This window comes from Ruegeria sp. CH6, from assembly GCF_056537005.1.
This window is the reverse complement of sequence record NZ_JBQFQS010000015.1, coordinates 1-55,964: the sequence shown is the minus strand read 5'-3', so window position 1 is coordinate 55,964 and position 55,964 is coordinate 1. Positions and strand designations below refer to the sequence as shown.

54 protein-coding genes and 1 tRNA gene (1 of these 55 running past the window's edge) are annotated in these 55,964 nt (G+C 56.6%); 32 read left to right on the top strand and 23 right to left on the bottom strand.

Annotated elements, in window-relative coordinates; genetic code table 11:
• The 3 genes in view from ACR0CW_RS20605 to ACR0CW_RS20595 are tightly spaced (at most 24 nt apart) and all read left to right on the top strand, a layout consistent with a single transcriptional unit that may run on beyond the window.
• A protein-coding gene (locus tag ACR0CW_RS20605) for a tripartite tricarboxylate transporter permease (protein ID WP_480789199.1) crosses the window boundary here: on the top strand, positions 1–793 show its 3' portion. 731 nt of this gene lie to the left of the window's left edge; only the last 793 of its 1,524 coding nucleotides appear in the window; the start codon falls outside the window, past its left edge; it ends in the stop codon at positions 791–793.
• On the top strand, positions 759–2,243 hold the full coding sequence (locus ACR0CW_RS20600; protein WP_480789211.1) for an aldehyde dehydrogenase: 1,485 nt from the start codon (positions 759–761) through the stop codon (positions 2,241–2,243). The genes ACR0CW_RS20605 and ACR0CW_RS20600 overlap by 35 nt, the downstream gene beginning before the upstream one ends.
• A gap of 24 nt (positions 2,244–2,267) precedes the next feature.
• A complete protein-coding gene (locus tag ACR0CW_RS20595; RefSeq protein WP_155142911.1) occupies positions 2,268–3,506 on the top strand; it encodes a Tm-1-like ATP-binding domain-containing protein in 1,239 nt (412 codons plus the stop codon).
• Between the two features lie 28 nt (positions 3,507–3,534).
• On the opposite strand, the gene ACR0CW_RS20590 is transcribed toward ACR0CW_RS20595, so the two are convergent.
• Positions 3,535–4,254, bottom strand: a complete 720-nt coding sequence (locus ACR0CW_RS20590) for a helix-turn-helix transcriptional regulator (RefSeq protein WP_480789198.1) — start codon at positions 4,252–4,254, stop codon at positions 3,535–3,537.
• Between the two features lie 88 nt (positions 4,255–4,342).
• Here ACR0CW_RS20590 and ACR0CW_RS20585 point away from each other — a divergent pair, with 88 nt between their 5' ends.
• From ACR0CW_RS20585 to ACR0CW_RS20550, 8 genes are all read left to right on the top strand, one after another.
• A complete protein-coding gene (locus tag ACR0CW_RS20585; RefSeq protein WP_480789197.1) occupies positions 4,343–4,780 on the top strand; it encodes a RidA family protein in 438 nt (145 codons plus the stop codon).
• A 273-nt stretch (positions 4,781–5,053) separates the two neighbouring features.
• Entirely contained in the window at positions 5,054–5,488 is a 435-nt protein-coding gene (locus ACR0CW_RS20580; protein WP_480789196.1) for a hypothetical protein, read from the top strand.
• A complete protein-coding gene (locus ACR0CW_RS20575; protein WP_480744810.1) occupies positions 5,485–6,150 on the top strand; it encodes a MotA/TolQ/ExbB proton channel family protein in 666 nt (221 codons plus the stop codon). The genes ACR0CW_RS20580 and ACR0CW_RS20575 overlap by 4 nt, the downstream gene beginning before the upstream one ends.
• Before the next feature lie 31 nt (positions 6,151–6,181).
• A complete protein-coding gene (locus ACR0CW_RS20570; RefSeq protein ID WP_480789195.1) occupies positions 6,182–6,508 on the top strand; it encodes an ExbD/TolR family protein in 327 nt (108 codons plus the stop codon).
• A gap of 4 nt (positions 6,509–6,512) precedes the next feature.
• Complete coding sequence (locus ACR0CW_RS20565; protein WP_170337065.1) at positions 6,513–6,890, top strand: ExbD/TolR family protein; 378 nt, start codon at positions 6,513–6,515, stop codon at positions 6,888–6,890.
• Positions 6,887–7,984: an energy transducer TonB family protein gene (locus tag ACR0CW_RS20560; protein WP_480789194.1), complete on the top strand. Its 1,098-nt coding sequence runs from the start codon at positions 6,887–6,889 to the stop codon at positions 7,982–7,984. The genes ACR0CW_RS20565 and ACR0CW_RS20560 overlap by 4 nt, the downstream gene beginning before the upstream one ends.
• A gap of 247 nt (positions 7,985–8,231) precedes the next feature.
• Positions 8,232–9,617 carry a bifunctional enoyl-CoA hydratase/phosphate acetyltransferase gene (locus tag ACR0CW_RS20555; protein WP_480789193.1) on the top strand — a complete coding sequence of 462 codons (1,386 nt, stop codon included), beginning with the start codon at positions 8,232–8,234 and terminating at the stop codon, positions 9,615–9,617.
• Positions 9,617–10,837: an acetate/propionate family kinase gene (locus ACR0CW_RS20550; protein ID WP_480789192.1), complete on the top strand. Its 1,221-nt coding sequence runs from the start codon at positions 9,617–9,619 to the stop codon at positions 10,835–10,837. The genes ACR0CW_RS20555 and ACR0CW_RS20550 overlap by 1 nt, the downstream gene beginning before the upstream one ends.
• 252 nt (positions 10,838–11,089) lie before the next feature.
• Here ACR0CW_RS20550 and gph read toward each other — a convergent pair whose 3' ends face one another.
• Positions 11,090–11,755, bottom strand: a complete 666-nt coding sequence (gene gph / locus ACR0CW_RS20545) for a phosphoglycolate phosphatase (protein ID WP_480789191.1) — start codon at positions 11,753–11,755, stop codon at positions 11,090–11,092.
• Between the two features lie 220 nt (positions 11,756–11,975).
• Between gph and hemP the strand changes: the two genes are divergently transcribed.
• The gene (gene hemP, locus ACR0CW_RS20540) at positions 11,976–12,143 is read left to right on the top strand and encodes a hemin uptake protein HemP (RefSeq protein ID WP_155143008.1); all 168 of its coding nucleotides are present in this window, start codon (positions 11,976–11,978) and stop codon (positions 12,141–12,143) included.
• Positions 12,140–12,616 (top strand): hypothetical protein, encoded by a 477-nt coding sequence (locus ACR0CW_RS20535; RefSeq protein ID WP_155142930.1) that lies wholly within the window; start codon positions 12,140–12,142, stop codon positions 12,614–12,616. Before hemP ends, ACR0CW_RS20535 begins: the two co-directional genes overlap by 4 nt.
• A gap of 45 nt (positions 12,617–12,661) precedes the next feature.
• Here ACR0CW_RS20535 and ACR0CW_RS20530 read toward each other — a convergent pair whose 3' ends face one another.
• The 6 genes from ACR0CW_RS20530 to ACR0CW_RS20505 all read right to left on the bottom strand — a co-directional run bounded on the left by ACR0CW_RS20530 (position 12,662) and on the right by ACR0CW_RS20505 (position 20,726).
• Positions 12,662–15,727, bottom strand: coding sequence for an aminotransferase class III-fold pyridoxal phosphate-dependent enzyme (locus tag ACR0CW_RS20530; RefSeq protein WP_480789190.1), 3,066 nt, complete (start codon positions 15,725–15,727; stop codon positions 12,662–12,664).
• A gap of 15 nt (positions 15,728–15,742) precedes the next feature.
• The gene (locus ACR0CW_RS20525) at positions 15,743–16,669 is read right to left on the bottom strand and encodes an NAD(P)-dependent oxidoreductase (RefSeq protein ID WP_480789210.1); all 927 of its coding nucleotides are present in this window, start codon (positions 16,667–16,669) and stop codon (positions 15,743–15,745) included.
• 157 nt (positions 16,670–16,826) lie between these two features.
• On the bottom strand, positions 16,827–17,585 hold the full coding sequence (locus ACR0CW_RS20520; RefSeq protein ID WP_480789189.1) for an SDR family NAD(P)-dependent oxidoreductase: 759 nt from the start codon (positions 17,583–17,585) through the stop codon (positions 16,827–16,829).
• A complete protein-coding gene (locus ACR0CW_RS20515) occupies positions 17,582–18,514 on the bottom strand; it encodes an SDR family oxidoreductase (RefSeq protein ID WP_480789188.1) in 933 nt (310 codons plus the stop codon). The genes ACR0CW_RS20520 and ACR0CW_RS20515 overlap by 4 nt, the downstream gene beginning before the upstream one ends.
• Positions 18,511–19,413, bottom strand: a complete 903-nt coding sequence (locus ACR0CW_RS20510) for a bile acid:sodium symporter family protein (protein ID WP_480789187.1) — start codon at positions 19,411–19,413, stop codon at positions 18,511–18,513. The genes ACR0CW_RS20515 and ACR0CW_RS20510 overlap by 4 nt, the downstream gene beginning before the upstream one ends.
• Positions 19,410–20,726 (bottom strand): flavin-containing monooxygenase, encoded by a 1,317-nt coding sequence (locus ACR0CW_RS20505; RefSeq protein ID WP_480789186.1) that lies wholly within the window; start codon positions 20,724–20,726, stop codon positions 19,410–19,412. Before ACR0CW_RS20505 ends, ACR0CW_RS20510 begins: the two co-directional genes overlap by 4 nt.
• Positions 20,727–20,790: 64 nt before the next feature.
• On the opposite strand from ACR0CW_RS20505, the gene ACR0CW_RS20500 reads away from it, so the two are divergent.
• A complete protein-coding gene (locus tag ACR0CW_RS20500) occupies positions 20,791–21,456 on the top strand; it encodes a TetR/AcrR family transcriptional regulator (RefSeq protein WP_480789185.1) in 666 nt (221 codons plus the stop codon).
• A gap of 229 nt (positions 21,457–21,685) precedes the next feature.
• Here ACR0CW_RS20500 and ACR0CW_RS20495 read toward each other — a convergent pair whose 3' ends face one another.
• On the bottom strand, positions 21,686–22,306 hold the full coding sequence (locus ACR0CW_RS20495) for a pyridoxamine 5'-phosphate oxidase family protein (protein ID WP_480789184.1): 621 nt from the start codon (positions 22,304–22,306) through the stop codon (positions 21,686–21,688).
• An 11-nt stretch (positions 22,307–22,317) separates the two neighbouring features.
• On the bottom strand, positions 22,318–22,782 hold the full coding sequence (locus ACR0CW_RS20490) for a nuclear transport factor 2 family protein (protein ID WP_480789183.1): 465 nt from the start codon (positions 22,780–22,782) through the stop codon (positions 22,318–22,320).
• Positions 22,783–23,081: 299 nt separating this feature from the next.
• On the opposite strand from ACR0CW_RS20490, the gene ACR0CW_RS20485 reads away from it, so the two are divergent.
• Together ACR0CW_RS20485 and ACR0CW_RS20480 are read left to right on the top strand one after the other, a co-directional pair.
• Positions 23,082–23,645, top strand: coding sequence for a TetR/AcrR family transcriptional regulator (locus ACR0CW_RS20485; protein ID WP_480789182.1), 564 nt, complete (start codon positions 23,082–23,084; stop codon positions 23,643–23,645).
• A gap of 183 nt (positions 23,646–23,828) precedes the next feature.
• Positions 23,829–24,986: an acyl-CoA dehydrogenase family protein gene (locus tag ACR0CW_RS20480; RefSeq protein WP_170337036.1), complete on the top strand. Its 1,158-nt coding sequence runs from the start codon at positions 23,829–23,831 to the stop codon at positions 24,984–24,986.
• 75 nt (positions 24,987–25,061) lie between these two features.
• Here the strand turns inward: ACR0CW_RS20480 and ACR0CW_RS20475 are convergent, their stop codons facing one another.
• On the bottom strand, positions 25,062–25,955 hold the full coding sequence (locus ACR0CW_RS20475) for a LysR substrate-binding domain-containing protein (RefSeq protein ID WP_480789181.1): 894 nt from the start codon (positions 25,953–25,955) through the stop codon (positions 25,062–25,064).
• A gap of 98 nt (positions 25,956–26,053) precedes the next feature.
• On the opposite strand from ACR0CW_RS20475, the gene ACR0CW_RS20470 reads away from it, so the two are divergent.
• Genes ACR0CW_RS20470 through ACR0CW_RS20455 form a run of 4 tightly spaced genes read left to right on the top strand, consistent with a single transcriptional unit; the run spans position 26,054 to position 31,785 of the window.
• On the top strand, positions 26,054–27,220 hold the full coding sequence (locus tag ACR0CW_RS20470; RefSeq protein ID WP_480789180.1) for a pyridoxal phosphate-dependent aminotransferase: 1,167 nt from the start codon (positions 26,054–26,056) through the stop codon (positions 27,218–27,220).
• Between the two features lie 28 nt (positions 27,221–27,248).
• Positions 27,249–29,441 (top strand): dehydrogenase E1 component subunit alpha/beta, encoded by a 2,193-nt coding sequence (locus ACR0CW_RS20465; RefSeq protein ID WP_480789179.1) that lies wholly within the window; start codon positions 27,249–27,251, stop codon positions 29,439–29,441.
• A complete protein-coding gene (locus tag ACR0CW_RS20460; RefSeq protein ID WP_480789178.1) occupies positions 29,438–30,472 on the top strand; it encodes an ACP S-malonyltransferase in 1,035 nt (344 codons plus the stop codon). The genes ACR0CW_RS20465 and ACR0CW_RS20460 overlap by 4 nt, the downstream gene beginning before the upstream one ends.
• A gap of 41 nt (positions 30,473–30,513) precedes the next feature.
• On the top strand, positions 30,514–31,785 hold the full coding sequence (locus tag ACR0CW_RS20455) for an NAD(P)/FAD-dependent oxidoreductase (protein WP_480789177.1): 1,272 nt from the start codon (positions 30,514–30,516) through the stop codon (positions 31,783–31,785).
• Between the two features lie 4 nt (positions 31,786–31,789).
• Here the strand turns inward: ACR0CW_RS20455 and ACR0CW_RS20450 are convergent, their stop codons facing one another.
• Complete coding sequence (locus ACR0CW_RS20450; protein ID WP_155142961.1) at positions 31,790–32,494, bottom strand: SDR family oxidoreductase; 705 nt, start codon at positions 32,492–32,494, stop codon at positions 31,790–31,792.
• 103 nt (positions 32,495–32,597) lie between these two features.
• Between ACR0CW_RS20450 and ACR0CW_RS20445 the strand changes: the two genes are divergently transcribed.
• The gene (locus tag ACR0CW_RS20445) at positions 32,598–33,449 is read left to right on the top strand and encodes a LysR substrate-binding domain-containing protein (protein WP_480789176.1); all 852 of its coding nucleotides are present in this window, start codon (positions 32,598–32,600) and stop codon (positions 33,447–33,449) included.
• On the opposite strand, the gene ACR0CW_RS20440 is transcribed toward ACR0CW_RS20445, so the two are convergent.
• On the bottom strand, positions 33,440–34,342 hold the full coding sequence (locus ACR0CW_RS20440) for a LysR family transcriptional regulator (RefSeq protein WP_480789175.1): 903 nt from the start codon (positions 34,340–34,342) through the stop codon (positions 33,440–33,442). The genes ACR0CW_RS20445 and ACR0CW_RS20440 overlap by 10 nt on opposite strands.
• Before the next feature lie 75 nt (positions 34,343–34,417).
• Between ACR0CW_RS20440 and ACR0CW_RS20435 the strand changes: the two genes are divergently transcribed.
• From ACR0CW_RS20435 to ACR0CW_RS20415, 5 genes are all read left to right on the top strand, one after another.
• Complete coding sequence (locus tag ACR0CW_RS20435; RefSeq protein WP_480789174.1) at positions 34,418–37,630, top strand: reductive dehalogenase; 3,213 nt, start codon at positions 34,418–34,420, stop codon at positions 37,628–37,630.
• Between the two features lie 128 nt (positions 37,631–37,758).
• Positions 37,759–38,625, top strand: a complete 867-nt coding sequence (locus ACR0CW_RS20430; RefSeq protein ID WP_480789173.1) for an FAD binding domain-containing protein — start codon at positions 37,759–37,761, stop codon at positions 38,623–38,625.
• The gene (locus tag ACR0CW_RS20425; protein ID WP_155142991.1) at positions 38,622–39,101 is read left to right on the top strand and encodes a (2Fe-2S)-binding protein; all 480 of its coding nucleotides are present in this window, start codon (positions 38,622–38,624) and stop codon (positions 39,099–39,101) included. The genes ACR0CW_RS20430 and ACR0CW_RS20425 overlap by 4 nt, the downstream gene beginning before the upstream one ends.
• A complete protein-coding gene (locus ACR0CW_RS20420; protein WP_480789172.1) occupies positions 39,101–41,359 on the top strand; it encodes a xanthine dehydrogenase family protein molybdopterin-binding subunit in 2,259 nt (752 codons plus the stop codon). Before ACR0CW_RS20425 ends, ACR0CW_RS20420 begins: the two co-directional genes overlap by 1 nt.
• The gene (locus ACR0CW_RS20415; RefSeq protein WP_170336999.1) at positions 41,352–41,597 is read left to right on the top strand and encodes a MoaD/ThiS family protein; all 246 of its coding nucleotides are present in this window, start codon (positions 41,352–41,354) and stop codon (positions 41,595–41,597) included. Before ACR0CW_RS20420 ends, ACR0CW_RS20415 begins: the two co-directional genes overlap by 8 nt.
• Positions 41,598–42,398: 801 nt before the next feature.
• Here ACR0CW_RS20415 and ACR0CW_RS20410 read toward each other — a convergent pair.
• A tRNA-Val gene (locus ACR0CW_RS20410) sits at positions 42,399–42,474 on the bottom strand.
• Positions 42,475–42,724: 250 nt separating this feature from the next.
• Here ACR0CW_RS20410 and modA point away from each other — a divergent pair.
• From modA to modC, 3 genes are read left to right on the top strand one after another with little or no spacing between them, the layout of a single operon-like run.
• Positions 42,725–43,504, top strand: a complete 780-nt coding sequence (modA, locus tag ACR0CW_RS20405; RefSeq protein WP_480789171.1) for a molybdate ABC transporter substrate-binding protein — start codon at positions 42,725–42,727, stop codon at positions 43,502–43,504.
• On the top strand, positions 43,504–44,196 hold the full coding sequence (modB, locus tag ACR0CW_RS20400; RefSeq protein ID WP_480789170.1) for a molybdate ABC transporter permease subunit: 693 nt from the start codon (positions 43,504–43,506) through the stop codon (positions 44,194–44,196). The genes modA and modB overlap by 1 nt, the downstream gene beginning before the upstream one ends.
• Positions 44,193–45,299 (top strand): molybdenum ABC transporter ATP-binding protein, encoded by a 1,107-nt coding sequence (modC, locus tag ACR0CW_RS20395; RefSeq protein ID WP_480789169.1) that lies wholly within the window; start codon positions 44,193–44,195, stop codon positions 45,297–45,299. Before modB ends, modC begins: the two co-directional genes overlap by 4 nt.
• Before the next feature lie 2 nt (positions 45,300–45,301).
• Here the strand turns inward: modC and ACR0CW_RS20390 are convergent, their stop codons facing one another.
• Together ACR0CW_RS20390 and ACR0CW_RS20385 are read right to left on the bottom strand one after the other, a co-directional pair.
• Positions 45,302–46,210, bottom strand: a complete 909-nt coding sequence (locus ACR0CW_RS20390; protein WP_480789168.1) for a Hint domain-containing protein — start codon at positions 46,208–46,210, stop codon at positions 45,302–45,304.
• A gap of 1 nt (position 46,211) precedes the next feature.
• A complete protein-coding gene (locus ACR0CW_RS20385) occupies positions 46,212–46,727 on the bottom strand; it encodes a toxin-activating lysine-acyltransferase (RefSeq protein WP_254436940.1) in 516 nt (171 codons plus the stop codon).
• A 186-nt stretch (positions 46,728–46,913) separates the two neighbouring features.
• Here ACR0CW_RS20385 and ACR0CW_RS20380 point away from each other — a divergent pair, with 186 nt between their 5' ends.
• Complete coding sequence (locus ACR0CW_RS20380) at positions 46,914–47,312, top strand: hypothetical protein (RefSeq protein WP_367646994.1); 399 nt, start codon at positions 46,914–46,916, stop codon at positions 47,310–47,312.
• Between the two features lie 9 nt (positions 47,313–47,321).
• Here the strand turns inward: ACR0CW_RS20380 and hemF are convergent, their stop codons facing one another.
• Genes hemF through clpS form a run of 4 tightly spaced genes read right to left on the bottom strand, consistent with a single transcriptional unit; the run spans position 47,322 to position 50,407 of the window.
• Complete coding sequence (hemF, locus tag ACR0CW_RS20375) at positions 47,322–48,206, bottom strand: oxygen-dependent coproporphyrinogen oxidase (RefSeq protein ID WP_480789167.1); 885 nt, start codon at positions 48,204–48,206, stop codon at positions 47,322–47,324.
• Between the two features lie 5 nt (positions 48,207–48,211).
• Complete coding sequence (locus tag ACR0CW_RS20370; protein ID WP_170336988.1) at positions 48,212–49,012, bottom strand: SDR family NAD(P)-dependent oxidoreductase; 801 nt, start codon at positions 49,010–49,012, stop codon at positions 48,212–48,214.
• A 37-nt stretch (positions 49,013–49,049) separates the two neighbouring features.
• Positions 49,050–50,015, bottom strand: a complete 966-nt coding sequence (locus ACR0CW_RS20365; RefSeq protein WP_480789166.1) for a class I SAM-dependent methyltransferase — start codon at positions 50,013–50,015, stop codon at positions 49,050–49,052.
• A 50-nt stretch (positions 50,016–50,065) separates the two neighbouring features.
• Complete coding sequence (gene clpS / locus ACR0CW_RS20360) at positions 50,066–50,407, bottom strand: ATP-dependent Clp protease adapter ClpS (RefSeq protein WP_155143000.1); 342 nt, start codon at positions 50,405–50,407, stop codon at positions 50,066–50,068.
• Between the two features lie 92 nt (positions 50,408–50,499).
• Here clpS and ACR0CW_RS20355 point away from each other — a divergent pair, with 92 nt between their 5' ends.
• Both ACR0CW_RS20355 and ACR0CW_RS20350 read left to right on the top strand, forming a co-directional pair.
• Complete coding sequence (locus ACR0CW_RS20355; protein ID WP_480789165.1) at positions 50,500–51,201, top strand: HAD family hydrolase; 702 nt, start codon at positions 50,500–50,502, stop codon at positions 51,199–51,201.
• Positions 51,202–51,482: 281 nt separating this feature from the next.
• Complete coding sequence (locus ACR0CW_RS20350; RefSeq protein ID WP_480744848.1) at positions 51,483–52,883, top strand: D-alanyl-D-alanine carboxypeptidase family protein; 1,401 nt, start codon at positions 51,483–51,485, stop codon at positions 52,881–52,883.
• A 70-nt stretch (positions 52,884–52,953) separates the two neighbouring features.
• Here the strand turns inward: ACR0CW_RS20350 and ACR0CW_RS20345 are convergent, their stop codons facing one another.
• The 3 genes from ACR0CW_RS20345 to ACR0CW_RS20335 are packed head-to-tail and all read right to left on the bottom strand — an operon-like array spanning position 52,954 to position 55,472.
• Positions 52,954–53,715 (bottom strand): LamB/YcsF family protein, encoded by a 762-nt coding sequence (locus tag ACR0CW_RS20345; protein ID WP_480789164.1) that lies wholly within the window; start codon positions 53,713–53,715, stop codon positions 52,954–52,956.
• A gap of 12 nt (positions 53,716–53,727) precedes the next feature.
• Positions 53,728–54,726 carry a 5-oxoprolinase subunit C family protein gene (locus ACR0CW_RS20340; RefSeq protein ID WP_480789163.1) on the bottom strand — a complete coding sequence of 333 codons (999 nt, stop codon included), beginning with the start codon at positions 54,724–54,726 and terminating at the stop codon, positions 53,728–53,730.
• The gene (locus tag ACR0CW_RS20335) at positions 54,723–55,472 is read right to left on the bottom strand and encodes a 5-oxoprolinase subunit B family protein (protein ID WP_480789162.1); all 750 of its coding nucleotides are present in this window, start codon (positions 55,470–55,472) and stop codon (positions 54,723–54,725) included. Before ACR0CW_RS20335 ends, ACR0CW_RS20340 begins: the two co-directional genes overlap by 4 nt.
• Positions 55,473–55,964: the final 492 nt, after the last annotated feature.

Below are 55,964 nucleotides of genomic sequence, written 5' to 3'. Positions count from 1 at the left end.
GGGTCACAAACGTGTGGCCTCTGTCTCGGCTAGCTTTGGGGTGCTGATGGGCATGATCCCCGGCGTGGGCGAATTCACCGCTCAGTTCCTATCCTATACCTACGCGCAGAAAACCTCGAAAAATCCCGAACTGTTTGGAAAAGGCTCTCCGGAAGGACTGGTGGCCTCGGAAACAGCAAACAACGCCGTACCTGCCGCTGCGATGATCCCGCTGCTGGCACTGGGTATTCCCGGCGAGGCGCTGACCGCGATGATGTTGTCGGTGTTCTATGTGCACAACGTTCTACCGGGTCCGCAGCTATTCGAGCAGCAGATGGACTTTGTTGTCGCGATCTATATCGCACTTCTGGTGCTGAATGTACTGGTGCTGGGTTTTCTGATGGTCTCTACCAACAAGCTGCTCAAGGTGGTGCAGATCCCGACACGGTTCCTGGGCGTGTTGATCCTGGCGCTTAGCTTTGTCGGCGTATACTCCCTGCGTAACTCGTTCACCGACTGTGTGATTGCCTCGGCGTTTGGGGTTCTGGGCCTGATCCTTAAGCGTCTGAACCTGCCGATTGTGCCGATCATTCTGGGTATGGTTCTGGGTGGCATCATGGAGACCAAGCTGCGTACCGCGATGCCACGGCTGAAAACGCCACTCGACATGATCGACCGGCCGATCTCATTCATCATCTTCAGCATCATCGTGGCCGTCTTGATTATCCACGTCCGGGTGCTGGTTATCGAACACCGCAAAAGGAACCAGTCTGATGGCGATGACGCAGACCGACTTGAACGCACTACGCGCTGAGGTCATCCCCCCCAAAGGCCATTTCATCGACGGCCAGATGACCGATGCCGCAAACGGCGCTCGCCTTGATGTCATCTCGCCCATTGACGGGCAGGTGATCACAACGCTGGCCGCCGGTGGTGCGGAAGATGTCAATCGTGCAGTCACTGCCGCCCGCCGCGCTTTTGACAGGCGCGTCTGGGCCGGCCAGCCACCTGCAGCCCGGAAAAAGGTGCTGCTGCGTCTGGCCGAATTGATCGAACGTGAAGCGCTGGCGCTTGCTGTACAGGGTGTGCGTGACAATGGCACCGAGATCGGCATGGCCTTCAAGGCGGAGAGCGGCTCGGCCGCAGGAACCTTCCGCTATTATGCCGAGGCTATCGATAAGGTTTATGGCGAGGTCGCACCAACGGCAGAGAATGTTCTGGGCCTTGTCTATCACGAACCGGTGGGCGTCGTGGGCGCAATCCTGCCGTGGAACTTTCCTTTGATGATTGGCGCGTGGAAGATCGCGCCAGCGCTGGCCACCGGTAATTCGATTGTTGTGAAACCTGCCGAAAGCGCCTCGCTGTCTATTCTGAGACTGGCGGAACTGGCCGTCGAGGCTGGCGTGCCCGAAGGCGTGTTCAACGTCGTAACTGGCAAAGGTTCGGTGGTTGGCGAAGCCATTGGCCTGTCGATGGATGTGGATGTTCTGGTCTTTACCGGATCGGGCGGTGTGGGTCGCCGTCTGTTGGAGTATTCGGCCCGCTCGAACCTTAAGCGGTGCTATCTGGAACTGGGCGGAAAATCCCCAAACATCGTGTTTGCCGACGTCAAAGATCTGGATCATGCAGCCAAGGTGTCGGCGAACGGTATATTCCGCAACTCGGGGCAGGTGTGTGTAGCCGGGTCACGGCTGGTGGTTGAGCGTTCGATCCATGATCAATTCGTCGATGCGCTGATCCGTCATGCGTGTAAGCTGACAGTTGGTGATCCCCTGGATCTGTCATCGGATGTGGGCGCGGTACATTCCAAGGTGCAGCTGGAGCAGGATCTTAGATTCGTTGATAAAGCACTGGCCGAGGGCGCTGATCTGGCGCTTGGCGGCAAACGCATTCTCGAAGAGACCGGCGGGTTTTATATGGAACCGACGGTGATGACGAATGTCGGCCGAAACGACACCCTGAACCAGCAAGAAGTATTCGGCCCCGTGCTGGCGGTGACCCCGTTTGATACCGAGGAACAGGCCTCCGATCTGGCGAACTCCACTGTCTACGGATTGGCGTCGGGGCTCTGGACCGCAGACCTGAGCCGGGCGCATCGCATGATCCGGTCCATTCGCGCTGGTGTTGTGCATGTGAACACCTATGGCGGCTCGGATGGCACTGTACCTCTGGGTGGTGTGGGGCAGTCCGGCAATGGTCACGACAAGAGCCTTCACGCATTGCATAAATACGTCGATCTGAAATCGGCCTGGATACAGCTCTGACAAAGATCGGGCAGGGAGGAACACATGAGCGACAAGACAATCCTGATCGTCGGGACATATGACACCAAGGATGATGAACTGAACTATCTTGCAGATTGCATCCTGGGGCAGGGCGGGCAGGTTTTGTCAATGGATGTGAGCGTGTTGGGTGATCCGTCTGCGCCCACCGACTATTCCAAACATGATGTCGCCGAAGAAGGTGGATCATCGATTGCCGAAGCAATTGCTTCGGGTGACGAAAACACTGCAATGCAGATCATGGCGCGCGGATGTGCTGCATTGGTTGCGCGTCTGTATGATGAGGGGCGGTTTCACGGGATCATCATACTGGGTGGCTCCATGGGTACAGACCTTGCGCTTGATGCCACTGCAGCGCTGCCGTTGGGAGTGCCGAAATTCATCGTCTCCACCGTCTCGTTCTCTCCGTTGATGCCACCCGCACGTTTGGCGGCTGACGTGCAAATGATCCTGTGGGCCGGGGGGCTCTACGGGTTGAACTCGGTGTGTAAATCTTCGCTGTCTCAAGCGGCTGGTGCGGTGTTGGGTGCCGCGCGAGCTGTAGAAAGACCGCAAAGTGACAAACCGCTTATCGGTATGACATCGCTGGGCAAATCTGCCTTGAAATACATGGTGCCACTGAAGCCTGCTCTTGAGGCGCGGGGTTTCGAAGTAGCGGTGTTTCATGCCACAGGCATGGGCGGTCGCGCGTTTGAGAGCCTTGCAGCGCAAGGTGCATTCGCCTGTGTGATGGATTTCTGTACGCAGGAACTGGGCAATCATATCCACGGATCCCGTATTTCAGCCGGGGCGGATCGTTTGACGAATGCGGGACTGGCAGGAACCCCGCAGATCGTGGCGCCCGGCTGTTATGATCTGGTTGATATCGTCGGCTGGGACGATCTGCCCGATAAATGGGTCAATCACCCACGTCACGATCACAACCGGCTGATCCGATCGATCGTTCTGAACAACGAAGAACGCCGTGCCGTGGCGCAGGCGCATTCCGAGCAGATGGTGAAATCACAGGCACCAACGACTCTGATTATGCCTTTGGGTGGATGCGGTGAGTGGGACCGCCCCGGTGAAGATCTGAATGATCCCGAAGGTCTGGAGGTGTTCATGCAAGAGCTTCGGAAGACCTGCCCGGAAAATGTCTCAAGGGTCGAGCTGGATTGTCACATCAATGATGCGGCATTTGCTGAACAGGCACTGGCAATTTTTGATCAATGGATTGCTGATGGGGTCGTGCGCACTTCCCCGTGAGCAGGATTGCCCTACCGGACGCGCGCGGTCAGCGGTTAATATCGTTGAAAGGGCAGACATCATTTTCGAATGGTACGTGCCGTCGGCGAAATGACTGCTCTTCATTGACTATGGGTTCGCTGATGCGGTCCATACGAAAATGGCGGAAGTCGTTTCGGGCAGGATCCCATGCCACGAGATACCACAAAGGCGGCAGGATCAGCATTGCCTGCGGTTCCACCTCGCGGTGTGAAATCACGCCTTTGGCGTCACGATAGCTAAATCGCAAATGACGCCGTTGCAGGAACGTCGTCTCAAATGCGGGCAACAATGCGGGGTCGATCGAACCCAGATCCCCGATGTCCTGTTTGGGGGATAGCTGTCCGACATGCAGGCAATCCAGAATACTGCGCAGATCCTTGACTTTATCAGCAGGCAGGGCCTTTTCGATTTTTGCTAGCCCGGCATCGGCGAGGTCGGAAAAGGGTAAGGTGCGCGCCGCTCGCATTGCCGCGACGCTGATGAGAAGTGCGAAGACTTCGGTCACTGACAGACGTGCCGTGGTCTGAACGGATTGCGGGTCAAGCTGAAGGCCACCACCCCGGCCGCATTCGGAATGGATAACAAACCCCTGATCCCGGAGAGAATTGATATCGCGCAGAACCGTGCGTCTGGATGCGCCGACCGCGTTGGTCAGCTCGTCTACAGTCGACGTTCCGTGACGCCGCAGGGTGCGAACAATCTCTTCTTGGCGGGACCGAATATCCATTTTCAGCAATCCAGATATATGGTGACAGATTGTGACACCGTTTCTTTCTATATGCGAGGTCATCGATTACTCAGCAAGGAGAAACAGCATGACACATCAGGATCGGATTACAGCCAAAACATCAGAGCACACGCCGGTCATCGTCAATCCATCGCATCTTCATGATCCGACGCCCAACGGCTACAGCACCGCGGTGATCACCCCGATTTCCGGTCGTTTGGCTTTTATCTCGGGGCAGGGCGGGCAGGACGAAACCGGTGCGCTGTCTCCGGATTTAGATGTTCAGGTCGCGCAGGCCTATACCAACCTGAGGGCGGTGATTGAAGCACTCGGTTCGGACGTCTCCCGGGTGGTTAAGCTTACGGTGTATGTAGTTGACCATGACATGTCGAAGTTGGCGACGCTGACCGAGAATGTCGTGGGGATGTTTGGAGACACACTACCAGCACAGACGCTGGTCCCGGTGCCGAAACTCGCGATTGATCCCATGTTGTTCGAGGTCGAGGCCGTAGTCGCCTTGGACTGATTGCACGATGGCGGCCTGTGGGGGGTCCTTGGTGACGCCCCATAGTTTGCACAAATTGAAAGACGCCCTAGATATCATGCAATGTATTGTAATCACTAAGATGTAGAGGCCAATCGGGTGCGGGCGGGTCGATCAGGCAAGAAATTGCGCAATCATCAAATCACAATGCCTATAGCGGCCCTTTTACCAACCAGCTGTCTCCGATATGAGGGAACAAGCGCCTGCGGAGCATCGCCGGCCTTCAAATTTCGCGTAAGCAATTGGGAGCCAGTAATGTTGTTTCGTCGCTTCGCTTTTGCGGCACTGTTCGCCACTGCGACCCCGGCTGTTGCCTTGGCGCAATCCGCAGAACCGCCTTCGCCTGATCTTTCGGTCGAGCTAAACACGGTTGAGGATATCGATGCGGGTTGCCTTTTGACGTTTCTGGTTTCGAACCAGACCGGAGTGCCGATTGAAAGCGCCGTTTATGAGCTTGTAGTCTTCGATGCCTCGGGCAGTGTCCTGCGGTTAACGGTTAACGATATGGGTGAGTTGCCAGCCGACCGTCATCGCGTACGCCGTTTTGTGCAGCCGGATACCACCTGCGATAATTTGGGCCGCGTGCTGATCAATGGTACGAATGCATGCACAGTCGATGGCGCAGAAAGCGAAATTTGCAGTGATGCGCTGTCGCTGAGCAGCCGGGTAGATGTGGAGCTCTTCAGATGAACCCACTTGTGTCACTTCGGGAAATCCTTGCGCTGGGCGGGCCGGTCGTTGCAATTCTGATCGTTATGTCAGTGCTGACACTTGCAGTCGCTATATACAAGCTCTGGCAGTTCGCGGCCTGTGGTGTCGGTCGGCACCGCGTGCTTTCCGATGCACTGGCAGCCTGGGATGCGGGTGACCGAGGCGCGGCGCGTGCACGCCTTGAACAAAGCAGCAGCTATCTTGCTCCCATCGTGGGGGCTGCAATGGATGCGTATGATACGCCCGGCATTGATGATCGGTTGGATGCCGAGGCAGGACTGGCGCTTGCGGGGCTAGAACGCGGTTTTCGTCTGCTCGACACCATTGCACAACTTGCGCCACTGCTTGGTTTGTTCGGCACAGTTATCGGGATGATCAATGCATTCCAGAGCCTTCAGTCAGCGGGCTCTTCGGTTGATCCATCCCTGTTGGCAGGCGGTATCTGGGTTGCTCTGGTTACCACTGCTGTGGGGCTTGCAGTCGCCATGCCGACCTCGATGGTTCTGTCTTGGTTCGAAAGCCGAACGGCGCGCGAAAGGGTGTTTGCGGATAAAGCACTGCGCACCATTCTGGTGCCAGGCCAGTCACTCAACAAAGCGGCGGGCGCTGAAGGCCACTCAGCCGCGCCTGAGCATGCGTAACAAAGCGCCCTTTGTCCGGCGTCCAATGTCGATGACACCTCTCATCGACGTAATCTTTTTGCTTTTGCTCTTCTTCATGCTGTCGTCGACGTTCTCAAAGTTCGGTGAAATTGAACTGGGCAGCGCTACATCCGGGGCCGCCTCATCTGAGACACCTGCTGAGCGTGCCTTTGTGCAACTGGGCGCGGATCGACTGATGCTGAACGGCACCCCAATAACGCTGGAGGAGTTGGAGGCGCAGGTCGAGACTGGTCAGGTTATTGTCAGCCTCGACGAGGGGACATCGGCACAGCGATTGGTGGATCTTTTGGTTCGGTTGCGTGGGCGCGACGCGCTGACGGTCACGGTGCTGGAGTGAGCAGATGATCCGCTATCTTCGCCCACGCCGTAAACGCGATTCAACAATCCCTCTGATCAACGTCGTATTTCTGATGCTGATCTTCTTTCTGATCGCGGGTACGGTTGCGCCGCCCCTCGATCCCGATCTGGATCTTGTCGATACCTCCGAGCTTGCGGGTCGTGAGCCGCCGGACGCTTTGGTTCTGCATCAGGACGGGACCTTGAGCTTTCGGGGCGTGCCGACTGATCCCGATACATACATGATTGGTCACGGTACGGGCCCGGTGCGGATCGTTCCTGACCGGAACGCGTCCGGCCCACTTTTGGTTGAAATCACAAGCGCGCTCCGCCGACTGGGTGCTTCTTCGGTGTTTCTTGTGACCCGGCAGGCTTTGGAATGATCCGGAAGTCCGCCTTTGTTGCGATTTTAGCCATCGTGCTGTCGCTGGTTGTGCATCTTTTGGCTCTTAGTACCACTTCGTCGGGTCTGGCCGAGAGGTCTTCTCAACAGCCCAAGCCGAACACAGTCGAATTGAACAATACCTTTGAAGATCTTGCCGAAACGCCTGCCGAGCCAGTCGAGCCCGAACCCGCCGAGGTGCCGGAGCCAGAGCCGCCTGTTGAAACTCCGCCAGAACCTGAACCGGCTGAAATTCCTACAAGTGAAGCGTTGGTCGCATCACCGGATCCGCAACGCGTTTATGCCCCTGATACAGGGTCCGCTCCGATTGTTCAGCCCGAAGCGCCCGAGCCTCAGCCGTCAGAGCCAGCAGATCAACCGGATGCCGAGGAACAGGCCAGCGACAGTGCGACTGAGACCCCCCCGGCCGAAACTGGCGAGGTAGTTGAAATACCCGAAGGTGACCCAGACGCAATTCCGCCTGCCACGGCCCCTGAGCCAGAGGCGCTTGCAGCTTTGCCTGCTACCGAAGCCCCTCCGGTCCCCGTTGTTCCGCTCGAAAATGAGGCAGTTGATCCCGAAATTCCTGACGCATCAACTGAACCTGAGACAGAAGCATCGGAGCAGGCGGTGGTCTCTTCCATCCGTCCACGTCTTCCGGAACGCCCGCCGTCAACAGAACCACAGGGTGCATTCTCAGGTTCAAAAAAGTTTGATGATCTGCGCTTTCCTCAAGAGGTGATTGAATCGCCGCTGCGTGCCTATCAGCGAGAGGGTCTTGATGCCTTCAAGAAAAGAACGGGCCGAACTGCGTCGGGGGGGCGCGGGCCCGGTAACTCGGACGTCACGAACTATGCTGGCGAGGTGCTTGTCCATTTGAACCGGACCCCGGTTGTTTATGTGTCGGCCCGGGGGTTTGCTCAGGTGTTCTTCGAAATCAATCCTGACGGTACCTTGGCCTGGGTTGATGTTGTCGACAGTTCGGGTTCAGCGGAGATTGATCGTGCTGCGAAGGATCAGGTTCGCAGAGCATCTCCCTTCCCACCGCCGCCGGGCGGCGTGAGTCGTAAACTGTCGTTCTTCTACCAAAAGTGACTGGAGCCAGTTGCCACTAGTCTCGGTCCGACCGGAATGAAAAGTGCCCAGGAGTTAATGACTTCACGTCATTGGCGACTTGGTTCCAGCAAGGCAATAAAAAGCTGAAAATTGCTCTCTTGGCAGAAAGATATTCCAATTGTTTGCCGAAATGTACGTAGGCATTGGCCTGGATCAACAAATTATCACACGGGCAAGATAACTTGTGCCGGACAGATTCTAAAACTCAGTCGGGTAACGACAAAAAATGAGATATCACAACAAACCCTATGACCAGCTCAAGGTCGGCGACAGCGCCGAGCTAAGACGGATTTGCACAGAGGATGATTTCTTCGTGTTTGCGACAAACTCGGGCAATCACAATCCACTTCATCTGGCCAATGAAGACGGTGATGGGGACAGCGTGAACGAAGCCATCGCGCCGGCGATGTTCGTTGGGGCGCTGATCTCGGCTGTGCTTGGTAACATCCTTCCCGGTGCGGGCACCTTGTACAAATCGCAGAGTTTCGAGTTCGTGGATCGTGCCCATGCAGGTGATGAATTACTGGCGCGGGTAACCGTTGCCCAGAAATGCGATAACCGCGAGATCGTAATGGATACGGAAGTCATCCGTCCTGACGATGGCGCTGTAATCGTAACCGGTACTGCAGTTGTGATCGCACCGGAGAAAGAGCTTTCGTTCAGTGACATTGAAGTACCCGGTCTGGTGGTGCAGCGACACCGGCACTTTGATGCACTTTTGGATCGATCTCGTCCCCTGCCACCCATTCCCACCGCGGTGGTTGCGCCAGAGGAGCCGAATTCACTGGGTGGCGCCTTGCTGGCTGCGAAAGAGACGATAATTGATCCGATACTTGTCGGTGATCCCGACAAGATCCAAGCGGCGGCACGTGAGATAGATTTGCCATTGGGAAATGCCGAGATCGTGCCGGTGCGGGATCACTTTGATGCCGCAGGTGTAGCTGTCGATCTGGTTGTCGAGGGGCGTGCCCAGGCCCTGATGAAGGGACATCTGCACACCGATGATCTGTTGCGTGCCGCTTTGCGCAAGGAGCACGGTCTACGTGCTGGCAGGCGATTCACTCATGTTTTCGTCATGGATGTGCCGGGACAGCCGCATCCTTTGCTGGTGACGGATGCCGCGATCAATATCGAACCTGATCTTGAGACAAAGATAGACATTACCCAGAACGCTATCGACTTGGCCATCTCAATCGGTATCGACTCTCCGAAGGCCGGAATACTGTCGGCGGTTGAAACGGTGAACCCTGCCATCAGATCGTCGATAGATGCGGCGCTGTTGTCCAAGATGGCCGAGAGGGGTCAGATCCGAGGCGGGCTTGTGGATGGACCTTTGGCAATGGACAACGCGGTCAGTCTGGCCGCAGCCCGAACCAAGGGAATTGTATCCGAAGTGGCTGGCCGGGCGGATATTCTGGTGGTGCCTAACCTTGATGCCGGGAACATGCTGGCCAAGCAATTGACTTACATCGCGCATGCCGAAGGGGCAGGCGTTGTGCTGGGGGCCAAGGTGCCGATCATCCTGAACAGCAGAGCTGATGACGACAAGGCGCGGTTGGCTTCATGCGCTGTTGCAGCGTTGCACGCTGCCCGAATGGCGGAGCGGATCTGATGACCCATGTTGTGACCTTGAATTCGGGTTCGTCCTCTCTGAAGTTTGGTTTGTTCTCGATGCAGGGGGACGAGCCCGAGGCGATATGTACAGGCGAAGTTGATCGCATTGGCAGCCCGGCTGCACATATTCAGGCGACGGCTTTGGATGGCCGGGACCTGATTGATGAAACGTCCGAGGCGATTGTCGATCATCACAGCGCGCTCGACCACGTTCTGGATCTGGTGGTTCGGCAGTTTCCGGGCGTTACCATTTCAGCCGTTGGACATCGCATCGTGCATGGCGGACCTGACAATGACGGCCCGGTTCTGTTGACACGGGACAGTCTGAAAGACCTTGAACGTTTCTCACCCTTTGCGCCGCTGCACCAGCCGTTCAACATCGCCGGAGCCCGCGCAGCGATGGAGCGGTTTCCGGACGCCGTTCAGATTGCGTGCTTTGATACTGCGTTTCATCGCAATCATCCGTGGGTTAATGACACCTTCGCACTGCCCGCCGTGTATTATGACATGGGCGTGCGGCGTTACGGGTTTCATGGGCTCAGCTATGACTACATTTCAAACCATATGGCCAAAACTGCGCCTCTGTTGCACAGCGGTCGCGTGATCGTTGCCCATCTCGGGAACGGGGCATCGATGTGTGGCATGATCAGCGGTCGTTCGGTCGGCTCCAGCATGGGGTTTTCGGCTTTGGATGGTTTGCCGATGGGAACCCGATGCGGACAACTGGATCCGGGCGTTGTCCTGTATCTCATGGAGCAGAAAGGCATGTCTGCCGCCCAGATAACCCAACTGCTGTACCGCGAGTCCGGTTTGCTTGGGATGTCGGGTCTGTCAAATGATATGCGCACGCTCGAGGAAGCGGATACTCCGGCAACACGCAAAGCGATCAGCTATTTCAATTTCCGGGCACGCCGTGAACTGGGGGCGCTTGCCGCGGTTCTGGGCGGGTTGGATGCGGTTGTGTTCACCGGGGGCATCGGCGAGAATTCGTCTCTGGTACGAGAGCGTATCTGTGCGGATATGGGATGGTTGGGGATTGAATTAGACCCCGACGCGAACGCTGACAGCGCACGGGTTATCTCAACTCAGCTTTCACGGGTTCAGGTCATGGTTGTTCCGACGAACGAGGAACTGGTTATTGCGCGCGCTGCCGCGCAAATCTGTGGGTCGCCATCGAACTGCCGTGTTTCTGAACTGGAATTCAACAGTCACAACTGAGCTAAAAAACCGGATTGGAAGACGATTCTAGCAGATAAGGATCTCGGGCCTTTCTGACAGAAAAAATGCCCACCTACGGGAATCCCCCAATTTCGCGCATCGGCGCTGCAGGCTATCTTGATCTCAACAGGGTCATTCCTGACCAACCACTTTCCCCGATGAGGGGCTGGCATCTTACCCCCTCAGCCGGCCCCTCAAAAACCTTCTTACATAAGAAATCCGGTCGTTGCCCAAAGCAATTTTTGGGTTGGGTTAATCCGTTCCTGCCAAGTATTGGCCAACAAGTGCGGGCAATTTGGCGCTGTCATCGTAACTGATAGTATGCGGAATTTCAGCTACTGGTGACTTGCGATACCCTTCTGTGAACAGCAGAAACGGTACCTCGGCGCGTTTGGCTGTTTCGGCATCCACTTCGCTGTCACCAACAAATAGTCTGGGCCCTGAACAACCCAATGCATCAAAAGTTTCGTTTAAATGCTTGGGGTTAGGTTTGCGCACGGACAGTGTGTCACCGCCAAAAACAACATCAAAATGATGGGCGAGATTCAGTGCTTTTAACACATGGCGTGCCGGTTCTTCAGGTTTGTTGGTGCAGACGCCAAGGCGGTGTCCCTGCCTGCGTAACTCTGCCAATGCTTCCATGACGCCGGGATAGGGCACGGTCTGATCACTGGATGCTTTGTTGTAGTGATCCAAGGTTAGCTTCGTCAGCTCACCGTGGCGGTTCATGTCGATTTCGCAATGGCGAATTGTTCGCTCAACTAGCTTGGGCAAGCCATTTCCAACGAATCGCCCGATAGTGGTTTGAGGCAAAGGCGCGTGCCCAGCATCGCCCAACATGCGATTCACGGCTCCGGCGAGATCAGCAAGGCTGTCTACCAACGTACCATCAAGATCGAATACGATTGCTGCTGACATCTATTTGCACGCCTCTGTCGCCTGTTTAGAAAGGCGTAACTTATTCAAACTACAGGCGCAAATTGCAAGTTTCTGCGCAAGAAAAATCCAGGCCTTGACATACCTTACTATTTTAATCAGATTAAGCGATGAAACAACAGCCAGCCCAATCCAGGGTCAGCCATATCAGTGAATGCGAACAGATAAGGCGTTTCGCCTGAACAGCCCTGGAGATGTCCCGATGAACGCGCAGAACCCGAACCCCAGCCAATCCTATGCGGTTTCTATGCTTCCTTCCCACAAGGCCGAGGATCTGACTAAAGGTGGCAACCTGGCCCATATCGAGTTGGGCGACCAGCTTTACACTCTGCGCATCACCCGCGCCGGTAAACTGATCCTGACAAAATGAGCGCTCCAAACTCACGCGGCGGAGCTGCCGTCGGGCGGCTATCCGACCTGAGCCCATTGGAGGCAGGTGCAGTCATGTATCTGCGACTGTGGAGCGAAGGAGCCGACGGGCGGGCAGATGCGGCCAGCGATTTCGATATCGCACTGGGCGCAGATCAGGGACGTGCAGCAATGCTGACACTTGATCGTCTATGCTCGCTTTGCGCCCATCACGGACGCCGCCCGCTGGTACGTCATGGGCTTGGTTGTGCGTGTCTGGGTGCTGACGAGAACTGCTTTGCCCAGATGATCGCAGCCGCCTCGGAAGGTGCGCGCGAGGATGCCATGATGATGGCCTCGCTGATCGTACGCCCAGATTTCGCTCCGGCATTGGCGTCGCTTTCCGAAGAGCTTGGGCTTGCATTGCGTCGAATGACAACCGCGATACCGCTGCCAACAACCGGGCACAAAACCCCCTCGACCGTGTTGCACTGACAGGAAGATCGCAAAACCCCGGCCCACAAGAGCTGGGGTTTCGTTTTAGCAGCAGCCACATCCTGCGTGATGGTGATCATGATCGCAGGCCGGGGTGGGTTCGAACGCCCCAACCTCGCTCAGAACATCGCGCAAGGCCCACAGGATCATGTCAACGTCTTCGGCTTCGATGGTCAAAGGTGGCCTGATTTTCAGGATGTTGTCCTTTGGCCCTTCGCTGCCGATGAGAATGCGATGATCGCGCATCCGGTTCTTGACGTATTTGCAGATTTCGGTGCCTTCGGAGCCATCGGGATTAATGAGCTCAACACCCAGAAACAGCCCCATGCCCCGCACATCGCCAACACAGCCGTACTCGGTTTCGATTTGGCGTAGACCGGCCATCAGGCGTGCACCCATCGCGTTTGCGTTGTCCTGCAGGCCTTCGTCATCAACAATATCCAGAACCTCTTTGCCGATACGGCATGACAGGGTTGAACCGCCAAAGGTCGAAAAGAACTCGATCCCGTTGTTGAAACTGTCGGCAATTGCCTTGGTCGTGACCAGAACGCCCAGCGGGTGACCGTTTCCAATGGGTTTCCCCATGACGACGATATCCGGCAGTGCCCCCTGATGTTCGAAACCGAAGTAATATTCACCCAACCGGCCCAGGCCAGTCTGAACCTCATCGGCGATACAGACACCTCCGGCAGCGCGGATTTTCTCGTAGACCGCTGGCAGATACCCTTTGGGTGGAATGATCTGACCACCTACCGAAGGGAAGGTTTCAGCAATGAAGCCAGCAACACCCTGACCCCGGTCACGAAGCGCTTCAATCGCCGGATCCACCAGATCAGCGAATTTTGACGCACGTTCCGGATCGTCGCGTTTGAACGATCCGCGATAGTCGTCTGCAACCTCTACCAGTTCGACCCAATCGGCTTGGCCAATTCCACCCGGCTTGTTGAACTTGTAGGCCGAGATCGCCACCGCAGCATTGGTATTGCCGTGATAGCCATGATCAGGCGTTACGATCCCTTTCGCGCCGGTATGAGCGCGGGCCAGACGCAGAGCTAGTTCGTTTGCTTCTGTACCCGAGTTCACGAAAAAACAGACCTCGAAATGATCGGGCAGCTTTGACAATACCTTCTCGGCAAACGCAGTTTGCGCCGGGTGCAGGTATCGGGTGTTCGAGTTCATACGCTTCAGCTGATCTGCAGCAACAGCCTGAATTCGGGGATGAGCGTGACCCACATGTGGGACGTTATTGTAGGCGTCCAGATAGGGTCGACCCCATTCATCAAACAGATGATGTTTCCAACCACGCACCAGCATGACCGGATCGTCATAGGTCAACGACAGATTTCCACCGAAATGGTCGTGTCGTCCCTGCAGGATCGCCTGCTTGTCCGTCGGGCGATAGAAAACCTTGTCATCTGGCAGGTTCAGCAGCGCCGCCGGGTTCGGGCAAACCGCGTGCCACAGATACATCTCATCCGGATCGCCAACGCCGGGCCAGTCAGCTTCCATTCCGACGGTCGTGAGCGCCAGCTGGAAATGTACATGCGGAGCCCAGCCGCCATTCTGGCTGGCATCCCCAAGCCGGGCAAAGGCCGCACCTTGTGCCACAGGGTCGCCGGGTTTCAGACGGTCGCATACTTCTGGGTCCAGATGGCCGTAGAGCGTATAGAACGGATCACCTTCGGGCGTTTCGTGATGCAGGATCACGACACCGCCATAGTCGAGGTGACTGTCCCGGTTCTCAACAACTTCTACTCGGCCACTCATCGGCGCGTGTAGCACAGTGCCTGCCGGGGCGAACACGTCCACCGCCAGATGTACCGTTCGACGATCGGATGCTTTCCATGGTCCCTTGCGGAATCCGGGCTCGGCATAGATCAGACGCGGCTCGCTGTAATAGCCCAGCCACAGACCATCGCCAAACTCTTCACCCACGCGCGCAGCCTCTTCCAGCGGCATGTGGAACGGGTTTTGCGGCCACGTTGAGTTCTCAACTGACAGTGAGCCCATAGGAGTGTCGCTTAGGTCCTGTCCGAACATCTGGGCAAACTGGCCACGATGTTCGGAGAGGTAGGCGTGGATGCGTTCAGCACCATCCGTCACTGGCAACCCACACGCGGCCCGCAAGCGCGCGGGCATCAGGCCGCCATTGACCGAAGCGTTCTCAAGAAAGCGCCAAGCCGGAGCCTGACTGATGGTTACATAAGGATCTTCGGGGTTTTCGATCGCCATCAGTGTCGAGTTCACGACGGAAACGGCCAGTCGCATGCGCAGAAGGGGCCAGATCAGGTCAACTTCTTCCGGTCGCAACCGGTTGGCTGCGTGATAACCACGTACCAGTGCAGTCAAGGCGCGCTCGGGCTTTGGATGATCCAGAACGATATAGGCCCCGGCAATGGCCAGATCGCAGATGCGTGGCGCTGCGCACATGTCGCCCAGGTCGATCAGGCCAGAGATGCTCTGCCGTTGCCCCAATTCGCCTTCGACAAGGATATTGTAGTCGTTGGCATCATTGTGGATGGCCTGTTTCGGCAGCTCGTTCAGCTTGCCGGATATCACAGCAAACCCGTCGGCGATTTCCTGCAGCAAATCCCGTCTGTCGGGATCTGCAATCGCATCCAGCTTGTCATTGATCCAGCCAGCCTGAACGAGATCCCATTTGAAATCAGAGCGATGCAGGCCGTCATGCGAGAACCGTTCCAACGCGCGGTCAGTGGCGCCAAGAGCACGCCCCAGTTTCAGGATCAACTCTTCCCGTTTGGGGGCCGCTTTTGCGTAGCATTCCCCGGGCAGGCGTTCGAGCAACCAAACCAGTCTGGTTTGGCCCGCCTCATCTTCGATGCCGGGCAGCAGATTTCCATTCAGATCAGGAAACACCTTGGGAAATGGCAATCCAGGCGCTTCTGTCGCGATGTGTTCAAGGGCTTTCACCTGCAGATCGACGAACTCAGCTTCGCAATCTGCCCGCATGACCTTCAGCACATAGTCCTGACCATTGGTTGCCTGAACCAGAAAGTTGAGGTCATATTCGCCATCCAGCCGCGTCAGCTTGGCTTCGTGACCCCAATGCCTGCGCAGGGCACCTGCCCAGAATTCTGTCAAATCGCACATCAGCCTGAGTGTCCTTTAGTCCAACGCTCGCAACCGTTTGATCAGCGAGGATGTATCCCAACGCCCGCCGCCCAGTTTCTGCACGTCCTTGTAAAACTGATCGACCAACGCCGTGACCGGCAGAGAAGCGCCGTTTTCATTGGCTTCATCGAGGCAGATACCAAGATCCTTGCGCATCCAGTCCACTGCAAAGCCATAGTCGAAATGGTCGTCCAGCATGGTTTCGTGACGGTTTACCATCTGCCAGCTGCCAGCAGCGCCCTGACTGATGACTTCGACAACTGCGCGGCCATCCAGCCCTGCTTTTTCAGCGAAATGAATAGCCTCACTGAGACCTTGAACGACACCAGCGATGGCAATCTGATTGCACATTTTGGTCATCTGGCCCGCTCCGCTCTCGCCAATACGGCGGCAGACTTTCGAATAGACCTGCATCACGGGCTCGGCTTTGTCATAAGCCGCCTGATCGCCACCACACATGATTGAAAGCACACCGTTTTCAGCCCCGGCCTGACCACCTGAGATTGGCGCGTCGACAAAATCGATGCCCTGCGCAGCGGCCGCATCGTATAACTCGCGTGTAACTTTTGCGGATACTGTGGTGTGATCGACGAAAACTGCGCCCTTTGACATGCCCCCAAAGGCACCGTTTTCACCAGTGCAAATCATCCGAAGATCGTCGTCATTTCCAACACAGGCCATAACGAATTCTGCACCCTGTACCGCTTGTTCCGGTGTCAGAGCCATAGCGCCGCCATGTTGTTCAACCCAGGCTTCGGCCTTGGCTGCAGTGCGATTATAAACAGTGACTTCGTGACCCGCTGCCTGCAGGTGACCGGCCATGGGATAACCCATGACGCCCAGGCCAAGGAACGCGACTTTTGCCATTTGGTGATCCTCTCCGCTGTCCGGCCTCTCCCTCTGCTTTGCAGCAGGCCGGATTGTTCAGCAGAGACAAAGCAAAGCTGGGGCCAAAGGGCAACCCCGGGTCACGTTTTACGACCAAGATCCTTCTGAATTGGGTAATCCGGGCGATCATCGCCTGCACTGGCGTCAATCAGGTGGCTGAACTGCGCCACCGCCAAGTTTCTCTAAGGTCTCACTGCCCGCGAATGTTTCGCTCCATCAAATGCTGGTATAGGCGCGGGGAGAGGCGATTGAGCCACCATGCAAGCCGTGCGACCCGTCCGACAGGTATGGATGGCTGCGATTTGTCCAGACCGCGCAAAATGGTGGCTGCTGCATCTGCGGGACTCATTTCATCCATCCCGTCCGCCGCTGATCCCGGACGCGCCGTTCCATCAGCTTGCCTGTCGGCGTTACCCGGATTGGTCGAAACAAAGGAAGGAGCCGCGAGGTGGACCTGAACGCCATGCGGTTTTTCTTCTGATCGCAGCGATTTAAAGAACCCTTCCAAAGCGTGTTTGGACGCAGCATAAGCAGTACGATGATACAAGGGTGCAAATCCTGCCACCGAAGAGATCGCCAAATGCGTACCTTTGGATGCGCGAATTTCTGAAAGAAACTCACGCGCCATGGCGACGGCCGCGAAATAGTTGATCTCGAACACTTTGCGATGGCTTGCATCATCGGACTGATCAAAGCCGCAGATTTGCGTGATGCCCGCGTTGTATATGACCAGATCGATCGTTTCGCTCGTGGAGATGGTTTCTTCGACCGCTTTGGCCAGTTGATCCTGTTTGGTCAGGTCGCACGCGATCGGCAGTTGCGAGCGCGTTGTCGATAATCCTGACACATCCAAGTCAAGCAACACAACGCGCCATCCGCGCGCTTGCAGCGCGGCTGACAAGGCCTGACCCAATCCGCCGGCTCCACCAGATATCACTGCTGTCTTCATAGGCCTGCCTGCTGCTTCCAGAGATCAAAAACTTCGGCGCTGGTCTTTTCGGGCGTATAGCCGAATTCGGATTTCAAAGCGGTATTGTCCAGAACAGGGCGGTATTGCAGAAACCTGACCTGTTCGGGGCCATAGCGCGACAACCCAAGCGGACGTGCGATCGAGAGGGCAGCCTTCAGCGACCAGGGCGGCAAGCGCAGAACGGACTTGTTCATAGCTTTGGCCAGATCGCTGACACCAAGCGCTCCGTCTCCGGCAACGTTATAGATGCCTGCGGGTCCGTCGGTTGCTGCACGTTTGAGAATGCGGGCCAAATCGCGGGTCCAGATGAAGACAAACGGGCTTTCACTTCCTGATACCGCCAGCAGCCGGGGTTTGTGAAACAAGGCCGTGATCTGGTTTTCCGTACCTTCGCCCAGCACCGTACCGACACGTAGAACGACCTGCTCGAGTTCTGGGGCCAGCTTTCGTGCCTCGGCCAGCAGCTCCTCGACTTGTCGCTTGTGATCTGAATAGGGAAACTCAGGGTTTCCGCGCAGAGGATCCTGCTCGCGCAACGGAACCCGGTTGTCGGCATGATAGCCATACGCGGCACCAGACGAGGTGACCACCAGCCGTCGTACACCATTGGCAATGGCCGCGTTTACAACCTTGCGTGTTCCCTCGACATCCACTGCATATGCAGTTTCGCGCCCCATCTTCAGTTGAGGGGTGACGATCGACGCCAGATGCACGATGACGTCCGGCTTGACCTTCGAAATGACCCGTGCGGGTTCACCCGTTGTGACGTCCATCCGCAGATAGGTGACTTCATCCGGCATGAAGTCCGGGCGATGCAGGTCGGTAGCAAAAACCTGATGGTCTTTCAGCTCGGACAGAAGCGCGTGTCCCACCATGCCCGCAGCGCCGGTGATAAGGATACGTGTCATTGCGCAGCCTCGGTTCTGGCCATGACGGATGCCAACGCCAAGCCCGAGATCGCATGCCAGATTCCCCAGAACGCAGCAACCACGGCCATGCCCCCCAGCCCGTGGAAAAAGGCGAATATCAATACAAGCCCGAGGCCTGAATTCTGAATGCCCGTCTCAATGGTTACGGCGCGGCGGTCGTAAGGGGACAGCCGGGTCAGAGTGGCAACGACCCAACCGCCCCCCAGAGCCAATGCATTGTGAAGGATCACAAGCCCGGCGACAGCTCCGGCGTAGCTCAGGAAGAACCCCCAGTTGGCCGCCAGAGCGAGTATGATGAAGGCCACGAAGATGCCCATTGAAAGATACTGCAGCGGTACCCGCAGTCGCGCGGTCAGGTCCGGGCGGCGCTGGTTCAGAGTGACGCCCAGAACCAGTGGCAGGATCAGCATCAGCCCAACGATGATCGCGATTTGGACCGGATCGATTTCGGTTTGTTGCAGGATTTCCCGTGTTGGTGGATACAGCCCACCCCAAAGGGCGATGTTGAACGGTGTCATGACAATCGCGCCGACGGTCGCGAAGGCGGTCATTGAAACGGACAAGGCCGCATTCCCGCCAGCCCGATGTGTGATGAAGTTCGAGATATTGCCGCCGGGACACGCCGCAACAAGGATCAGTCCCAGCGCAATCGACGGGCGTGGCGCAACAAGCCAGACCAGAGCAAAGGTCAAAGCGGGCAACACGACAAACTGAGAAACCAACCCGACAACAACAGGTTTTGGCGCTCGACGCAGGCGGTCAAAATCCCGAGGCGTGAGATCAATGGCAATCGAGAACATCACAATCGCCAAAATCGCGTTCAACAGCGTCAACGATGCGGGGCTGAAGTTCAGCGTAATCTCGTCGATGCCGGTCATGTCGCGGCTTTCCTGAACCGTTCGATCCAGCCGGTAACCGCTTTGCGATAGGTCGCCTTATCGACGTAATAGGCCATGCGGGCGAGCTTGAGGTAGTTCATGCCTCCGGTGGCGCGCTCATAGTTTTCTTGTTTTTTGACTTTCAGCTCAGCAGCGACGGGGCAGCCGTTCCGAATGCCTTTTATGTAGCGCGCCACCATCTCGGCCTGCTCGTGCCGTCCCTGCCAGCCCAATCCGGTTGCTTCGATCATGCCCAGAACGAACAGGTCATCGCGTTCCGGGTGCATGGAGTTGAGATAGAGATGAGGTGCATCGCCCTGCCAGTTCAACAGGTTCGGGTCGATGAAGGGGTAATGCAGCTTGTATCCGGTTGCGGCGAGGATCATGTCGTAATCTTCGCTGCTGCCGTCTTTGAAATGGACCGTTTTGCCGTCGATCTTGTCGATGTCGGGCTGAATGCGCAGATCGCCATGGCCTGCGTGATAAAGCACCAGAGAATTCACCACCGGGTGACTTTCGTAGAGCTTGTAGTCCGGTTTGGGAAAACCGTATTTCTGCGGATCGCCGACGAACCAGCCAAGGATCAAGCTGTCGACTTTGCGTTTTAGCCACATGGGCAGGCGGATCATGCCCCCCATCGTGTCAGCAGGTTTGCCGAAGACATATTTGGGAACAAAGTAATAGCCGCGCCGCATCGACAGATCGCAAAGCTCTGCGTGGTGAATGGCGTCCACCGCAATGTCGCAGCCCGAGTTTCCTGCGCCGACAACCAGCACGCGTTTGCCATCGAACTGACTGGGGTAGCGATACTCAGATGCGTGGATCAGCTCGCCATCAAAGGTGCCGGGAAATTCCGGCATGTTGGGCTCGGACAGGGTGCCGTTGGCGATCAGAACTCCGGCAAATTCAGCTTCATGCTCACCATCCTGATCGCGCCAGCTGACATGCCAGCCATCGCCGGGTGCTCCCAGAGGAGAGACTTTGGTGACCTCGGTGTTGAACTTGTAGTGGTCGCGCAGTCCAAAGTTGTCTGCAAAGGCGCGAAAATAGTCGCGCATCGCACGATGAGATGGGTATTCAGCGACCGCATCCTCCATTGGGAAGTCAGCGAATTCGGTCATCCGCTTGGATGAGATCAGATGCGCCGTTTCGTACATGGTCGATTTGGGGCCATCGATGTCCCACAAACCACCCACATCCGAATGCAGCTCGAATCCCTGAAAGGGGATGCCCTGTTCTTTCAGAACCTTAGCCGCAGCCAGCCCCATCGGACCCGCCCCGATCAAGGCGAATGCCTCACGTGATTGTGTCATGAACCCTCCCCTGTTCTTGAGGTTTAAATTGAACGATCGTATAAAATAAGGCAAGATGAAAATTATGACTCTGAAAAACACCGAAAAACCAAGGAAAAGAGCGCCATCGCAGCGGTCACTGCAGACCAGGGCAAAGATTCTGGATGCGGCTGAAACCCTATTTGCGGAACGGGGATTCGAGGGGGCATCAATCCGCGATATTGCGGCAAAGGCGGGGGTGCAGGTCGGACTGGTGCAGCATCACGGCGGCACTAAAGAGGAGCTGTTTTATAGAACCGTTGCGCGTCGTGCAGACGAACTGGCCGGTCTCAGGATTGCGGCGCTGACTGAGGCGAAAGCCAAAGGGGCGCTGACCGTGCGCCAAATTCTGGATTGTTTCATCAGACCCTATGTGACGCTGGCCGAGGCAGGTGGACCCGGATGGATGTCTTATGGGCGTCTGGTGGCACATGTTTCGGTCGATCCACGCTGGCGCGAAATTGCAGCCGAGTGTTTCGATCCGACAGCGCAAAGGTTCATCGCGGAGATTTCAGACTTGTATCCCGGCGTCGATCCCGCCTTGCTGGCAAGCGGGCAGATTTACTCTGTATCGGCTGTGCTGGCTCATCTGAACAGTGCTTGGCGAGTGGAAGCTTTGTCCAAAGGCGGAGAATTGAGTGGCATCGATCAGCTTGTTGAATTTTGTACAGCAGGTATTGAGGCAATGGCTGCTTCTGCCAAGAACGACTGAGCCGAGGGCCTTTTATCGCCGCTTTAGCTGATCCAGCAGCAATGTGTTGTAGAGAAAGGGCGGCGATGTTCGTACAGCTTCAGGCGAGGCGAAAAAGCCAAACATCATAATGGCAATTGAAAACGCGCAGCCAACCAGTGCTATGGCGGCAACATTCAATGCTGATCGTAGCATGACAAACAAACCTTTATCTAAAATTACTTTCGGTATTGCGGGTTTTCGGGACTGATCATGCCCGCTTGGCCAGCTCTTGCTTAAGGCGCTCATTTTCGTTTTGTAGCTGGGCAAGTTGTTGCCCTAGTGTGTTAAGGTGCGGGCGCAGCTCAGCTTCGGTAAACCGGGGCGTAATATGGCGCGGACAATTCCAGTCGAGCGCTTCGACCCGGATGAGAACGGCGCGTTCCGCCGGAGCATCCGCGTCCTCCGGGTACAAGCTGGCTGCCGCAGTTTCACCTTCGGTGAACTCAACCCGCCCCAAAATCTTCAGGCGACGTTGGTTGGCATAGTCCATCAGGATCATTGCGATCCGATCGTTGCCGTCCAGATTTCCCCGGGAAATATACTGTTTGTTGCCGGAAAAGTCGGCGTATCCGATAGTGGTCGGACCCAGCACCTTCAGAAATCCGATCGGTCCGCCGCGATACTGTACATATGGCCACCCGGTTTCGGAAACGGTGGATTGATAGAACCCATCCCGCGCTTGGATGAATGCCTTTTCGGCGTCACCGATCTGATGACCCTGCTGTGGGCCGCCTTCAATGAACTTTGAATAGGACGCAGCTGAACCCATACGCTCCTGATGGGCGCGGACGGCGGGGGTGAAGGTCAGTTCGGAAAAAGCGCGGGGCATGTTGTGTCCTTTCAAAGACCCAGTTCAGTCAGGCCGGGGTGGTCATCGGGGCGTGGCCCGAGCAGCCAGTGATACAGCCGTTCGCCTTCGGTAATCGGGAGGTCGTTCAATGAGGCATGGCGATGCGCCATTCTGCCATCTTCGGCAAACTCCCAGTTTTCGTTGCCATAAGATCGGAACCACTGACCGCTGTCGTCGTGCCATTCATAAGCATAGCGCACCGCAATGCGGTTTCCTGAAAAGGCCCACAGTTCTTTGATCAGTCGATATTCCAGCTCCTTGTGCCATTTGCGGGTCAGGAAGGCATGGATGTCGGCGTGACCTGCAAGAAATTCTGCACGATTCCGCCATCGGCTGTCGTCGGTATAGGCAGGCGTAACGACATCCGGATCACGGCTGTTCCAGGCATTCTCAGCCATTCGTACTTTTTGAGAAGCTGTTTCAAGCGTGAATGGAGGCAGGGGTGGTCGTTTCATCTTGGATCTTTCAGGTCAGTGAGGCGGCCAGAAGGGCCAGGGTTAAAAGCAGTGGAAGATACTGAGATGAAAATGGGTTGGGGTAACGGCGCATGGGTTTAATCCTGGGTGTACAGATCGGTAAACTTAAGCAAGTAAATGTACCGATCGGTTAACTTTTTCAAGTATCCTTTGGAAATTTCTTTGAAACTCTAGTTTTGCCTGTGATTAGATTGTTTGAATTCAATGGCTTGCATGGAGTCATTGCAACGCGTCGCTCGCGACAATATGTACTGATCAGTACACCAAGGAGCCGAATCATGCGCCCCAACAAACGAGATGAGCTGGTGCGAAAGGCGCTGCAGGTCTTTTATCGTGATGGATTTCACGCAACCGGCATGGACAAGCTTGTTGCGGAAACCGGGGTTTCAAAAACCTCGATGTACAAACACTTCCGCACCAAAGAGGAGCTTATTCTGGCAGCCCTGAGGTTGCGGGACGAAAACTTCCGCAACTGGTTTCTGCGCCGGATTGAGGAGCTTGCCGATACGCCCGCTGAACAACTGATTGCCAGTTTCGATGCGCTGAAAGAGTGGTTCGAGGAAGACAGTTTCCGGGGCTGCATGTTCATCAAAGCAGGCGCTGAGTATCAGGACAAAGATCATCCGATTCATGTACAGGCCGCCGAACACAAGCGGGCTTTGTTAGAGTACTTCACAGAGCTCGCCCGCAAGGCGGGCGCGCGAAATCCCGAAAAGCTGGGTTGCCAGTTGCTGCTCCTGAAAGAGGGGGCAATCGTGACGGCGGTGCTGCTGAAAAGCTGCGATCCAGCACAGGATGCCAAAGAGGCCGCGCAGGTTCTGCTGGATAACGCACTGGCGTGACGGATCAAACCTAGCTGAAATCTGCAATTTACTGATTTTGTGGAAGAGCTGAGCCGGTTTGTCCGTCCATTCATTGAGTTTAAAGAACGTTACGTTGCGAAGAAGCGGGACGCCACGTCACACGGATTGGCTGGAATCGCGGTGAAAGGTAGCCTTCCGGTAACTTTAGATCGGAGACGAGATATGTCGCTTTTTTCCAGCACCGCCGCATGGGTTACTGACGAACACCGGATGTTTGCCGAGATGGCAGGCCGGTTCATGGATGATGAACTGGTTCCCAACATTGAAAACTGGGTCGACAATGGCGTTGTGGATCGGGATTTCTGGCACAAAGCAGGTGCAGCCGGTCTGATGGCTGGTGCCATTGACGAAGAATACGGCGGCGTCGGCGGTGGCATGGGCTTTGACTCGGTCACGATCTATGAGCAGACCTCTCGCGGGGATGCTGGTTGGGGATATGGCATCCAATCGATCGTGACCCATTACATCACCGCCTATGGCAGCGAGGACCAAAAGCAGAAATGGCTGCCTAAACTGGCATCTGGCGAAATGGTCGGTGCGATTGCCATGACAGAGCCCGGCACAGGGTCGGACCTGCAGGCAGTTCGGACGACAGCTGAAAAAGATGGCAACTCATATCGCATCAACGGCTCCAAGATTTTCATCACCAATGGACAGACTGCTGATCTGGTGATCGTTGTTGCCAAGACTGACAAAACTCAGGGTGCCAAAGGCGTTTCTCTGATTGCAGTCGAAACTGACGGTGCCGAAGGGTTCCGCCGAGGGCGAAACCTCAAGAAGCTTGGCATGAAGGCAAATGACACGGCCGAACTGTTCTTTGAGGACGTCAAAGTTCCGATGACCAACCTCATCGGCCCGGAAGAGGGGCAGGGCTTTTATCAGCTGATGAAGCAGTTGCCCTGGGAGCGCCTGACAATCGGTATCATGGCGCTGGGCGCGATCGATTTTGCCATCGCTGAAACCGTGAAGTACGTGCAGGAGCGCAAGGCTTTCGGTCAACGCGTCATGGATTTCCAGAACACGCGGTTCAAACTGGCCGAGTGCAAGACCAAAGCCGAAGTTCTGCGCAGCTTTGTCAACGATTGCATCGCCAAGCTTGAGGCGGGCGAGTTGGACGCGGCAACCGCGTCGATGGTCAAGTACTGGGGTTCGGAAGTTCAGAACGAGGTCATGCATGAATGCCTGCAGCTCTTTGGTGGCTACGGCTTCATGATGGAATATCCCATCGCGCGTCTTTACGCGGATGCCCGGGTGCAGATGATCTATGGCGGAACAAACGAAGTGATGAAGGAGCTCATCGCGCGCTCGATGGACATCTGAGGCAAAGTCCCTCGTATCATCGTGCGTCACAGCGCATTCTTTCGGCCAAGCTTCTGGGGTGAAGCTTGGCCGATACTATTCAGGCTGACGAAGCTGTCCTTTCAACCATTTCAGAAATGACTTCAGTGGTTCTGACTCTGCCTGCCGTTGCGGCCAGACAAGATAATAGTCTCCAAGGCTCACCGGGGGACCGTCCCATGCAAGCGCTAACCGTCCGTTGTTCAGGTCTTCGGTCACAAGGTAGCTGGGCAGTAGGGCGACGCCCAACCCATGAATGGTTGCCTGGATCATGGTCGAGAACTGATCAAACAACATGCCGCGAACGCCTTCAGCGGGCTGGCCCTGCGCCATGAACCATCTCTCCCACGCGTCCGGGCGGGTATCGAGATGCAGCAGTGGCGCATCATGCAGCCAGTTTATGTCGCTGGTATTCTCTGGCAATAGATCGGGGGCACAGACCGGAAGCACCTCTTCCCGCATGATGGGCAGATAGTTAACACCAGCCCAATCCTGCTGGCCAAAGTGGATTGCGGCATCGAAGGGCTCAGCCTCAAAATCAAATGGTTTGAGGCGTGTATTCAGGTTTACCGTCACCTCCGGGTGCCGACGGGCAAAATGCTGCAATCGGGGTGCCAGCCAGTGCATTCCAAACGCAGGCAAGATCGACAAATGCAGCGACCCGCCGGTTGGATTTGCCTTCAGCTTTAGTGATGCCTGCGCCAGTTGCTGTAGCGCCGATCTTGCGATTTCCACATACTCTTTTGCAGCCGGGGTTAGGTTCAGACGCATCTGTGTTCGCTGGATCAGTTCAACCCCCAACTGCTCTTCCATGGTCTTGAGCTGACGGCTGATTGCGCTTTGCGTTAGGGACAATTCTTCGGCCGCTGCTGAGGCGCTGCCAAGTCTGTCCACAGCTTCAAGAGCCAGCAGTGACGAGATTGAGGGCAGAAACCGACGGGGCGCAATCATATGACTTATCCTCATACCTTTTGGATGGAATATCACTGGCAATTCGGCGTTTCCAGCGAGATACACACCATACCTGATCGTTACCCGGAGCTTGTGCCATGACCATTCAGAACAGTGTTGATGAATTCCAGCGGGCTGGGCGGCTTGAAAGGATCGAGCTTTCCGAGATCGTGCAGATATCCGAGCACGCCGCAAGATTGCGTGCACAAGGTGTGGATGTCATTGCGCTCAGTACGGGTGAGCCTGATTTTCCCACACCGCCCCATGTGGTTGACGCGGCGCATCGCGCAGCGCTTGAAGGGCAGACCAGATATCCAGCTACTGCCGGAACACCTGCTCTGCGAGCGGCTATCGCGGGACAGGCCGGCGTAGAACCGGCAAATGTGATCGTATCGACCGGAGCCAAACAGGTGCTGTCGGCCGCGTTCATGGCGACGCTCAATCCCGGGGATGAGGTGATAACCACGGCTCCGTTCTGGACCAGTTACGCGGATATGGTGAAATTGGCTGGCGGGGTGCCCGTTGTATTGGATTGCCCTGTTTCACAGGACTTCAAGCTGACGCCTGAACAGCTGGAAAATGCGATCACACCGCAGACCCGATGGCTGCTTCTGAATACACCATCAAACCCAACCGGCGCAGTATATTCTGAGGCTGAATTGCAGGCGCTGGGCAAGGTTCTGGAAAATCACCCTCAGGTCTGGGTGATCTCGGACGAAATATACCAGCACCTTACCTATGTGCCCTTCACGCCCTTTGTTCAGGCCGTTCCCGCCCTGACAAATCGAACGCTGATTGTGAATGGTGTGTCCAAGGCTTATTCGATGACCGGTTGGCGTATTGGCTGGGGGATTGGTCCTGCGCCCTTGATCAAGGCGATGGTGGCCGTACAGGGTCAAATCACATCAGGCGCCTGTTCCATCGCGCAGGCTGCTGCGCTCGAGGCGATTACCGGTCCGCAGGAGCTACTGGCTGAACGACGAAGCGAAATGCAAACGCGCCGGGATCTGGTTGTCGGTGGACTAAACCAAGCCGGGCTTAGCTGCGCGACGCCGGACGGAGCCTTTTATGTATTCCCCAAGACCCCCGCGCAAATGCCGGTCGATCATGAATTTTGCCGGTATCTGCTGGATGAGACAGGTGTTGCTCTGGTCCCCGGTCGTGCCTTTGGGATGCCGGGACATTTGCGCCTGTCCTTCGCCTATGCAACGGATAGCCTGACCGAAGGGCTTGCCCGCATTGCACGCGCCGTTGCTGCGCTCTGAAACAATAATATTTTAAAAAGGCCGAGCCATGGACCGCGCCCAGATCGTTCACGACAACTTCCTGACACGCGTTGCAAAGAGTGACCTCCCTGAAGGCGCCCCGCCAACACCGGGCCTGAGTGATGCAGAAGCCGTTTCGCTCTTTCGCTCACAGGTTCTCAGCCGTGCTTTGGATCGCACCAGCCGGGCCATGCAGAAGGCAGGGCAGGGTTTCTATACGATCGGCTCGTCGGGGCATGAGGGAATGGCAGCAGTTGCGCATGCGCTGCGCCCGACTGATATCGCGTTCCTGCACTATCGCGATGCGGCGTTTCAGATCGCGCGCGCAGAGCAAGTGCCCGGTCAACAGATCGCTTGGGACATGTTGCTGAGTTTTGCCTGTTCAAAAGAGGATCCGACCTCGGGCGGGCGGCACAAGGTGCTGGGTTCCAAGGCACTGACGATTCCGCCCCAGACCTCGACAATCGCCAGCCATCTGCCGAAAGCCGTCGGTGCGGCCTACAGCCTCGGCGCCGCGCGCCGGCATGATCCCGAACATCGGGAACTTCCCTCAGATGGGATTGCCATGTGTTCTTTCGGTGATGCCTCAGCCAATCACTCGACAGCACAGGGGGCGATCAATACCGCAGGTTGGACCAGCGTGCAGTCCACGCCATTGCCGTTGCTGTTCGTGTGCGAGGACAACGGAATCGGCATTTCGGTGAAAACGCCGAAAGGCTGGATTCAGGCCTCGATGGAGCACCGGCCGGGCATCAAGTATTTTCAGGCCAATGGTCTCGACATCTTCGAAACTCATGCGGTCGCCAAAGAGGCTGCCGAATATGTAAGAACCCGTCGCAAGCCAGCCTTCCTGCATCTGAAAACCGTGCGCCTTTATGGTCATGCCGGGGCGGATGTGCCAACCACCTATCTGAGCAAGTCCGAGGTTGAAGCGGATGAAGCCAATGATCCACTACTGCATTCCGTGCGCCTTCTGGATCATGCCGGTGCATTGTCGCCGGATCAGGCCCTCAAAATCTACGAAGACACCTGCGCGCGCACGGATCGCATAGCTGCTGAGGCAGCATCCCGCCCGCATCTGGCAGATGCACAGGAAGTGATGGCCAGCCTGATCCCACCCAAACGCAATTGCAAACCCACCAACGGCCCCAGCGCTGAGGCACGCGCCAGTACATTTGGCGGCGATATGCGCGCAATGGATGAGCCGCAGCCGATGAGCCGTCTGATCAACTGGGCGCTGACCGACCTGATGCTGGAGCATGGTGAGGTCGTCTGTATGGGCGAGGACGTGGGCCGCAAGGGCGGTGTTTATGGTGTCACGCAAAAGTTGCAGCAACGTTTTGGTCCCGACCGCGTGATCGATACGCTGCTGGACGAACAATCCATTCTGGGGCTGGCCATAGGCATGGGGCACAATGGGTTCGTTCCGATCCCTGAGATTCAATTCCTTGCCTATCTGCACAACGCCGAGGATCAGATCCGGGGCGAGGCAGCCACATTACCGTTTTTCTCGAATGGTCAATTCACCAACCCGATGGTGCTGCGCATTGCCGGACTTGGCTATCAGAAAGGGTTCGGGGGTCACTTCCACAATGATAACTCGCTGGCAGTACTACGCGACATCCCTGGCGTGATCATTGCATGCCCATCCAATGGTGCGGATGCCGCCCAGATGTTACGCGAATGCGTGCGGTTGGCGCGGGAAGAGCAGCGGGTCGTTGTCTTTCTCGAACCAATTGCACTTTATCCGATGCGGGATCTGCACGAACCGCAGGATGCGGGATGGATGACAACCTATCCCTCTCCGGATCAGCGGATCGCGCTGGGCGAGGTTGGAGTGCACGGAGAGGGTGCTGATCTGGCCATCGTGACATATGGCAACGGGCACTATCTGTCGAAGCAGGCTTTGCCAGAGCTTGAGGCGGCTGGTCTGAGCACCCGGATTATCGACTTGCGCTGGTTGGCGCCATTGCCAGCGGATGCGCTGCGGGCAGCCACCAAAGGATGTAAGCATGTGCTGATCGTCGATGAATGTCGGCGCACTGGTAGCCAGTCAGAGGCACTGATGGCCCTGTTCTGCGAAGAAGGTGGTGACACTCCGACCGCGCGTGTCGTGGCCGAAGATTGCTTTATCGCGACCGGACCAGCCTATGCTGCACCACTGCCGTCGAAGGATGGCATTGTTGCCGCTGCATTGTCTTTGACCGGAGCAAAGAAATGACCCGAACAGCCGTCGTAATCTGCCCCGGGCGGGGAACCTACAACAAACCCGAATTGGGCTACCTGCATCGCCACCATCCTGCGCGCATGGATATGTTCCATCGATATGACGATATCCGAGCTGGAGAATCTCAGGAAACGGTCACCGCTCTGGACAGCGCCACGCGCTATACTGTCGGAAAGTACTCTCGCGGTGACGTGGCCTCGCCCCTGATCTATGCGGCATCCCTTGCTGATGCGCACGCGCTCGCGGATGATATCGAAGTGGTCGCGGTCACCGGGAACTCGATGGGTTGGTACATCGCGCTTGCGGCCGCTGGGGCGTTGAGCCCCGAGAATGGGTTTCGCGTGGTCAACACCATGGGCACACTGATGCAGGAGCATCTGATCGGTGGGCAATTGGTTTATCCATTCGTGGATGAAGACTGGCGGAACGATCCTGCGCGCAAAGCAGAACTTCTGTCGCACGTGGCACATATCAACGCGTTGGAGGGGCACGATCTTGCGCTATCCATCGATCTGGGCGGTATGCTGGTACTGGCCGGGAATGAGGAAGGCCTGAAGGCCTTTGAGGCATCCCAACCCGTTGTGCAGGAACGTTTTCCGATGCGTCTGGCCAACCATGCGGCATTTCATACACGGCTGCAGGAGCCTGTTGCAAAGGAAGGGCGGGCCCGGCTGAGTGTGGAATTGTTTGGACAACCTGAACGCCCGCTTATTGACGGGCGTGGCAAGGTTTGGTGGCCAGGAGCGACAGACACAAAAGCTCTGTGGGACTATACGTTGGGGCATCAGGTTACGGAAACCTATGACTTCACGCGCGCCATTCAGACTGCCGCACGCGAGTTTGCGCCTGACCTGTTTATCGTGACTGGACCGGGCGCGACGCTGGGCGGCGCGGTTGCGCAGTCGTTGGTCTTTGCGAACTGGCAAGGCATGTCCGGCAAGGCATCCTTTCAGGTGCGGCAAGCAGATCATCCGATGTTGATCGCGATGGGCCGGGATGATCAGAGATCGCTTGCAACAGGCTAACACCGCGCTAATGATCCGCGAAAACTGAACTGAGGTCTGATATGAGCGACCCCGAACATACCCTCTGGCAAAACACCAGCCGCGAGCATGTCGACGCGGACCCGCTGTCCGAAGATATTACGGTTGATCTGGCTATCATCGGCGGGGGCTATACGGGATGTTCTGCAGCGCTCCATGCGGCACAGGCAGGCGCTTCGGTTTGTTTGCTTGAGGCGCATCAGATCGGTCATGGCGGATCAGGGCGGAACGTTGGGTTGGTGAACGCAGGCCTGTGGTTGCCGCCCGATGAAATTCGCGCGCATCTTGGCCAGACTGCCGGAGATCGGTTGATCGAACTACTGGGTAATGCACCATCTGACGTTTTTCGATTGATCGAGGAACATGGGATCGACTGTGAACCCGTAAGGAACGGAACGCTACATTGTGCGCATTCGGCTGCGGGTTTCCGGGATCTGCAGAAACGCCATGCGCAACTTTCGGCATCAGGCGCGCCGGTCGAATTGCTGTCTGCAGAAACAGCGGATCAAAGAACCGGCAGCGCATCGTTTCACGGGGCATTGTTGGATCCGCGGGCTGGCACTATCCAGCCGCTGGCTTATGTACGCGGCCTCGCCCGGGCTGCAATCGCTGCGGGGGCTCAAGTATTTGAACAAAGCCCTGTCCGGTCGATGCAACAGGTGGACGGCGTCTGGAGCCTGAGCACACAAGGCGGAACCATCCGTGCAAAGTCCGTGATACAAGCAACCAATGCGTATCACACAGGCCTGCAAGAAACCGCGCCCGATTATGTGCCGGTGTATTATTTCCAGTATGCCACCGCGCCACTATCGGACAATCTGTGCGCCAGCATATTGCCATCTGGCGAAGGGTGCTGGGATACCGGGCTGATCATGACCTCGTTCCGCATGGACCAAAGCGGGCGTCTGGTTATCGGGGGGATGGGTGATCTGAAGCGACCCGGTCGGATGGCGCATGTTGGCTGGCTGCGACGCAAGTTGGCCGAGCTTTATCCTCAGCTATCGGATCAGCCGTTGGCCGAGGGCTGGCATGGGCGCATCGCAATGACCTCGGATCATATACCCAAGATCACACGGATCGGACCTAATGCCCTGTCTGCGCACGGATTTTCTGGTCGTGGAATCGGGCCGGGTACCGTGTTCGGTCGTCAGATGGCGGCAAGCCTTTTGAACGATGATCTGACCAAACTACCAGTGTCTGAAGTTTCCGAATATCACGAGAAGTGGACAGGACTTCGCCGCGCCTATTTTGAAACAGGCGCGGCGCTGACGCATCTCATCAAGGCACGGTTCTGAAGCTTCAGACCGACCGGGTAATACCGCCGTCCACGCGGATATTCTGTCCGGTGATGTATGCGCCCCCCTCGGAAGCAAGCAAAGCAACGACCGAAGCGATTTCGTCATAGCTTTTACCATACCGGCCCATCGGGATACGTGAGCGGAATTCTTCCTTTTCCGGCAAGCTGTCGATGAAGCCGGGCAGGACGTTGTTCATGCGGATGTTCTCGGCTGCATGTTTGTCGGAATAGAGCTTGGTGAAGGCTGCAAGCCCCGCACGAAAAACGCCTGATGTCGGGAAAACCGGATCAGGCTCGAACGCGGCAAAGGTCGAGATGTTGATGATGGAACCGCCACCCTGGGCCTGCATAATCGGGGTGACAAGCCGTGTCGGTCGAACGGCATTCATGAAGTAGACATCCATCCCTGTATGCCAGTCCTCATCGGTCAGCTCCAGAATTGGTGCGCGCGGTCCGTGGCCGGCGGAGTTGACCAGAACGTCGACACGCCCCCAATGCGACATGGCCGCATCGACCAGTTTCTTGAGGTCATCATTGGACTGGTTGGATCCTGTAACGCCGACGCCACCAAGCTCATGCGCTAAGGCCTCACCTTTGCCCGACGAAGACAGGATGCCAACTTTAAATCCATCTGCAGCCAGCCTACGGGCGGAATCCGCACCCATGCCACTGCCGCCTGCGGTGATCAGAGCAACTTTTTCAGTCATTGTTCTCTCCATTAAAGGTCTGCAGTCAAAATGTGCATTCCGGGTGGGTTTGACCAATCAGTTCTCCTGCCTCTATGCTGTAGAAAATCTACTGCTTAGTGTCATGACCGCTCTTCCCCCACTCAACGCCATACGTGCCTTTGAAGCATCCGCCAGACATCTCAACTTTCGCCTGGCCGCAGAAGAGCTTGGGGTTACTCAAGGTGCGGTCGCCCAACAGGTGCGCGCGCTGGAGGCAAGGCTGGGGCAACAGCTATTTGATCGCTTGCCACGCGGATTGCGGCTGACTGAGGCGGGTCGCCGCTTCCATTCCCCGTTGCGCAGAGCCTTTCGCCTGATCGAAGAGGCTGTCGAAGATCTGTCGGATAACCGAAAGATTGCGATATCTGTGACGCCAAGCTTTGCCTCGAAATGGCTGGTACCACGAATATCGGATTTCACGGCAAAACACCCGGACATCTCGGTTCAGGTGGACGCGCGGGAACGTATTTCTGACTTCCAAAGTGACGGAATCGATATTGCCGTTCGCCAAAGCAGGGCACCATTCGCTGCTGATCTTGAAGCCACACCGTTGTTCACCTCTGCGTTTGTCGTGGTTTGTAATCCTGAACTTGCACGGAGCGTATCGCAGCCGTCTGAGCTGATGGATCATCTGCTGCTCAGCGACTCGCATGGTCTGTGGCCATTGTTTCTTGAACGGGCAGGCGTAGTTGGCAGACCGCGAATGATGAGTTTCAGTCAAACCAGCCTTGCAATAGATGCGGCAATCTCGGGTCAGGGGTTTGCGCTGGCGAATGAGCCGCTTGTGGCATCCGAGCTTGCATCGGGCGATTTGGTGCAGCCGTTGCCAGAAGTGCTGCTGGAGGACCTCGAGTTTTTTGTCGTTAATCCCAAAAAACCACGGCAGCCGGAATTGGTGCGATTGTTGCGCGAGTGGCTTGTTTCTCAGGCCTGAAGATCTGCCGTGATCGCCTCGATGCGTTTGCGTAGCCATCGATGTGCCGGGTCATTTGTCGAACGCTGATGCCAGACCATGTAGATCGAAACAGGTTCACACGCGAAAGGTAGCGGCGCGCAATCCAGTGACGCCAATGGGCCGTTCTTCATCAATGCCGTGTCGGTCGAAATCAGGTCGCTGCCCTTTACGAAGGATGGGATCGCGTTGAAATTTGGCAGTGTTACGGTCGCGGGGCGGATCTGACTTTGATCGACGCCACGCATCACGGCCCTTGCATTGCGCCCATCTGCAAAGCGCACTTCGACATGTTCACTTTCACAATAAGATCGCCAGTTGTCTGGCGGCGCGCGCCGGTCGCCATCGTAGAAAACCATAAGCGGACTGGTGATCAGGAGCTTCTGAAATATGTCCGGGCCGTCCGGTGGCAGTGGCGTCAACATCAGCTGACATCGGTCACTACGTAGAATGTCGGCGGACGGTACACCTGACGGGATGAAGCCCAGTTTCAGCCTTGCCCCATCGGCGCGAGCCGTCCGCAAGAGTTCCGGAAATACCAGTTCACGTGGCATGTCGTTAGTGGCGATCTGGACGCTGATCTCCTCTGACAGCGGGTCGAATGGGCGCCCTTCCGTCAAGGCGCGCAATCCATCCAGTACGTGTTGAACCGGTTCTTTCAGCGACAGGGCGCGTTCGGTCGGGGTCAGCCCCTGACCCGAGCGGACAAACAGAGGGTCGCCCAGAACCAGCCTGAGCTTTGCCAGTGTATGGCTGATTGCCGATTGCGTGACGCCCAGTCGGTCTGCAGCTTTTGATACCGAACTCTCTTCGAGGATCGTCAGAAAGGTGCGTAGGACTTTGCCATCGAGGTCAGTAAAATCAGTTTTGTTCATATCATATATGACTAGTCATGAGTGGTTTTGTTGTCCACCGGGCTATAGGTGACTGTCATCCAAAGGAGGCGCGCGATGGGGATCCGCTTTTTCTCAGACAAAAACCGTCCGGTCCATATGGGGTCATATCCGCTGGAGCGACTGGTGCGTCAGTCCGGTATGCCGGATCTTGGCTCGGTGCCATCTATGCCGGACGTTAGCTTTCATCGCCCCGAGCAACCCGAAAGCATCGTAAACGCGATGGGTGAGTTTCAGGCCATGATGGATGCAATCCGGGATGGATTCGTAAATACGGTGATGTCCGAGGTCCCCGCAGATCCGCTTGAGCGGGCAAACCATCTGAAGGCCTTTGGGTATTTCAATGATGCCTCGATGATTGGATGTGGGCCCCTGCCAACCGAGGCGTTGCTAGATGCGCCGCGCCGGAACCCGGATATCGATCGGCTGGCCCATGCGCTGAGGACGCGTCAAACCAAAACGCTGGCTTCTGGCATCGATGTGATCATGGCCGATCTGAAAGAAAGCATGGAGGCGACGCCGGGTTCGATCGAGACACATCGTCATGCCATCGTATTTCTGTATGAACACAACCGAGATCCCGATCCATCTGAGCCTGGCGCGGATTGGATACTGGATGCTCAGGATCATCGGGCGTGTCTGCTAGCGACTGAAAACGCCGTCGTCATCGCCAATTACATTCGCCTGCTTGGCTTTGATGCCCGGGCACATACCGCCATGTCGTCAGAAGTTGACCTGGGCAAACTTGCCGTGGCTACCGGGCTGGTATCGTCAGAGGTTGATGGGCTGGTCGCACCTTGGTTAGGGCGGCGCTTTGGTTTGGCGGCAGTCACGACCGAGATGGATATTGCCCACGACCTGCCGCTGGCCCCGATGGCGCAACAGCCCTGGTTTCGAACGCAAGGCCCAGCCTGGTGGCTGGGGGCAGGATTTGCCAAGAATGCCCTGAACCGCGATCCCTACGCTAAGCGGCGATACATGGATGGCGCGCATCCGTTTGAGAACCTCAAACGTGTCGACGATCCGACCACTTACATCGACGAAGCAAATGTCGCGCGGGTACCCAAGCGCGCCGATATGTTCGCGCGCGCCCAGTTCGGCGATATGGGTAAGACGCTACAGGACAGCGCCAAGGGTGGTTATTATGTGCGCAAGGCGGCGCCCAGCTTTGCACAGCGTCGGGCCTTAGGGGCGTTTGTCCTGTTGCAGGATGGCGAAAGTGCTGAGGTCAGCAAACCCAAAGACTCCGCACGCAATGCCACGAACCTCAAGGCAGCAAGCTATTTTCTGGGCGTAGATGCTGTTGGCCTCAGCCGTTGCCCGGAATGGAGCTGGTATTCCCACGACGCGACGGGGGAAGAAATCGTTCCGCCCCATGATCAGGCGATCAGCATGATAATCGATCAGGGCTATGAAACCATGGAAGGCGCCTCGGGTGACGATTGGATCAGCGTTGCGCAATCCATGCGGGCCTATCTGCGGTTCTCGCTGCTGGGCGGCGTGATTGCTCAGCAGATCCGGAATCTCGGCTACAAGGCCAAGGCGCATACGGTGATGGATGGTGAAGTGCTGCAACCACCACTGTTGCTGCTCAGCGGATTGGGAGAGGTCTCGCGCATTGGTGAGGTGATCCTGAACCCCTATTTGGGCCCACGCCTCAAATCCGGTGTCGTGACAACCGACATGCCGATGGAACATGACAAACCGATTGATTTCGGCCTGCAGAGCTTTTGTGAAAGCTGCAATAAATGCGCACGCGAATGCCCTTCGGGTGCGATCACCGCTGGACCGAAACTGATGTTCAACGGTTACGAAATCTGGAAATCCGACAGCCAGAAATGTGCCACCTACAGGATCACCACGCCGGGGGGCGCGATGTGTGGGCGCTGCATGAAAACCTGCCCATGGAACCTCGAAGGTATTTTCAAGGAGCGCCCGTTCCGTTGGGCGGCAATGAACATTCCGTCTGCCGCTCCGGTTCTGGCGAAGCTGGACGATGCCGTCGGCAACGGTGGGCTGAACGATACCAAGAAATGGTGGTGGGATCTGGAGTTGCAGTCAGACGGTGCCTATCGACCGACAGAGCAGCCGCTGAACCGGCGCGATCTGCAAAGGGATCTGGATCTGAAATATGAAGATCAGACACTGGCGGTATACCCGGCGTACCTCGCCCCACATCCTTGGCCCTATCCATTTGCGATGGATCGCGAAGCCGGAATTGCCGCTTATGAGGCGATGGTCACAGCGGACGAATACAAATCCCGCGTGGCGGCAGGCGATATGTCAGTTGTTCATCGATACCAGATTGCTGGCGATGCACCGGTAATGCGGGTGGAACTGACCAAAGTCGATAAGATGACCGCTGATGTGACCAAGTATGAGTTCTCGGCGATGAACGGTGCCCCGCTTCCGGAATGGACGGCAGGGGCGCATCTGGACGTGCTGGTGGCGCCGGAATTTCTGCGACAGTATTCAATGTCGGGTGATCCGTGTGATCGCAGCACATACCAGATTGGCGTGCTGCGAGAAGATGAAGGCCGCGGTGGTTCAGCGTTGCTGCACCGTATCTTCAACGAGGGGCGCAAGGTCTTCATTTCGAAACCCATCAACCATTTTGAACTGGATGAAACTGCTGCAAAGACATTCCTGATGGGGGGCGGTATCGGCATTACTCCGATGATCGCTTTTGCACATCGCCTGTATGCGCTGGGCAAAGATTTTGAGCTGCACTATTCGGCCAGCACACGACAGGGAGCCGGTTATCTGGATGACCTAGCCACCATGCCGTGGGCCGATCGCGTACACTATCATTTCTCGGATGAAGGTACCCGCGTGGATCTGGATGTTGTTCTGTCGGGGTATCAGCCGGGATGGCATGTCTACACCTGCGGACCCGATCGCTATATGGATGGAGTCATCCAGGCCGCTGAAAAGCAGGGTTTCCCGGACGAGGCGCGACATCTCGAGTATTTCTCAGTTCCGGAGCAGCCGGAATATGAGAATCATCCGTTTACGCTCAAACTCAATCAATCGGGCCGCGAGCTTCCAGTGCCAGCCGACAAGGACGCAGCACAGGTGCTGAATGAGGCGGGCATACATGTGGATGTCAAATGTGCAGACGGGATTTGCGGCGTCTGTAAATGCGGCGTGATTTCCGGTGAGATTGAGCATCGTGACTTTGTCCTTTCCAATAAACAGCGCGAAGGTGCGATGATCCTGTGTCAGAGTCGCGCTGCCGAAGCCGGGGGCGTGGTCGAGATCGATCTATAAGCTTGGTCAGGAAACGACATTTCGGCTGTGAAAATTTGGTCGCTCCTGCCATGGACGCGGCAGGGTTGCTGCACTAACGTCCACCTCGAACCCCAGTGAACCCTGACCAACAGGCGCGAGGTAAATTCATGGACTATCACAGCCCCGCCAGTTTCGCCGAGGCATCGGCTCTGGCTGCGAACGCGACGGGCGTAACAAGATTTCTGGCAGGCGGCACCGATGTTCTGGTGCAGCTGCGATCAGAACTTGTGACGCCTGATACGCTTATCGACATCAAGAAAATCAATGGTGTATCGGATATCACCCGCAATGCAGACGGCAGCTGGACACTGGGTGTCGCAGCTACCGGAGCAGAGATGAGCGAACATGCCGAGCTGGTCAGCGATTGGCCCGGTGTAGTCGAGGCGATGGATCTGATCGGTTCGACACAGGTTCAGGGGCGGGCAACTTTGACCGGTAATCTATGCAATGCCTCACCGGCTGCTGATTCCGTGCCGGCGATGGTGGCGGCCGGGGTGACCGTTACGGTGATCGGCCCCGATGGCACACGCGAGGTCGCTGTCGAAGATATTCCCACCGCCCCGGGCCGCACCTCGCTGGCTAAAGGTGAGTTGATATCTGCTGTGAACATTCCGGCGCGCGGCGCAAATGGTGGCGATGCGTATCTGCGCTTCATCCCGCGCACCGAGATGGACATCGCTGTCGTCGGCGTTGGGGTGAACCTGCGTCTGGATGGGGATACAATCGCTGAGGCCAGAGTATCACTGGGTGCGGTTGCGCCGACTGTCTTGCTGATTGACGAATGCGCCAAGGCGATCATCGGCACCACGCTTGATGACGCAGCGCTTGAAACTTTGGCTGCGGCTGCTTCAGCAGCCTGCAACCCGATCAACGACAAGCGCGGCACTGTTGAATTTCGTACCGAAGTCGCAGGTGTGCTTACCAAGCGTGCCGCGAAGATTGCCTATGCCCGTGCGAAGGGAGAGCAAGCATGAGCAAGTTCCACGTATCCACGACCGTGAACGGAGATACGGTCGAATATCTGTGCGATCCACGCGAAACCTTGCTGGATTGTCTGCGCGACAAGCTGAACCTGACCGGCGCCAAGGAAGGCTGCGGAACCGGGGATTGCGGGGCCTGTTCGGTCACGGTTGATGGCCGTCTGGTGTGCTCCTGCCTGATGCTGGGTGTTGAGGCCGAGGGCAAGCAGATCGAAACGGTCGAAGGCATCTCTGATGGCGATGTCCTGCACCCGCTACAGAAGAACTTTATTGAACATGCAGCTCTTCAGTGTGGCGTTTGCACCCCCGGTGTTCTGGTCGCGGCCAAGTCGCTGTTGGAAAAGAACCCTAACCCGACCGAGGAAGAAGCGCGTTATTGGCTCGCAGGCAACCTTTGCCGCTGTACCGGGTACGACAAGATTATCCGCGCCGTGATGGATACGGCTGCTGAACTGCGGGAGGCTTCGTAATGGCACTCGATGATCGCAAATCAGATTTCAAATTTGTAGGAACACGCCCTGACCGTCCCGATGGCCTGGACAAGGTGACCGGCCGTGCCAAGTTCGGAGCGGATGCCTATGCGCCCGGCATGTTGCACGGTGCCATTCTGCGCTCACCCCACGCACATGCACGCATCATCAGTATCGATACTTCGCGGGCCGAAGCGCACAAGGATGTGAAAGCCGTCGTCACCCGTGCGGATTTTTCCGACAAGGTTGAGTTCAAGCCCGGTCTCGAAGGCGAGTTCTGGAACGTTCTGGAAAACGTTATGGCGGGCGAAAAAGCCCTGTACGACGGTCATGCCGTGGCAGCCATTGCAGCGACTTCGGCGTTGGCCGCGCGGGACGCGCTCAAGCTGATCGAAGTGGAATACGAAGTCCTGCCTCATGTGACGGATGTGGACAAGGCAATGGAACCCGACGCGCCGGTCATCCGCGAAGGCGCGTCCGATTACTCGGTTCCCGAAGGGATGCATCCAAATGTCGTGCGTTACCATGAAAGTGGTCATGGCGATGTCGAAGCCGGATTTGCTGAGGCCGATCTGGTTATTGAAGACAGCTTTGTCACCGAGGCAACGCACCAAGGTTACATTGAGCCTCATGCCTGCCTTGCGACTCTAGGTAATGACGGCAAAGGTGAGTTGTGGTGTACAACGCAGGGACACTGGATTGCGCAGAAAACCTGTGCTGCTCTGCTGGGAATTGAGACCTCGCAACTCCGTGTGACTGCATCCGAAATTGGTGGCGGATTTGGCGGCAAGACCACAGTCTTTATCGAACCCGTCGCTCTGGCCCTGTCCCGCAAGGCCAATCGCCCGGTCAAGGTCGTCATGAACCGGTCCGAAGTGTTCCGTGCGACCGGACCGACCGCATCGGCTTCGATGGACGTTAAAATTGGCATGAAGAAGGATGGCACGATAACTGCTGCACAAGGCGTATTCCGCCTGCAAGGCGGGGCCTTCCCGGGTGCGCCCGGCGATATGACCGCTATGTGCGCCTTTGCGCCCTACAACCTGACCAATGTGCGGCAGGTAGGTTATGACGTGATGTCCAACCGTCCCAAACAGGCCGCGTATCGTGCGCCTGGCGCGCCGATGGGCGCGTTTGCAGTGGAATCGGTTCTGGATGAACTGTGCAACAAGCTGGGGCTCGATCCGGTGGATGTGCGTCTGAAAAACGCGGCACATGAAGGAACCAAAGCCAGCTATGGCCCACGGTATGAACGCATCGGGCTAGTTGAAACGCTCGAGGCCGCCAAGGCGCATCCGCATTACTCAGCACCGCTTAAACCGGGGCAGGGGCGCGGCATTTCCTGCGGCTTCTGGTTCAACCATGGTGGTGAGACATCTGTCTCGCTGGCACTGTCTGAGGATGGTTCTGCACAGTTGATGGTCGGTACACCGGATATTGGTGGTTCGCGCGCCTCAATGGCACTGATGGCAGCCGAGGTGCTGGGCATCCCTTATGAGAACATCCGTGTGACCGTCGCGGACACTGCAACGCTGGGCTATAACGACGTATCCCACGGCAGCCGTGTGACCTATGCCAGTGGCTTGGCGACAATCAAGGCCGCACGTAGTGCTGTCGAAAAGCTCTGCGAACGGGCGGCCGCCAAATGGGGTATCCCCGCCGACGCGGTGAAATGGGAAAACGGCCATGCCGTGCCTTCTGGCCCGAATGCAGGTGACTTCGATCCCATGCCGCTGGCTGATATCACCGCAGACATGGGTTCAACGGGTGGGCCGATCTCGGGACATTTTGAGGCTACCCCGGAAGGCGCAGGCGTCTCTTTCGGTACGCATATTGTCGATGCCGAGGTTGATCCAGAAACTGGCAAAACCAGCGTAACCCGCTACACCGTCATTCAGGATGCAGGTAAGGCGATCCATCCGGACTACGTCGAGGGGCAATATCAGGGTGGTGCGGCACAGGGCATCGGCTGGGCGCTCAACGAAGAGTATGTCTACGGGGATGATGGTCGCTTGCAGAACTCGATCTTCCTCGACTATCGCATCCCGGTTGCCAGCGACCTGCCAATGATCGACACAGTGATTGTAGAGGTACCCAACCCGGGCCATCCATTCGGCGTACGAGGTGTGGGTGAAACCGGCATCGTGCCGCCGCTGGCAGCGATCGCTAACGCTGTGTCCAATGCTGCAGGTGTCCGCATGCGGCAGTTGCCAATGTCCCCACCACGTATCCTTGCTGCGCTGAAGGAAGATGGTTGAGGTTCACCTTTGGTCTGGCCTCCGGTCTTTGACCGGGGGCAAGCAGGTGGTGGAGGTCGAGGCCGCCACCACAGGAGAATTGCTGCGTGCTTTGGTGCGGGTTTATCCACAGTTGCAGGCCCCGATCGACGCGGGTGTTTCCGTAGCCATCGACGGGCGCATCATCGCCAGCGGCTTGTCAGAGGCGATCCCGGAAGGGGCTGAGATTTATTTGATGCAAAGGCTTCGGGGCGGATAGATTGGTCGTATTTTGTTAAGTCGGGGGAGAGCTGTGTACAGCAGTTTGGAATGCCAACACGCTCTCACCCCTGATCCCGCCGAAGTACCCCCTCGTTAAAAAAACACCAACAAACAGCTCGGCGGGGTTGATCTCATATGTATTGCAATATTGGCATAAGTATTGCGAGAACTTGTCATATATTTGTGACTTTCTAAATTTCTCGCCGTAAATCGCATGCCCCAATGACACTCACAGATGTGTAGGACAGGCTCCTGGCCGCGAACTGTCCACATAAAGAAGCCTCACTAAGCCTGTCACTTAACCGACAAGTTCATGGTCGGGCGTCTCTTCCAAAACGCTCAGCACAGTGCTGAACGGGAAGGCGTGCGTTACCCGGCGATTGCTAATTGTCTTAGCTCCGCTTCTCTGGGCGCCACCAATAGGCGCTAGGTTTAGAGAGAAGGTGAGGCGTGCGTCAAAACAACGGCCATTCGAGAGCTATTGATCGTCGCTGCTTTGGATTTCGGATCAAAGGTATTCGCCGCACCCACTCGCGACGCAACCTGTTCGGGTAGCGGCCAAAATCTGTGCGACATCCTGAGATCGATGAACGCTGCAATGCGGAGCTGGTGGTATACCTAAACCGGTCAGGATTCTTGAGAATCGCCGGTTGAGTTGGACAAAGCCAGTATTGTGAGCACTGAAAAGCCGTGTTCCTTTGCCAAGGCATAGCAGGAAAGTGCAATATGATGAGTAGTACGCTGCCAAACATCCTGTGGCGCGATATCTACTACCGGATTGATTTTCAATGAAAGTCGATGGTGGGTGATGAGAGACTCGAACTCCCGACATCTTCGGTGTAAACGAAGCGCTCTACCAACTGAGCTAATCACCCGTGAGGGGGGATTTAGCCAAGCCTGAGGGCGGGCGCAAGAGGGTCAGGCATAAATTCTTGCACAAGTTTTGCAGAAAATAACCGATTGCGGGTTTGCACCAGTAAATGTGTCCGTAATTCGCCCCCGAACCGTCGGGATGTGCTGTCTTTTCCGCCGCATACACCTTTGTGTTCCGCAAATGACCTTGCTTGTGCCCGGCTGCCTCCGATATTCCCTGAGAGAGTTACTTTCCTAACGGGAGAGCACAGGATGCAGCCCGGCGCATGCCGCCATCTGTTCGCAATGCTGTCGATTTGCGCTTTGGCCTTAGTCCCGATTCGGGCAGCAGCCGAAGAAACGCTGGTGTTTGCAGCGGCCAGTCTGAAAACCGCGTTGGATGAGATTGCCACGGATTTTGAAGAACAATCGGGGCAAGAGGTCACGATCTCTTACGCGGCATCATCGGTTCTGGCACGCCAGATACAGCTTGGTGCCCCTGCAGATGTGTTCATCTCGGCCAATGTCGAATGGATGGATTACCTTGAGGATCACGACCGGATCGAAGCTGATTCCCGGATCGATCTGCTGGGCAACGGTTTGGTGTTGATTGGCGGTTCGGGTCAGTCTGACACTGGCGAACTCAGCGCGGATTATGACCTGCAATCAGAGTTGAAGGATGGCTATCTAGCGATGGCCCTTGTCGATGCCGTGCCGGCAGGGATCTATGGAAAGACAGCTTTGCAGAATCTGGGCCTTTGGGATGGTGTTCAAGGCAAAGTCGCGCAGGCAGACAATGTTCGTGCAGCTCTTGCGTTGGTTGCCACCGGGGCGTCACCTCTGGGCATAGTTTACCGTTCTGATGCGCAGGCAGAGGAACAGGTCCGTGTTGTTGGGACGATCCCCTCCGGGTCCCATGCGCCGATCATTTATCCGGCGGCCATGACGAAATCCGCCGCACAGGGTGCACAGGACTTTCTGAGCTATCTGCAGTCCGAAGAAGCGCAGGCCATCTTTCTGGAGCAGGGGTTTTCTCTGCCGGGTGCGCAATAATGGGATGGCTCGGCCCCGCAGAGTTGGAAGCGCTGAGGCTTTCGCTGCGCGTATCCTTCTGGGCAACGCTCGCAACGCTCCCGTTGGGAATATTTGTGGCCTATGCCCTTGCTCGATGGCGGTTCCCGGGGCGGCAACTGTTGAACGGCCTTGTGCATCTGCCGCTGATCTTACCACCCGTGGTGACTGGCTATCTGCTACTTCTGACATTTGGTGTGCAGGGACCGTTAGGGAAACTTCTGGCGGAAATCGGCATCGTTGTTGCCTTCCGTTGGACCGGAGCTGCGCTTGCAGCAGGGATTATGGCATTTCCGCTGATGGTGAGGGCGATCCGGCTGTCGATTGAAGCGGTTGATCCCAAGCTTGAACAGGCTGGGGCCACCCTTGGGGCTTCGCAACCGTTTGTCTTTGCCACCGTGACCTTACCCATGATTCTTCCGGGGATCATTGCCGGTGCGATCCTCGCATTCGCCAAGGCGATGGGTGAATTTGGGGCGACCATCACATTCGTGTCGAACATTCCGGGTCAAACGCAGACATTACCTTCGGCTGTCTATGCCTTCTTGCAGGTGCCGGGAGGGGAGGCGGCGGCGACCCGGCTGGTCATCATTTCCATCATCATAGCGATGGGTGCCTTGCTGCTGTCTGAGTATATTGGTCGGCGTGCAGCTGCGCGGGTGGCCGGATCATGAGCTTATCCGTCCGTTTGAAACACAGCCTGCCAGGGATCGAACTGGATCTGAGCTTTGATGCACCGCCTGGCGTAACGGTTCTATTCGGGCGATCTGGTTCGGGTAAGACGACGATCGTTGATGCGGTCGCCGGATTGCTGCGACCTCAGGCAGGTCGGGTTGCCGTAGATGACTGGGTTCTTTTCGACACCGACAAAGGATTGTGGCTGCCGCCGCATCGGCGGCGTCTGGGATACATCTTTCAGGAAGGCAGGCTATTTCCGCATTTGACGGTTCGCCAAAATCTGGCGTTCGGGCGCTGGTTCGCACCCAGAAACGCGCAACGTGAAAACCCGGACAAAGTTATCGAAATGCTGGGGATTGGTCATCTGCTGGACCGCCGCCCCGCTAAACTGTCGGGCGGTGAGAAACAAAGGGTAGCGATTGGTCGTGCCTTACTGGCCAGCCCCCGCCTAATTTTGGCAGATGAGCCCTTGGCAGCGCTGGATGATGCCCGAAAGGCGGAAATCCTTCCTTATTTCGAGCGATTGAGGGACGAAGTGTCAGTTCCGATCCTCTACGTCACGCATTCGGCCGCAGAAGTCGCGCGGTTGGCTACTTCGGTAGTGGCGCTGCAGGATGGAAAGGCTCTGCGTCATGGTCCGGCGTCCGAGGTGTTGGCGGACCCCTCTGTTGCCCCCGCCGGTGTTCGAGCAGTTGGTGCTGTGTTGCGAGTTAAGGTTGCGGAGCATCATGCGGACGGGCTGACCGAGCTTGAGGCAGGGGGTAGCCGTTTATTTCTGCCAAAGATTCCGCATCGCGTTGGGGAACAGTTGCGTATCCGCATTCCGGCCCAAGAGGTCATTCTGTCAGATCGAAAACCGGAAGGTCTGTCGGCACTGAATGTGTTGGAAGGAACAGTCGATACGATCCGGGCAGGCGAAGGGCCGGGGGCAATCGTGTCGGTTCAAACGCCGGCTGGCGCCATACTGGCACGCGTGACACGTCGGTCCGTCTCGGCGTTGGGTCTCACTCCCGGTCATCCCTGTTATGCGGTTATCAAGACGGTTGCGCTGGCTCCGCAGGATGTGGGCGGGCGCGTTGCCGCGAACGGGCAGGCCTGATCTCAGGCCAGTGCCCGCGCTTCGTGTTCACGCAGAATGACCCGCGCTGCGCGCCCGAAACTCATTCCATCAGAAGCTGGCTGGTCAGGAAAGATTTCGGCCAGTTCCTGCAACCCATCCGACGATAGTGTGTGCAGCGCTTCTTCGCCCAGAAACAAACTCTCGGCCGGGGCGCCTTCGGCCATCAGGATTTCGTGACGATCCAGCAGGATATGCATGTATTCAACTGGCGTATCCGATGTATCGACGGAAATCCCGGGCCACGAGCACAAGTGCTTGGCAGCAACCAGAGCTTCGGATGCGCCAAACAACAGCTCAACTTTGGGGCCACGGACTAGGACACGGTGCTGCTGCGACACGAGCAAATCACGCTTTGGCAAGCCGGGGCCAAGACTTCCTGCAGCAATTCGAACCGGTCGCATCGCCGGGTTTGCGCGTAGGTGTTCAGCACTCATCTGACTGCCTTCGATCCAACGGATCGGTTGCAAACCGTGATCTTCGGTGACGACAAGATCGCCTACGCGCAAGTTTTCGATGAGACACGGGCCGTCCCGCGCATTTATCAGCGTGCCTGCGGTGAAGCAGACGCCTTCAATGGTGATTGTGATTTGCTGCGTTTGGATGTCCTCAACCGGGAAGCCAAACACGCTGACAACCGCAGTTACCTGCACGGTGAACGTGTCGGTAACGATCTCTCCATTGTCCAGATCATCAAAGAAAGTTGGATCAACGGTGTAGGTCCATTCCCCGGTCGCAGGATCAATGGTCGCTGTGCCGAATGCAGGCGGCGTTTGAATTTCCCAGTCCTGAGAAATGATCGGGAACCCGCTGGTTATGCCCAGATCACCGTCCGCAATATTCGGTGGGTCACCGGTTACCGAACCTGTTGTGTCGCCGATGATTGAGACCATTCTAGGATCCTTCCTCTTTCAGCGCCTGTGCGAACTCCTTTTTCTTATACAGCCGCATATGTACTTCGCCTGCGTCGTCCCGGGTCCATTCAACGATCCTGTTCCGGGTCAGATCGCTATCCATTCTGTTGGTCCGGACGCGCGGATGGGGTATTTCACGTTTGAGAATATCCACCATCTGGCTGGTCTGTCCAAACGGGGCAACGAGATCGACAATCCAGAATGAAGATCCGCTTGTGAAATCCGTGTCTGTCAGCGCTTTTTCCTGAACTGCATATTTGTATTCGGCATCGGGGCTGAGGCCGGCAAAGGTAACGAACCCGCGGGGAAAGCCGTTCTGACGAAAGATATGATACTGGCCCAGTCGAAGAGGTGTTTCAAAGGCATACAGAACCTGAGCAAGGCTGCGCTTTTGATGCGTTTTGGTCAGTCCGGCAAGATAAAACAAAGCACCGAAATCCGCGTATTTCTCGGGCGAAATATCGAACCAGTCCTTTGGAAACGTCTTGCTCAACATGCACCTCAACAAACAAACATATCGCGATGTTAGCGCGCAAATTGTTGAAATGATAGCTTTTTGGCCGAGTGCGATTTGGGTCAATGACCCTTGCATGTGGCCTGTCCGGCTTTACTCAACCGGCACGCCATCTATTATCGATCTCAAACAAGAATTCTTGGGATTGGATTTATTATGAACCGCTTGGTGAAGATAAGCACTTTGATCTCGCTGATTTTGGTACCGGGATTTGCGTCCGCCATAGGGTTTGGCGTCGGCATACGGCCCGCCTATCAGACAACGGTTACTCCGATGGATGGCGGTGTTTACGAAGTGGCAACCAGCGGTAGCACCGCGCCCGTCACCTATTGGTGCGGGATCGGCGATTTTGCCATCCGCACCCTCAGAACGTCTGCCACGCAGCGCATCTATATCTACAGGGCATATGAGCCTGGCGTGCGGACGGTCCAGTTCTCCCTGACACCGCCGGCCGGGGCTGACACAAGTCCAGGCTATTCTGTCACTGTCAAACGGGTAGGGGCGAACATGACGGCTGCGTCTGCGCAGGGGTATTGCTACGACAACTTCATGGATCTGGGTTTCTGAGCCCGAGGTTCAGACCCATTTGGCCAGAGGTGGCAGGCTCATCAGAACCGCGTCTGGGTCGTGTCCGGTTTCCAGCCCGAATTTGGTGCCCCGGTCGTAGACAAGGTTGTATTCGGCATAGAGGCCACGGTGCACCAGTTGCGTGTTCTTGTCGTCTTCGCCGAAGCCCTGAACTCGGCGCTTTTCGACGAGGGGCAGGAAGGCCGGCAGAAACGCACGCCCGATATCCTGCGTCAGCGCAAAGTCGGCCCGCCAGTCCCCGGTGCAATAGTCGTCCATGAATATGCCGCCAACTCCACGTGCTCGCTTGCGGTGCGGGATGTAGAAGTACTCGTCCGCCCATTCCTTCAGACGCGGGTAGTGGCCGGGGCCATGCGGATCCAGATGCGCCTTTTGCGTCGCGTGGAAATGCGCTGTGTCGTCATCATATTCGATGCACGGATTCAGATCGGATCCGCCGCCAAACCACCAGGCATGGGGGGTCCAGAACATACGCGTGTTCATATGGACCGCCGGGACATGCGGATTCTGCATATGCGCGACCAGACTGATCCCCGAGGCCCAGAACCTTGGGTCATCCTTCATGCCCGGAATGCCCTTGCGCGCAGCCATTGCTTGCTGGGCGCGCTCGCCCAGTGTTCCATAAACGGTCGAGACGTTGACACCGACCTTCTCGAATACACGCCCACCGCGCATCACCGACATTAGTCCGCCGCCTGCGTCCGAACCGTCATCGGATTGGCGTCTGGTTTCCTTGACTTCGAATCGGCCGGGTTTTGCGTCCGAGAACGGTCCAGCCTCGTGGCTGTCTTCAAGCGCTTCAAAGGCGGTGACGATGTCATCGCGCAGCTCACGGAACCAGGCTGCAGCAGTAGCTTTTTCAGTTTCAAACATGGGTCTTAATGTGCAGGGGCAGCGACCGGGTCCAGCAGGGTGCGGCCGCCGTCGATTGTCAGAATTTGTCCGGTCATGAAACCTGCCGCGTCCGAGGCCAGGAATTGTGCGGTTTCAACCAGTTCATTGGGCGCAGCGATACGCGCCAACGGTGTGTGCTTTTCGATATCGTCCCGGAAATCCCGGTTCTCTTTCAGGGTGGATTGCAATGATGCGCTCATTACCGAACCCAGCGCGATTGAGTTCACGCGAATCCGGTTCGGGGCCAGGGCAACAGCCAGAGACCGTGTCATCTGATCCAGAGCTGCTGTTGAAACCGAATAGGCCATCAGGTCCGGATGAGTGCGACGCGCGGCAATTGAGGACAGATTGATGATGGAACCGGCTGGGTTTTCATCATCGTCACCAGCCTGCTTGATCATACGCTTGGAAACCAGCTGGCTCAGCCGCAAGGCCGGCATGAGGTTCTGGTTTAGCAGGGTGCGAACCGAGTCGTCCTCCATGTCCAGCGGATCAGAGGGTATGACCTGCCGGGCACCGTTGATCAGAATGTCGACCTGATCGAAGGCGTCCAATGTCGCAGAAAGCAGGTTCGCGATTGTCAGCTTTTCACGAAGATCGCCTGCAAAATAGCGGATATTGCTGTCATCGGCCTGTTCACCCAACTCTTCAAGCAGGCGCTTTTCATCCATGTCGGCGAACATGACGTTAGCCCCGGCATCCGCAAAGTGACGCCCGATGGCCAAGCCGATCCCATTTGCTCCGCCCGTAACGATTGCTGTTTTGCCAGCTATGGAAAAGGACATTCGAATCCTCCTGAGTTGTGGCGCAGGTTAGCGGGCCTTATCGCCGAGGGCGAGAGGCATGAAAAACCTTGAACCGATTGTCTCCGGCTACCTCATCGACCTGCGCAAACATGTCGCTCAGGGTTGCTTCGTAGGGCAGGTGGCGGTTGGCCACCATCCATAGGTGACCCGAACGGACCAGATTGCGCGCTGCCGCGCTTATGAACCCCTGTCCAAGTGCCGGGTCAGCACTGCGGGATGTGTGGAACGGTGGGTTCATGATGACGGTATCTATCGGTTCCGGAGCGTTCCATGTGACGGCATCTGCCCAATAAAACTGGGCACGAGAATCTGTTACGTTGGCGCGCGCACAATCCAGGGCGGTATGGTCTGCCTCGACCAGATGCAATGCACGGATGCTGTCGTCCTTCAGCAAACCTGCTGACAGATAGCCCCATCCGGCGCCCAGATCGGCGACCCGTGAACCCAGTTTTTTGGGTAAGGCTTTCAGCAGCAGAGCCGAAGCCGGATCGATCCCATCCGCAGAAAACACGCCGGGTGCGGACTGAAACCCATCCGCCTGCTGCGTTTCTGCTGCGGCCCAATCCGAGAACGCCGCTGGGTCGGATTGAAACCAGAAGATTTTGCCGTGGGCCTTGGCAATGGGTCCTTCAACCAGAACCCGTTTGCGAATGTCTTTCAGTAAACTGTCTACGCCATCGGTTTTTGCACCGTCCACGACGACAGTCCCACTGGCGCGGTGACACGCCTGATGCACCAGAGCACGGGCAAGCGCCTTGGCGCGAGGCAGAAAGACAATCGCATCCTGACAGGGGTCATCCGCTGCAGGCGTGGCTGCAAAACCCTGCGCCTCGAAATGATCGTGAAAGGGCTTGAAGGGTTGAACCACCTGCGTCTCGCGCGGCAATTCAGACAGATCGTGATCTGATGTGGGCGCCAAGACTGACACGGGCTGTGACAACGTCAGACTGCTTTCCAATGCAAGGCTGAGGCGAGGGGACATAGGTAATTCCTGCAAAAGGTCTGGCGCGGGCTATTGCCCGCTCTGCCGCCTTACTCTTCCCGTTCCATTGTGCACTGAAGCGGATGTTGATGCCGACGCGCAAAATCCATCACCTGACCGACCTTGGTCTCGGCGATTTCGTGACTGAACACGCCCACGACGGCCACACCTTTTTTGTGCACCGTCAGCATGATTTCAAACGCCTGCGCATGCGTCATCGAGAAGAAACGCTCGAGAACGTGCACGACGAATTCCATCGGCGTGTAATCGTCGTTCAGCAGCAGAACTTTGTACAACGGAGGACGCTTGGTCTTGGGCTTCGTCTGAACAAGGATTGACGTATCGCCATCCTCGTCCGACTTGTCAGACATCATCCACTGGGTTTCGAGCATTTCTAGTGAGTTTCCGATTCAAGCTTCGGTTTATCTGTTGGCTTATATAACGTCACCGTATCCAGAGGAAAGAGGGACTGGACGTAATCGGAATGGAAGACAAGCTGACAACCATAGGCTTCGATGCAGACGACACTCTTTGGCATAATGAGCGGTTTTTTCAGCTGACGCAGGCGTATTTTGCGGATCTGCTGGCCGATCATGCCGAGCGTGATCACCTGATGGATCGATTGCTTGCGGCGGAAAAGCGCAACATCCGGCACTACGGGTATGGAATCAAAGGCTTCACATTGTCGATGATCGAAACTGCGATCGAGGTGACTGAGGACAAGGTGCCTGCAGCCGTTATTCGCCAGTTGGTCGAGGCCGGGCAAGAGATGCTGGCCCATCCGATTGAACTGCTGCCCCATGCTCGGGAGGCGATCGAATCTGTCGCGCACTCGTATCGTGTGTTGCTGATAACCAAGGGAGATTTGATCGATCAGGAACGCAAGCTTGCGCAATCGGGTCTGGGTGAACTGTTTGATGAGGTCGAGATCGTCTCGGAAAAGACATCCGACACCTATCGTACGATCTTTGATCGCCACGGTGACGGGCCGGGGGCGTCGATGATGGTGGGTAATTCGGTGCGCTCGGATGTGGTCGCACCGATTCAGGCTGGGTGTTGGGGCGTCTACGTCCCGCACGGACTGGTATGGGAGATCGAGCACGCAGATGTTCCGGTTGATAATCCCCGATTTCGCGAACTGCGGAATCTGGGTGGTCTGGCATCGCTTGTTCAGGAGATTCCCTGATCTGTTGCGCAATGGTCTCAGTTTTGAAAAATTCGAAATCCCACTGTGCCTTGTTTTCGGCAATATCGCCTGTTTGGTAGGTCACGCATGCTCAATAGCCAGATATAGTGCTACCTGAAACGATAACATTGGTGTGGAAATTTCACCTTTCGGTTTATTTCGGCCACCCTCTGTGTTAGCCTGAAGCATAATAAAACAAGATTAGCTGACCGGGAAAACCCGGCGGCGCGAGGCAGACAGAGGCAAAGATCGTGCAGATTCGGCGGACAGTTCCGGCCCGAATGGGCTTTATCCTTATAGCTATGCTATGGCTGCTAGTTTTGGCGCCATTGCAGGCCATCTCAGCACCTTATGCGGCGATGGTAATCGATGCGCGTACCGGAGAGGTATTGCATTCCCGCAATGCTGACACGCGGCTGCATCCGGCATCGCTGACAAAAATGATGACGCTCTACATCGCATTCGAAGCGGTGCGAAATGGCGAGATCACCCTGGATACACCGGTTCGTATTACCAAAAAGGCCTCTTCCGAGCCGCCGTCGAAACTGGGCTTGCGTACAGGGCAGACCATTGCATTTCGTTATCTGATCCGCGCGGCGGCCGTGAAATCGGCCAATGATGCGGCAACCGCAATCGGAATCGCGATCAGCGGATCCGAGGCCGCCTTTGCACGTCGCATGACCCGCACGGCCAAGGCGATGGGGATGAGCCGCACCACCTTCAAGAACGCGCATGGTCTGACTGAATCGGGCCATCTTTCGACCGCACGCGACATGACTACACTGGGCCGTCACCTGCTTTATGACTACCCGCAGTACTACAACCTGTTCTCGCGGCAATCGACTCATGCGGGTATCAAAACAGTTCCGAACACGAACCGCCGTCTGTTGGCAGCCTATAAAGGGGCGGACGGGATCAAGACTGGCTACACCCGTGCAGCCGGGTTCAATCTGGTTGCGTCGGCCAAGCGCAAGGATGAACGCATCATCGCTACCGTCTTTGGTGGCAAATCGGGTGCTTCGCGCAACGCCAAAGTAGCTGAGTTGCTGGACCTGGGTTTCCGCCGCGCACCCTCGCGCGCACCGATCCGCAAACCGTCGCGCCCTGCTTATGCCGGCAACACCGGCCTTGGTGACGCGACCAAGATTGTGCGCCTGGTTGGCGCGCCCAAGAAAAGCTTGCGGCCAGTTTTGCGGCCCGGTGCCGGTGCGGGCCTTCAGGTTGCCAGCGCTGTGGCGGAAACTGCCGCCAAGAATGGCGCGCGAATTCAGGATGGCATTGCAGCAGCCATTGCGGCAGCTGATATAGCACCAACAGCTCCGCCTGTTGAAAACGCCGATACGCGACCCGCACTGCGGCCCGACAATCTGGTGCTTGCATCAACTCAACCCGCCGAGCAGCCGGAACCCGAACAAGAGGTTGTAACACGCCTGTCTACGTCAGGCGGGCATCTCTGGGGCGTCAATGTAGGTCGCTACACAACTCGCTACGAGGCGGAAAAGATCTTGCTGAAAACCGCACTGTCAGAAATGACCACTCTAGAAGGGACACTACGCAAGGTGAACCAAAGCTCTCGTGGTTTCGAGGCGACTTTTCAGGGTATGACCCGCGAACAGGCAGATCTGGCCTGCCGCCGTCTTCAAGCGCGCAACGTTACCTGTTTCATGATCGGGCCATCATAAGGCCCGGCATTCTCTCCTGGATGGTGATTGGCTGCGAAAGGAATTTCGCAGCCCTTTTTTTGCCGCAAGGCTACCGCGTGAATTTGGTAACCTCTACACCACCTGCAATCAGGTTTTCACGAACGGATTTTGCGATCTGAACTGCGGTTGGTCCGTCACCATGCAGACAGATCGTGTCGATCGAGGTTTCCAGCCGCTTACCGCTTTCGGTGATAATTGCACCTTCACGGACCATGTTCAGAATGCGCGGACCGGCAATCTCGGCATCATGGATCACCGCACCCGGAAGGCTGCGATCGACCAGGGTGCCGTCGTCATTATAGGCGCGGTCGGCAAAAATCTCGCCCACCCATTTGCACCCCAGTTCGCGCACGGCCTCTTCCTGTTTGGTGACCGCCAGGACCATGATGATGATGTCCGGATCCACATCCAGCGCGCCCTGATAGCAGGCGCGCGCCATATCCACATCAACCGAGCACATGTTTGCCAGTGCTCCATGCAGTTTCAAATGGCGTACTTTTGTACCGACGGCCGTTGCCATACCCATGGCAGAGCCCAGTTGATACCGCACCAGATTCCGCAAGCTGTCATGCGGCACCTTCATGTTGCGGCGTCCAAAGCCCTGGAGGTCCGGAAAACCGGGATGTGCGCCAATGCCGACCCCGTTTTCGGCTGCAGTGGTCATCGTCTTGGCCATCACATCCGGGTCGCCCGCGTGGAAGCCGCAGGCGATGTTGGCGGAGGTGATGATTTTCAGCAGGCTTTCATCGTCCCCCATTTTCCAGGGGCCAAAGCTTTCACCCATATCGGCATTCAGATCGACGCGAGGCATCGGCAAGTCTCCTTAGTCGGTGGCAGAGATCACTCCGCCGATCAATTGGTAGGACAGCAGGTCCGGGATGTCATGTGGATCGCGCACCAATGCCTCGACCCGATTTGGCAGGCGCGCAAGCTCTGCCCGATAGGCGGACTGAAGCGCCACGGCTTCTTCCAAGGTTACAAACTCAAACCGCAAGGTGCTACCTGCCGGTGTTTGCGCGGCGCGGGGCAGGTCACAGGGCAAAACTGTAGCGATGCGGGGATAACCGCCGGTGGTCTGACATTCCGGAAGCAGGATGAACGGATTCCCCGTTCCCGTCATTTGAATGTCTCCGGGCGTGATCACTTCGGACAGAATGTTCAGCTGGCCTTTTGCGGCAAAGCCTTCGCCTTCGCTTTCCAGCTGCATGCCCATCCGATTAGCACGAGCGCCGCGTTTAAACTCGGTGCTGGTAAAGCGATCCAGAGTGGTGTCGTCGAACAGGCCGGTCTGAAAACTTTTGACGACCCGCAGCAAGCCACCTGAAAACCGCTCATCAGGGCGCAATTTCATGCCCGTTTCTCCGGTATCGGTTCCTTTGGGAATGGTGTCACCTGCCTGTACTGCGCGACCGATCTTGGCGGTCAGATGGGCCGAGCGGGACCCCAGAAAGACCTTGGTATCAATCCCACCTCCAAGATGCAGATAGCCATAGTTTCCTTGCAGCGTCGCCCCGATCACCAGTCGCTGTCCCAGCTCCAACAGGTGTGAGGCATTCCAGGCAACCGGACTGCCATCGATGCTAGCCTGCATCGGCGCACCGGTAAGGGCGACGCGGGTGTTTTGCGTCGCTTCGAACTCACCACCCATTCCCGCCATTTCCAGAGCTGCATGGCTCGGGCTCTGTCCCAGCAGCGCTGCCCCTTCGTGCAGGGCTGGAATGTCCGCTGCACCGGAACGGGACAATCCCTGATCCAGATACCCTGATCGACCCTGATCCTGCACAGTGCAAGCAGGGCCTATGCGATGAACGACCAGACTCATTCCGCAATCTCCTGACAGGTAGCGCCACCGGTGCCATCAGCGTTGTTGGCCTTAATGTGTTCCAGCTGTTCCTTTGAAATGGGTTCAAACTGCATTTCATCCCCCGGGTTCAGGGCAAAGCTCTGATCGCTATCCGGCTGGAAGCAGCGAAATGCCGTCTGGCCAACATGACGCCATCCTGTCGGGGTGGGGCCGGAGAACAAAACGAATTGAGAAATTGCCAGAACCAATGCGCCCTCAGGTACCATCGGTGTCAGTTCCTGCAATCGGGGAATGTTGAACTCGGGACCCAGCGGTCCAAGATAAGGTTGACCTGGTGCAAAGCCGATCGTCAGTACACGTACCCGAGACTGCCCGAGCCGCTGGATCGCTTCGGCGGGTGACAGGCCAGCCGCTGCGGCGGCCTCTTCAAGCTGAGGGGCGAGGTCGGTGCCATAAACGGTCGGCACCCGCCACAGCTTACGCCCCGATGGAAGGGGAGCACTGTACCAATCCTGCTGAGCCAGCAATCCGTGAACACGGTTTGCTACATCACTATGAGGCAAAATCTGGGGGTCGAACCTTATGTAGGTCGACGCGAGCGAAGCTGAGGTTTCGATCACACCTTTCCATTGCTGTCGTTCAACCTCTGCTCGAAACGCAAGCGCTGCTCGGTTCGAAGGTTCTGTCATCGTATCGGCGTAGGTCACCAGAATGCCGTCAAAGCCAACAGTCCGTACCAGTGGAAAGGGATCAGCAGGGGTCATCGTTGTTCTGCAGCCGGTTCAGTTTCGATTGTTCGGGAACCTGAACGCATCATTGTCGCGTGTGCAAGACATTGCCGCAGCAAGATACAAATTTATGAGCCAATGAGTACGTGCAGATCTATGGAGTGAACTCGACGGAGTATCCGAGCGTTGATTGTCATTTTCAGGGCTTTGGAATCGCAAGACTCGCTACGACTCGCCCAATCTGACTCGCGGCTTCTTGTGGGGCCTTTGCGTCGATCCTCTATATCTTGTGCTGATCCCTTTTCGTCCAATCTGATCAAGCTTAACTGTTGTGGGGTTAATCGTACTTTTGATGGTTATCGACTATCGTGAGCTGCATGTAACTTATTGTTTTATTTATACTTAAACGAAAAAAGCAAAAAAATCGCGCAGAACGTAATTTTCCACTTGCGGCTTTTGTTGGTTATCCTTAGAACCCCCTTCACCGGCGCTGCTGAGGCGGTGCTGACGGGTCGGAGAGACGGCCTG

Bases quoted from the DNA above. Each gene is read 5' to 3' on its own strand.
- ACR0CW_RS20600 (WP_480789211.1), top strand. From the start codon at position 759: ATGACGCAGACCGACTTGAACGCACTACGCGCTGAGGTCATCCCCCCC.
- ACR0CW_RS20595 (WP_155142911.1), top strand. From the start codon at position 2,268: ATGAGCGACAAGACAATCCTGATCGTCGGGACATATGACACCAAGGAT.
- ACR0CW_RS20590 (WP_480789198.1), bottom strand. From the start codon at position 4,254: ATGGATATTCGGTCCCGCCAAGAAGAGATTGTTCGCACCCTGCGGCGT.
- ACR0CW_RS20585 (WP_480789197.1), top strand. From the start codon at position 4,343: ATGACACATCAGGATCGGATTACAGCCAAAACATCAGAGCACACGCCG.
- ACR0CW_RS20580 (WP_480789196.1), top strand. From the start codon at position 5,054: ATGTTGTTTCGTCGCTTCGCTTTTGCGGCACTGTTCGCCACTGCGACC.
- ACR0CW_RS20575 (WP_480744810.1), top strand. From the start codon at position 5,485: ATGAACCCACTTGTGTCACTTCGGGAAATCCTTGCGCTGGGCGGGCCG.
- ACR0CW_RS20570 (WP_480789195.1), top strand. From the start codon at position 6,182: ATGACACCTCTCATCGACGTAATCTTTTTGCTTTTGCTCTTCTTCATG.
- ACR0CW_RS20565 (WP_170337065.1), top strand. From the start codon at position 6,513: ATGATCCGCTATCTTCGCCCACGCCGTAAACGCGATTCAACAATCCCT.
- ACR0CW_RS20560 (WP_480789194.1), top strand. From the start codon at position 6,887: ATGATCCGGAAGTCCGCCTTTGTTGCGATTTTAGCCATCGTGCTGTCG.
- ACR0CW_RS20555 (WP_480789193.1), top strand. From the start codon at position 8,232: ATGAGATATCACAACAAACCCTATGACCAGCTCAAGGTCGGCGACAGC.
- ACR0CW_RS20550 (WP_480789192.1), top strand. From the start codon at position 9,617: ATGACCCATGTTGTGACCTTGAATTCGGGTTCGTCCTCTCTGAAGTTT.
- gph (WP_480789191.1), bottom strand. From the start codon at position 11,755: ATGTCAGCAGCAATCGTATTCGATCTTGATGGTACGTTGGTAGACAGC.
- hemP (WP_155143008.1), top strand. From the start codon at position 11,976: ATGAACGCGCAGAACCCGAACCCCAGCCAATCCTATGCGGTTTCTATG.
- ACR0CW_RS20535 (WP_155142930.1), top strand. From the start codon at position 12,140: ATGAGCGCTCCAAACTCACGCGGCGGAGCTGCCGTCGGGCGGCTATCC.
- ACR0CW_RS20530 (WP_480789190.1), bottom strand. From the start codon at position 15,727: ATGTGCGATTTGACAGAATTCTGGGCAGGTGCCCTGCGCAGGCATTGG.
- ACR0CW_RS20520 (WP_480789189.1), bottom strand. From the start codon at position 17,585: ATGAAGACAGCAGTGATATCTGGTGGAGCCGGCGGATTGGGTCAGGCC.
- ACR0CW_RS20515 (WP_480789188.1), bottom strand. From the start codon at position 18,514: ATGACACGTATCCTTATCACCGGCGCTGCGGGCATGGTGGGACACGCG.
- ACR0CW_RS20510 (WP_480789187.1), bottom strand. From the start codon at position 19,413: ATGACCGGCATCGACGAGATTACGCTGAACTTCAGCCCCGCATCGTTG.
- ACR0CW_RS20505 (WP_480789186.1), bottom strand. From the start codon at position 20,726: ATGACACAATCACGTGAGGCATTCGCCTTGATCGGGGCGGGTCCGATG.
- ACR0CW_RS20500 (WP_480789185.1), top strand. From the start codon at position 20,791: ATGACTCTGAAAAACACCGAAAAACCAAGGAAAAGAGCGCCATCGCAG.
- ACR0CW_RS20495 (WP_480789184.1), bottom strand. From the start codon at position 22,306: ATGCCCCGCGCTTTTTCCGAACTGACCTTCACCCCCGCCGTCCGCGCC.
- ACR0CW_RS20490 (WP_480789183.1), bottom strand. From the start codon at position 22,782: ATGAAACGACCACCCCTGCCTCCATTCACGCTTGAAACAGCTTCTCAA.
- ACR0CW_RS20485 (WP_480789182.1), top strand. From the start codon at position 23,082: ATGCGCCCCAACAAACGAGATGAGCTGGTGCGAAAGGCGCTGCAGGTC.
- ACR0CW_RS20480 (WP_170337036.1), top strand. From the start codon at position 23,829: ATGTCGCTTTTTTCCAGCACCGCCGCATGGGTTACTGACGAACACCGG.
- ACR0CW_RS20475 (WP_480789181.1), bottom strand. From the start codon at position 25,955: ATGATTGCGCCCCGTCGGTTTCTGCCCTCAATCTCGTCACTGCTGGCT.
- ACR0CW_RS20470 (WP_480789180.1), top strand. From the start codon at position 26,054: ATGACCATTCAGAACAGTGTTGATGAATTCCAGCGGGCTGGGCGGCTT.
- ACR0CW_RS20465 (WP_480789179.1), top strand. From the start codon at position 27,249: ATGGACCGCGCCCAGATCGTTCACGACAACTTCCTGACACGCGTTGCA.
- ACR0CW_RS20460 (WP_480789178.1), top strand. From the start codon at position 29,438: ATGACCCGAACAGCCGTCGTAATCTGCCCCGGGCGGGGAACCTACAAC.
- ACR0CW_RS20455 (WP_480789177.1), top strand. From the start codon at position 30,514: ATGAGCGACCCCGAACATACCCTCTGGCAAAACACCAGCCGCGAGCAT.
- ACR0CW_RS20450 (WP_155142961.1), bottom strand. From the start codon at position 32,494: ATGACTGAAAAAGTTGCTCTGATCACCGCAGGCGGCAGTGGCATGGGT.
- ACR0CW_RS20445 (WP_480789176.1), top strand. From the start codon at position 32,598: ATGACCGCTCTTCCCCCACTCAACGCCATACGTGCCTTTGAAGCATCC.
- ACR0CW_RS20440 (WP_480789175.1), bottom strand. From the start codon at position 34,342: ATGAACAAAACTGATTTTACTGACCTCGATGGCAAAGTCCTACGCACC.
- ACR0CW_RS20435 (WP_480789174.1), top strand. From the start codon at position 34,418: ATGGGGATCCGCTTTTTCTCAGACAAAAACCGTCCGGTCCATATGGGG.
- ACR0CW_RS20430 (WP_480789173.1), top strand. From the start codon at position 37,759: ATGGACTATCACAGCCCCGCCAGTTTCGCCGAGGCATCGGCTCTGGCT.
- ACR0CW_RS20425 (WP_155142991.1), top strand. From the start codon at position 38,622: ATGAGCAAGTTCCACGTATCCACGACCGTGAACGGAGATACGGTCGAA.
- ACR0CW_RS20420 (WP_480789172.1), top strand. From the start codon at position 39,101: ATGGCACTCGATGATCGCAAATCAGATTTCAAATTTGTAGGAACACGC.
- ACR0CW_RS20415 (WP_170336999.1), top strand. From the start codon at position 41,352: ATGGTTGAGGTTCACCTTTGGTCTGGCCTCCGGTCTTTGACCGGGGGC.
- modA (WP_480789171.1), top strand. From the start codon at position 42,725: ATGCAGCCCGGCGCATGCCGCCATCTGTTCGCAATGCTGTCGATTTGC.
- modB (WP_480789170.1), top strand. From the start codon at position 43,504: ATGGGATGGCTCGGCCCCGCAGAGTTGGAAGCGCTGAGGCTTTCGCTG.
- modC (WP_480789169.1), top strand. From the start codon at position 44,193: ATGAGCTTATCCGTCCGTTTGAAACACAGCCTGCCAGGGATCGAACTG.
- ACR0CW_RS20390 (WP_480789168.1), bottom strand. From the start codon at position 46,210: ATGGTCTCAATCATCGGCGACACAACAGGTTCGGTAACCGGTGACCCA.
- ACR0CW_RS20385 (WP_254436940.1), bottom strand. From the start codon at position 46,727: ATGTTGAGCAAGACGTTTCCAAAGGACTGGTTCGATATTTCGCCCGAG.
- hemF (WP_480789167.1), bottom strand. From the start codon at position 48,206: ATGTTTGAAACTGAAAAAGCTACTGCTGCAGCCTGGTTCCGTGAGCTG.
- ACR0CW_RS20370 (WP_170336988.1), bottom strand. From the start codon at position 49,012: ATGTCCTTTTCCATAGCTGGCAAAACAGCAATCGTTACGGGCGGAGCA.
- ACR0CW_RS20365 (WP_480789166.1), bottom strand. From the start codon at position 50,015: ATGTCCCCTCGCCTCAGCCTTGCATTGGAAAGCAGTCTGACGTTGTCA.
- clpS (WP_155143000.1), bottom strand. From the start codon at position 50,407: ATGCTCGAAACCCAGTGGATGATGTCTGACAAGTCGGACGAGGATGGC.
- ACR0CW_RS20355 (WP_480789165.1), top strand. From the start codon at position 50,500: ATGGAAGACAAGCTGACAACCATAGGCTTCGATGCAGACGACACTCTT.
- ACR0CW_RS20350 (WP_480744848.1), top strand. From the start codon at position 51,483: ATGGGCTTTATCCTTATAGCTATGCTATGGCTGCTAGTTTTGGCGCCA.
- ACR0CW_RS20345 (WP_480789164.1), bottom strand. From the start codon at position 53,715: ATGCCTCGCGTCGATCTGAATGCCGATATGGGTGAAAGCTTTGGCCCC.
- ACR0CW_RS20340 (WP_480789163.1), bottom strand. From the start codon at position 54,726: ATGAGTCTGGTCGTTCATCGCATAGGCCCTGCTTGCACTGTGCAGGAT.
- ACR0CW_RS20335 (WP_480789162.1), bottom strand. From the start codon at position 55,472: ATGACCCCTGCTGATCCCTTTCCACTGGTACGGACTGTTGGCTTTGAC.